This is a genomic window from Halobacillus andaensis (assembly GCF_014636475.1).
Lineage (GTDB): Bacteria > Bacillota > Bacilli > Bacillales > Halobacillaceae > Halobacillus_A > Halobacillus_A andaensis.
This window is the reverse complement of record NZ_BMEL01000003.1, coordinates 690,624-739,672: the sequence shown is the minus strand read 5'-3', so window position 1 is coordinate 739,672 and position 49,049 is coordinate 690,624. Positions and strand designations below refer to the sequence as shown.

Annotated in this window: 45 protein-coding genes, 2 tRNA genes, 1 rRNA gene and 3 pseudogenes (1 of these 51 only partly in view); 34 read left to right on the top strand and 17 right to left on the bottom strand. The window is 40.4% G+C overall.

The features are described 5' to 3' along the window. Positions 1-105 precede the first annotated feature (105 nt). The 9 genes from rrf (at position 106) to IEV27_RS14700 (ending at position 5,157) form a co-directional block, all read left to right on the top strand. Positions 106-219 (top strand): 5S ribosomal RNA (gene rrf / locus IEV27_RS14740). Positions 220-266: 47 nt separating this feature from the next. After that, positions 267-343, top strand: a tRNA-Met gene (locus IEV27_RS14735). A 120-nt stretch (positions 344-463) separates the two neighbouring features. After that, a tRNA-Asp gene (locus IEV27_RS14730) sits at positions 464-540 on the top strand. A 144-nt stretch (positions 541-684) separates the two neighbouring features. Next, positions 685-1,653 carry a thiamine-phosphate kinase gene (gene thiL / locus IEV27_RS14725; RefSeq protein WP_188378240.1) on the top strand — a complete coding sequence of 323 codons (969 nt, stop codon included), beginning with the start codon at positions 685-687 and terminating at the stop codon, positions 1,651-1,653. A 1-nt stretch (position 1,654) separates the two neighbouring features. Then, positions 1,655-2,110: a tRNA (adenosine(37)-N6)-threonylcarbamoyltransferase complex ATPase subunit type 1 TsaE gene (gene tsaE, locus IEV27_RS14720; RefSeq protein ID WP_188378239.1), complete on the top strand. Its 456-nt coding sequence runs from the start codon at positions 1,655-1,657 to the stop codon at positions 2,108-2,110. Continuing rightward, complete coding sequence (tsaB, locus tag IEV27_RS14715; protein WP_188378238.1) at positions 2,107-2,793, top strand: tRNA (adenosine(37)-N6)-threonylcarbamoyltransferase complex dimerization subunit type 1 TsaB; 687 nt, start codon at positions 2,107-2,109, stop codon at positions 2,791-2,793. Before tsaE ends, tsaB begins: the two co-directional genes overlap by 4 nt. Further along, positions 2,794-3,240, top strand: coding sequence for a ribosomal protein S18-alanine N-acetyltransferase (gene rimI / locus IEV27_RS14710; RefSeq protein ID WP_188378237.1), 447 nt, complete (start codon positions 2,794-2,796; stop codon positions 3,238-3,240). Further along, positions 3,237-4,268 (top strand): tRNA (adenosine(37)-N6)-threonylcarbamoyltransferase complex transferase subunit TsaD, encoded by a 1,032-nt coding sequence (tsaD, locus tag IEV27_RS14705; RefSeq protein ID WP_188378236.1) that lies wholly within the window; start codon positions 3,237-3,239, stop codon positions 4,266-4,268. The genes rimI and tsaD overlap by 4 nt, the downstream gene beginning before the upstream one ends. A gap of 346 nt (positions 4,269-4,614) precedes the next feature. Further along, complete coding sequence (locus IEV27_RS14700) at positions 4,615-5,157, top strand: TetR/AcrR family transcriptional regulator (RefSeq protein ID WP_188378235.1); 543 nt, start codon at positions 4,615-4,617, stop codon at positions 5,155-5,157. A gap of 189 nt (positions 5,158-5,346) precedes the next feature. Here the strand turns inward: IEV27_RS14700 and brnQ are convergent, their stop codons facing one another. Beyond that, the gene (brnQ, locus tag IEV27_RS14695; protein WP_188378234.1) at positions 5,347-6,717 is read right to left on the bottom strand and encodes a branched-chain amino acid transport system II carrier protein; all 1,371 of its coding nucleotides are present in this window, start codon (positions 6,715-6,717) and stop codon (positions 5,347-5,349) included. A gap of 268 nt (positions 6,718-6,985) precedes the next feature. On the opposite strand from brnQ, the gene dacB reads away from it, so the two are divergent. From dacB to fbp, 5 genes are all read left to right on the top strand, one after another. Further along, positions 6,986-8,488 (top strand): D-alanyl-D-alanine carboxypeptidase/D-alanyl-D-alanine endopeptidase, encoded by a 1,503-nt coding sequence (dacB, locus tag IEV27_RS14690; protein WP_188378233.1) that lies wholly within the window; start codon positions 6,986-6,988, stop codon positions 8,486-8,488. Positions 8,489-8,972: 484 nt separating this feature from the next. Then, positions 8,973-9,863, top strand: coding sequence for a beta-keto acid cleavage family enzyme (locus tag IEV27_RS14685; RefSeq protein WP_188378232.1), 891 nt, complete (start codon positions 8,973-8,975; stop codon positions 9,861-9,863). 2 nt (positions 9,864-9,865) lie between these two features. Beyond that, positions 9,866-10,810, top strand: coding sequence for a 3-hydroxyacyl-CoA dehydrogenase NAD-binding domain-containing protein (locus IEV27_RS14680; protein WP_188378231.1), 945 nt, complete (start codon positions 9,866-9,868; stop codon positions 10,808-10,810). Between the two features lie 13 nt (positions 10,811-10,823). Next, positions 10,824-11,288, top strand: coding sequence for a thioesterase family protein (locus IEV27_RS14675; RefSeq protein ID WP_229735362.1), 465 nt, complete (start codon positions 10,824-10,826; stop codon positions 11,286-11,288). Between the two features lie 562 nt (positions 11,289-11,850). Continuing rightward, positions 11,851-13,782 (top strand): fructose-1,6-bisphosphatase, encoded by a 1,932-nt coding sequence (gene fbp, locus IEV27_RS14670; protein ID WP_188378229.1) that lies wholly within the window; start codon positions 11,851-11,853, stop codon positions 13,780-13,782. A gap of 69 nt (positions 13,783-13,851) precedes the next feature. On the opposite strand, the gene IEV27_RS14665 is transcribed toward fbp, so the two are convergent. Beyond that, positions 13,852-15,792, bottom strand: a complete 1,941-nt coding sequence (locus IEV27_RS14665; protein WP_188378228.1) for an ABC-F family ATP-binding cassette domain-containing protein — start codon at positions 15,790-15,792, stop codon at positions 13,852-13,854. Between the two features lie 164 nt (positions 15,793-15,956). Between IEV27_RS14665 and moaC the strand changes: the two genes are divergently transcribed. From moaC to IEV27_RS14650, 3 genes are all read left to right on the top strand, one after another. Next, on the top strand, positions 15,957-16,442 hold the full coding sequence (gene moaC / locus IEV27_RS14660; RefSeq protein ID WP_188378227.1) for a cyclic pyranopterin monophosphate synthase MoaC: 486 nt from the start codon (positions 15,957-15,959) through the stop codon (positions 16,440-16,442). 15 nt (positions 16,443-16,457) lie between these two features. Further along, positions 16,458-17,108, top strand: coding sequence for a redox-sensing transcriptional repressor Rex (locus tag IEV27_RS14655; RefSeq protein WP_188378226.1), 651 nt, complete (start codon positions 16,458-16,460; stop codon positions 17,106-17,108). A gap of 678 nt (positions 17,109-17,786) precedes the next feature. Beyond that, the gene (locus IEV27_RS14650; RefSeq protein ID WP_188378225.1) at positions 17,787-19,190 is read left to right on the top strand and encodes an MDR family MFS transporter; all 1,404 of its coding nucleotides are present in this window, start codon (positions 17,787-17,789) and stop codon (positions 19,188-19,190) included. A 64-nt stretch (positions 19,191-19,254) separates the two neighbouring features. Here IEV27_RS14650 and IEV27_RS14645 read toward each other — a convergent pair whose 3' ends face one another. Genes IEV27_RS14645 through IEV27_RS14635 form a run of 3 tightly spaced genes read right to left on the bottom strand, consistent with a single transcriptional unit; the run spans position 19,255 to position 20,730 of the window. Beyond that, positions 19,255-19,788, bottom strand: a complete 534-nt coding sequence (locus IEV27_RS14645) for a GNAT family N-acetyltransferase (protein WP_188378224.1) — start codon at positions 19,786-19,788, stop codon at positions 19,255-19,257. A gap of 17 nt (positions 19,789-19,805) precedes the next feature. Then, the gene (locus IEV27_RS14640) at positions 19,806-20,018 is read right to left on the bottom strand and encodes a DUF4305 domain-containing protein (RefSeq protein WP_188378223.1); all 213 of its coding nucleotides are present in this window, start codon (positions 20,016-20,018) and stop codon (positions 19,806-19,808) included. 1 nt (position 20,019) lies between these two features. Next, a complete protein-coding gene (locus tag IEV27_RS14635) occupies positions 20,020-20,730 on the bottom strand; it encodes a CPBP family intramembrane glutamic endopeptidase (protein ID WP_188378222.1) in 711 nt (236 codons plus the stop codon). Positions 20,731-20,987: 257 nt separating this feature from the next. On the opposite strand from IEV27_RS14635, the gene groES reads away from it, so the two are divergent. The 5 genes and pseudogenes from groES to IEV27_RS14615 all read left to right on the top strand — a co-directional run bounded on the left by groES (position 20,988) and on the right by IEV27_RS14615 (position 25,174). After that, positions 20,988-21,272: a co-chaperone GroES gene (gene groES, locus IEV27_RS14630; protein ID WP_188378221.1), complete on the top strand. Its 285-nt coding sequence runs from the start codon at positions 20,988-20,990 to the stop codon at positions 21,270-21,272. 56 nt (positions 21,273-21,328) lie between these two features. Then, complete coding sequence (gene groL / locus IEV27_RS14625) at positions 21,329-22,963, top strand: chaperonin GroEL (protein WP_188378220.1); 1,635 nt, start codon at positions 21,329-21,331, stop codon at positions 22,961-22,963. An 819-nt stretch (positions 22,964-23,782) separates the two neighbouring features. Beyond that, a pseudogene (locus IEV27_RS20165) lies at positions 23,783-23,923 on the top strand (IS91 family transposase); the annotation flags it as partial. Positions 23,924-23,965: 42 nt separating this feature from the next. Further along, the gene (locus IEV27_RS14620) at positions 23,966-24,709 is read left to right on the top strand and encodes a threonine/serine exporter family protein (protein ID WP_188378219.1); all 744 of its coding nucleotides are present in this window, start codon (positions 23,966-23,968) and stop codon (positions 24,707-24,709) included. Positions 24,710-24,727: 18 nt separating this feature from the next. Next, a complete protein-coding gene (locus IEV27_RS14615) occupies positions 24,728-25,174 on the top strand; it encodes a threonine/serine exporter family protein (protein WP_188378218.1) in 447 nt (148 codons plus the stop codon). Between the two features lie 47 nt (positions 25,175-25,221). Here the strand turns inward: IEV27_RS14615 and IEV27_RS14610 are convergent. Further along, positions 25,222-25,434: pseudogene (locus IEV27_RS14610) on the bottom strand (ATP-binding protein); the annotation flags it as partial. A 1,790-nt stretch (positions 25,435-27,224) separates the two neighbouring features. Here IEV27_RS14610 and IEV27_RS14605 point away from each other — a divergent pair. The 5 genes from IEV27_RS14605 to IEV27_RS14585 all read left to right on the top strand — a co-directional run bounded on the left by IEV27_RS14605 (position 27,225) and on the right by IEV27_RS14585 (position 33,506). Further along, positions 27,225-28,229 (top strand): LacI family DNA-binding transcriptional regulator, encoded by a 1,005-nt coding sequence (locus IEV27_RS14605; RefSeq protein WP_188378217.1) that lies wholly within the window; start codon positions 27,225-27,227, stop codon positions 28,227-28,229. 158 nt (positions 28,230-28,387) lie between these two features. Then, on the top strand, positions 28,388-30,061 hold the full coding sequence (locus IEV27_RS14600) for a glycoside hydrolase family 13 protein (RefSeq protein WP_188378216.1): 1,674 nt from the start codon (positions 28,388-28,390) through the stop codon (positions 30,059-30,061). Between the two features lie 18 nt (positions 30,062-30,079). Continuing rightward, complete coding sequence (locus IEV27_RS14595; protein WP_188378215.1) at positions 30,080-31,318, top strand: sugar ABC transporter substrate-binding protein; 1,239 nt, start codon at positions 30,080-30,082, stop codon at positions 31,316-31,318. A gap of 70 nt (positions 31,319-31,388) precedes the next feature. Continuing rightward, a complete protein-coding gene (locus IEV27_RS14590; RefSeq protein ID WP_188378214.1) occupies positions 31,389-32,663 on the top strand; it encodes a sugar ABC transporter permease in 1,275 nt (424 codons plus the stop codon). Then, positions 32,664-33,506: a sugar ABC transporter permease gene (locus IEV27_RS14585; protein ID WP_308808333.1), complete on the top strand. Its 843-nt coding sequence runs from the start codon at positions 32,664-32,666 to the stop codon at positions 33,504-33,506. A gap of 775 nt (positions 33,507-34,281) precedes the next feature. Here IEV27_RS14585 and IEV27_RS14580 read toward each other — a convergent pair. From IEV27_RS14580 to IEV27_RS14565, 4 genes are all read right to left on the bottom strand, one after another. Continuing rightward, positions 34,282-34,725, bottom strand: coding sequence for a tripartite tricarboxylate transporter TctB family protein (locus IEV27_RS14580; protein WP_188378213.1), 444 nt, complete (start codon positions 34,723-34,725; stop codon positions 34,282-34,284). Between the two features lies 1 nt (position 34,726). Beyond that, entirely contained in the window at positions 34,727-36,208 is a 1,482-nt protein-coding gene (locus IEV27_RS14575; RefSeq protein ID WP_188378212.1) for a tripartite tricarboxylate transporter permease, read from the bottom strand. 12 nt (positions 36,209-36,220) lie between these two features. Continuing rightward, positions 36,221-37,333 (bottom strand): type 2 periplasmic-binding domain-containing protein, encoded by a 1,113-nt coding sequence (locus tag IEV27_RS14570; protein ID WP_229735371.1) that lies wholly within the window; start codon positions 37,331-37,333, stop codon positions 36,221-36,223. A 106-nt stretch (positions 37,334-37,439) separates the two neighbouring features. Next, the gene (locus tag IEV27_RS14565) at positions 37,440-38,309 is read right to left on the bottom strand and encodes a LysR family transcriptional regulator (RefSeq protein ID WP_188378210.1); all 870 of its coding nucleotides are present in this window, start codon (positions 38,307-38,309) and stop codon (positions 37,440-37,442) included. A 137-nt stretch (positions 38,310-38,446) separates the two neighbouring features. On the opposite strand from IEV27_RS14565, the gene IEV27_RS14560 reads away from it, so the two are divergent. After that, positions 38,447-39,562 (top strand): 2-methylaconitate cis-trans isomerase PrpF family protein, encoded by a 1,116-nt coding sequence (locus IEV27_RS14560; protein WP_188378209.1) that lies wholly within the window; start codon positions 38,447-38,449, stop codon positions 39,560-39,562. A 1,815-nt stretch (positions 39,563-41,377) separates the two neighbouring features. Then, entirely contained in the window at positions 41,378-42,472 is a 1,095-nt protein-coding gene (locus tag IEV27_RS14555) for an L-dopachrome tautomerase-related protein (RefSeq protein WP_188378208.1), read from the top strand. A 219-nt stretch (positions 42,473-42,691) separates the two neighbouring features. Here IEV27_RS14555 and IEV27_RS14550 read toward each other — a convergent pair whose 3' ends face one another. The 5 genes from IEV27_RS14550 to IEV27_RS14530 are packed head-to-tail and all read right to left on the bottom strand — an operon-like array spanning position 42,692 to position 45,007. Continuing rightward, on the bottom strand, positions 42,692-42,991 hold the full coding sequence (locus IEV27_RS14550) for a spore coat protein (protein WP_188378207.1): 300 nt from the start codon (positions 42,989-42,991) through the stop codon (positions 42,692-42,694). Positions 42,992-43,009: 18 nt separating this feature from the next. Continuing rightward, positions 43,010-43,204 carry a hypothetical protein gene (locus IEV27_RS14545; protein WP_188378206.1) on the bottom strand — a complete coding sequence of 65 codons (195 nt, stop codon included), beginning with the start codon at positions 43,202-43,204 and terminating at the stop codon, positions 43,010-43,012. Between the two features lie 17 nt (positions 43,205-43,221). Continuing rightward, on the bottom strand, positions 43,222-44,358 hold the full coding sequence (locus IEV27_RS14540) for a zinc-dependent alcohol dehydrogenase (protein ID WP_188378205.1): 1,137 nt from the start codon (positions 44,356-44,358) through the stop codon (positions 43,222-43,224). 18 nt (positions 44,359-44,376) lie between these two features. Next, positions 44,377-44,745: a spore coat protein gene (locus IEV27_RS14535; protein ID WP_082234572.1), complete on the bottom strand. Its 369-nt coding sequence runs from the start codon at positions 44,743-44,745 to the stop codon at positions 44,377-44,379. A gap of 16 nt (positions 44,746-44,761) precedes the next feature. Further along, positions 44,762-45,007: a spore gernimation protein GerQ gene (locus IEV27_RS14530; protein ID WP_188378204.1), complete on the bottom strand. Its 246-nt coding sequence runs from the start codon at positions 45,005-45,007 to the stop codon at positions 44,762-44,764. A 455-nt stretch (positions 45,008-45,462) separates the two neighbouring features. Between IEV27_RS14530 and IEV27_RS20140 the strand changes: the two genes are divergently transcribed. The 4 genes and pseudogenes from IEV27_RS20140 to IEV27_RS14520 form a co-directional block, all read left to right on the top strand. Next, complete coding sequence (locus tag IEV27_RS20140; protein ID WP_373868106.1) at positions 45,463-45,603, top strand: nucleotidyltransferase domain-containing protein; 141 nt, start codon at positions 45,463-45,465, stop codon at positions 45,601-45,603. A gap of 102 nt (positions 45,604-45,705) precedes the next feature. After that, positions 45,706-45,885, top strand: coding sequence for a nucleotidyltransferase substrate binding protein (locus IEV27_RS14525; RefSeq protein ID WP_188378203.1), 180 nt, complete (start codon positions 45,706-45,708; stop codon positions 45,883-45,885). 338 nt (positions 45,886-46,223) lie between these two features. Beyond that, entirely contained in the window at positions 46,224-46,352 is a 129-nt protein-coding gene (locus IEV27_RS19895; protein ID WP_229735361.1) for a YolD-like family protein, read from the top strand. A 29-nt stretch (positions 46,353-46,381) separates the two neighbouring features. Next, positions 46,382-46,726, top strand: a pseudogene (locus IEV27_RS14520) (IS21 family transposase); the annotation flags it as partial. 58 nt (positions 46,727-46,784) lie between these two features. Here the strand turns inward: IEV27_RS14520 and IEV27_RS14515 are convergent. Together IEV27_RS14515 and IEV27_RS14510 are read right to left on the bottom strand one after the other, a co-directional pair. After that, complete coding sequence (locus IEV27_RS14515) at positions 46,785-47,432, bottom strand: response regulator transcription factor (protein WP_188378201.1); 648 nt, start codon at positions 47,430-47,432, stop codon at positions 46,785-46,787. Next, on the bottom strand, positions 47,425-48,621 hold the full coding sequence (locus tag IEV27_RS14510; RefSeq protein ID WP_188378200.1) for a sensor histidine kinase: 1,197 nt from the start codon (positions 48,619-48,621) through the stop codon (positions 47,425-47,427). Before IEV27_RS14510 ends, IEV27_RS14515 begins: the two co-directional genes overlap by 8 nt. Positions 48,622-48,946: 325 nt before the next feature. Here IEV27_RS14510 and IEV27_RS14505 point away from each other — a divergent pair, with 325 nt between their 5' ends. Beyond that, on the top strand, positions 48,947-49,049 hold the start of the coding sequence (locus IEV27_RS14505; protein WP_188378199.1) for an alpha/beta hydrolase family protein. 1,325 nt of this gene lie beyond the right edge of the window; the window shows 103 of its 1,428 coding nt (coding positions 1-103); the start codon lies at positions 48,947-48,949; the stop codon falls past the right edge of the window.

Below are 49,049 nucleotides of genomic sequence, written 5' to 3'. Positions count from 1 at the left end.
ATACTAATCAATCGATGACTTAACTATTTCCCTTTGTGAAAAAGGTTTGATGAAACGATGTCCGAAAGGTCTTATCCAGTTTTGAGGGTTCACCTCAATTAACGATGTAGTGGCGACAGCGAAGAGGTCACACCTGTTCCCATGCCGAACACAGCAGTTAAGCTCTTCAGCGCCGATGGTAGTCGGGTTTACCCCCGTGAGAGTAGGACGCTGCTACGTCGTTTCAATTAAATTTTATGGGAACCTAAAGATTATTCCCACAATATCGCGGGGTAGAGCAGTTCGGTAGCTCGTCGGGCTCATAACCCGGAGGTCGCAGGTTCAAATCCTGCCCCCGCAACCAAATTATTTAATCGTAGTACTGTAAAGTGCAACCAAATTATTTAATCGTAGTACTGTAAAGTGCACCAAAATAATTCAACTTACTATGTTGAATTATTTAGTAGTAGATTCAATAAAATATGGTCCGGTAGTTCAGTTGGTTAGAATGCCTGCCTGTCACGCAGGAGGTCGCGGGTTCGAGTCCCGTCCGGACCGCCATTACATCTTATATTACAGTCTTAGGGATTCTTTCCTAAGGCTTTTCTTTTGTCTTTTTTTATTTTCACGACCTTCCTTGGTATAATGGTTTTATTGTGAAGAAACGTACGGTTTCTTTAACGCAGGACGAGAGGGGTTTTAGCTATGGACGAGTTTTCTTTTATCGATTCAATCCAGCCGGCCGCCTATTCCCAGTCTTCGCTGATCAAGGGAGTGAGTGATGATGCGGCCGTGTTTCGTCAGTCTTCTGAGGATATCGTGACGGCGGTTGATACGATGGTGGAGGACGTTCATTTTTCAAGAGACACTATGGAGCCTTACCATGTAGGTTACCGCGCGCTAGCTGCGAATTTAAGTGATTTAGCTGCGATGGGCAGTACGCCTGCCTTTTACTTAGTATCGCTTGTGGTTCCAAGCGGTTGGTCTCAGGAAGAGCTTCTGGAAGTGTATCGTGGCATGCGTACACTGGCTAACGAATACCATATCGACTTAATTGGAGGCGATACGGTTTCTGGAAAACAGCTGTGTGTATCAATCACGGTTTTTGGTTATGTATTAAAAAATAAAGCTCGTTACCGCAGCGCCGCTCGTTCGGGAGATATTATTTTTGCAACGGGTACCTTAGGTGATGCGCGTGCCGGCCTTGAATGTATACGTAAGGGTGTGAATGATCCATATTTAATAAAAAGGCATCGCACGCCTGATCCGCGTGTTGATTTTGCCAAGAGCTTAACACATCTCTCACGTGTTGCGTTAAATGATGTGAGTGATGGAATTGCGAATGAAGCGAATGAGATTGCTGAAGCTTCGAGCGCAGAACTTCATCTGAACTTTGAGCAAATTCCATATTCTCCCCAGCTCCCTGAGTTATTCCCTTCTCATTATGAGGACTGGGTACTTTCTGGAGGAGAGGATTTTGAGTTAATAGGAACGGTTAGTGAAAAAGAATGGCCGCACGTCGTTGAGGCAGCTAAGCAAACCGGCACGCCCCTCGTTGATATTGGCCGAGTGAAAGAGAGCGATAAAAATGGAGCCGTCTACCTTTATAAAGAAGGAAAACGTTCCATTTTAAATAAATCGGGGTATACCCATTTGCAAGAGGAACGTGATTAACATGACGACAATGACATGGATGACGCATTCAGAAGAGGATACGAAGCAGTTTGGGGAGAAGCTTGGAGGCTTGCTGCAAGCTGGAGATGTACTTACGCTTGAAGGTGATCTAGGTGCAGGGAAAACGACCTTTACGAAAGGGCTGGCAAAAGGACTTGGTGTTAAACGAACGGTGAACAGCCCTACGTTTACGATTATAAAAGAGTATATGGGACGGCTTCCTTTCTATCATATGGATGTGTATCGTTTAGAAGATAGTGATGAGGACTTAGGCTTTGAGGAGTTTTTTAATGGAGAAGGTGTGACGGTCGTCGAGTGGTCACAGTTCATTGAAGACTACCTGCCTGAAGAACGTTTAGAACTAACGATTGAGTACGTGGATGAAACGTCACGTAAGATCTCTGTTGCTGCTCGTTCCCCTCATTTTGAACAAGTGTGTAAGGAGATGAGTTCATGAATGTGCTGGCAATAGATACGTCGAATGATGTATTAGGCCTGTCGGTAGTAAAAGCCGGTGTTGTTGCAGGTGAAATGATGACCAATGTGAAAAAAAATCACTCGATCCGTTTGATGCCTGCGATTGACCAATTGATGCGTGATACGCAAACGAAGCCGGAAGAACTGGATCGAATTGCGGTAGCGCACGGTCCGGGGTCTTATACGGGTGTACGGATTGGCTTAACAACAGCAAAGACGATGGCATGGTCGTTAGGAATTCCGGTGGTCGGGATCTCCAGCTTAGAAGCCTTGGCCAGCCAGGGACGCCTTTTTCAAGGATACATCTGCCCATTCTTTGATGCTAGAAGAGGGCTGGTTTACACAGGCCTGTATGATACGAAGTTGAACGTAGTGAAGGAAGAGGCGAACCTTCTCATGACAGATTGGCTGGCATCGTTAAAAGAACTAGACACCCCTGTACTATTTTTAAGTCAGGACGCGTCTCTTCACAAAGATGTGATTGAAAATTACTTAGGAGAGCAGGCGGCTATACCTGATGCAAGCTATCATTACCCGAGTCCTTCTTATCTTGCGCTCGCTGCAATGGAGAAAGAGCCGGATCCTCTTCATAATCTCGTGCCTAATTACTTGCGTATTCCTGAAGCTGAAGCGAAGTGGCTGGCGCAGCAGGAGAAGCAGTAAATGGTACAGGTGAGAGAAATGAGAGAGGATGATCTTGCTCAGGTAATGGTAGTAGAACATGCTACGTTTGCCGTACCCTGGACAGAAGAAACGTTTAGGAAGGAAGTCAACGGCGAGAATCCTTACGCGCACTATTATGTGATTGAAGATCAAGGAGAAGTCTTCGGGTATTGCGGCGTGTGGCTGATCATTGATGAAGCGCACGTGACCAATATTGCGATCCATCCAGATCACCGCGGGAAGAAGTACGGCGAGCAGTTGTTTCGGTATTCTTTTGAACAAGTGATTGAGATGGGTGCCATTCAGCTAAGCCTGGAGGTACGAGTCTCCAATACGGCAGCTCAGCATTTATATCGTAAATTCGGTCTTGTGCCTGGCGGTATCCGGAAAAATTATTATACCGACAATGGAGAAGACGCATTAGTCATGTGGGTGGGATTAAAATGAGTGAAGATCAATATATTTTAGCGATTGAAACGAGCTGTGATGAAACAGCCGTTGCTATTGTAAAAAATGAACGTGAGCTAGTAACAAATGTGGTGGCTTCTCAAATTGAAAGCCATAAGCGATTTGGCGGAGTCGTGCCGGAAATTGCTTCCCGTCATCACATTGAACAGATCACACTGACGCTGGAGGAGGCGTTGACGCAGGCAGAGCTTACGATGGATGAGATTGAAGCGATTGCGGTAACCGAAGGACCAGGGCTTGTTGGCGCATTACTTGTAGGGGTGAATGCTGCGAAAGCACTGGCGTTTGCCAAGCAGAAGCCGCTCGTCGGTGTGCATCATATCGCTGGTCATATTTACGCTAATCGGTTAGAAAAAGAATTCCAATTTCCATTGCTTTCTCTAGTGGTCTCAGGCGGCCATACAGAGCTTATCTTAATGGACGAGCATGGAAGCTTTGAAGTCATTGGAGAAACGCGTGACGACGCTGCAGGCGAGGCGTACGACAAAGTAGCACGTACGTTAAAACTTCCTTACCCGGGTGGGCCGCACATTGATAAGCTTGCTCAGGAAGGTGAAGTCTCTATCGATTTTCCGAGAGCCTGGCTGGAAGATGGATCCTATGATTTCAGTTTCAGTGGATTAAAATCAGCAGTTATCAACAAGCTGCACAACGCGAAGCAAAAAAATGAAGATATTCCTCCACAAGATGTAGCCGCGAGCTTTCAAGAGAGTGTAGTGGACGTGTTATCCACAAAAACGTATCAGGCTGCGAAAGAATATGACGTAAAGCAAGTGATCGTAGCAGGCGGAGTTGCGGCTAACAAAGGCTTACGCGCGGCGTTAAAGGATAAGTTTAAAGAAGAAGATTGTGAATTACTTATTCCTCCTCTACACTTATGCACAGATAACGCAGCGATGATTGCTGCAGCTGGAGCCGTGGCTTATCAACAGGGGCACCGCGCTGGATATGACTTGAATGCGAATCCTGGATTAGACTTGGAGATGTACGGTAGAAGAGGCTTTTAAGCTCCCTTTCGTAAGGGAGTTTTCTTTTTGTTTAAAAAGTTATGCACAGTTGTATATTTATGCAGTGGATAAAATAATTATTGTCTTGGAATTGAAGGATAGAAAACGCTCCCACAATTTGTGGATAAGTTAACAACTATCTGTGGATAATGTGGATTAAATTGTTGAAAACCGATAATATCCATACACAACTGTTGAAAAGTGTGTGGATAGTAACATGGTTGTCATACAAGTCTATGCAAAAGACGAAGCTGTTTTAAATAAGGTACTACCTCCTTAAATTGAAAAACCCCCTGACTACTGATAACATTATTGAAAAACGTACTTAATAAATGAGGGAATGAGAATGCCAAGAGAATCGAAACGGCATAAAATTTTAGAAGCAGCTGCGTTGATCGTAAAAGAGCAGGGCAGCGATGCGTTAACGTTAGATGCTGTTGCTAAAAGAGCAGAGGTCAGCAAAGGTGGACTCTTGTATCACTTTTCTACAAAAGAGGCCCTGGTGGAAGGGCTCGTTCAGCACATGAATGATATCTATCGCGGCAATGTGGAAGAACTCGTGGAAAAAGACGAAGATGAAACTGGAAAATGGGCGAGGTCGTTTATTAATGTCATGCATGCAAAAAGTTTGGAAAACGAAACGATCAGTGCAGGCATGTTAGCGGCACAGGGCATGAACCCTAAACTGCTCAAGCCATTGCAGGATACCTACGCGGACTGGCAGAATCATATTGAACATGATGGAATCGATCAAGTTGATGCCACAATCATGCGCCTTGCGGTTGATGGGTTGTGGTTATCGGAGATCTTTGGCCTTGGACCATTGAATCCTAGTCTTAGGAAAAAGGTGCTGGAGAGGTTAACCGAACAAACGCACAAAACCGAGTAGCAGACAAAAGTCATTGATTCCATCGTGTGGAGCTCAAATGATAAAGTACAAAAAGGACGAGACATAGTAATTAAAAATAATGATCCAATGAGCCTAAACAGACAGAATAAAACACCTCCGAAGCTTTATCGCTTTGGAGGTGTTTTATTTTCTCATATTTTGTTTGTTCTTTTCTTGGAGACTGCCGAATCAGTTATTTTCAATGGTGATGGATCGTGAATGGGACCCCTCTCGTGCTGGCCAAAAGCAGCCGATCAAGGCACCGGCTAAAGCAGGAAATATCCAGCCAAGCCCGATGTCATAAAGAGGTAAATAATCAAGGTAAAGCTGCTTCACTGATTCAATTGATGAAAGAGTCACCCCTGGAACACTTTCAGCTAAGGTACTGTAGCCATCAACGATACTGACGAAAAACGTTAAGAACATGGATGCGGCATAAACCCTGCGTTTGTGATCAAATAGGGAAGAGCACAGCCCTAGTAAAATAAGAACAATCGCAAGGGGATATAAGAACATCAATACCGGCAATGCGAATTGAATGATGTTGTTTAAGCCGAAGTTTGCGATCGTAAAGGATACTAGACATAGGACAATCACGAACGTCTGATAGCTCACTTTTGGAAATGTATCATGAAAAAATTCACTGCATGCGCTGATCAGCCCGATGCTTGTCTTCAAACAAGCGAGTACGATAATAATGGCAAGTAAAATCGCCCCAAACGATCCGAAATAATATTGAGCGACGGCTGCAAAGATCAGCCCACCGTTATCAAATGTTCCAACAGCTGTTACACTAGAAGCCCCCATATAGGTGATCAGACCATAAATCACCATCATCAAGCCCATGGCGAAGATACCTGACTTCCAAGTGGCTTTTGCAATGGCCTTCGTGTCTGTAATTCCCTGGCTTTTAATCGCATGAATAACAACAATACCGAAAGCGAGGGAGGCTAGAGCATCCATCGTGTTATAGCCTTCTTTAAAGCCTGTCATAAACGCCAGTTGAGTGTAGTCACCCGCAGGTGTGCCAAAGCTCCCCATCGGTCGAACAATCGCCACAATGATTAATACGAATAAGAACACTAAGAATGTCGGCGTTAAGTATTTTCCGATGTAATCCATAATTTTGGCCGGATTTAGTGAGAAATAATAGACAATCCCAAAAAATAAGAAGCTGAAGATTCCAAGCCATAAGCTTGCATGATCCGGATTCATAAACGGTTCAAAACCGATAACAAACGGTACAGTCGCTGTTCGTGGAATGGCGAAAAACGGCCCGATGGTTAAGTAAAGAATCATCGCAAACGTAAGTCCAAATAGAGGATGAACGCGGCTCGCTAAATCACGCAAGCCATTACTTCCTGATAAGCCAATGGCTAAAATTCCTAAAAACGGCAGACCGATCGCTGTCACGATAAAGCCGATTAATGCCGGCCAGAAGTTTGTCCCGGCCATCTGACCTAACTGGATAGGGAAGATTAAGTTCCCCGCCCCAAAGTACAGCCCAAACAGCATCGTACCTATTAGAGCATACGTAGAAAATGGTATTTTGTTTTGCATATTCCTTGTTCCCTTCTCGTTGTAAAGTGAGTACTGCATTTTTTAAACAATAAAAATAATACTATCAGGGATTGGGGAAAGGGACAATACGAAAATATCAATCTAAAGCTCCACGAGTTAAATAAGAATGGTTGTATTGGAATAAGCTAGAAGTATAAAAAATCCTCCTATGGGGCTATTTTGTATAATTTTACAGAAAATTGTTAAAATTTTCTGTTTCCTTTGCTAAGGTTAAAGGGACCAAAATATTGAAGGAGGAAGTTACATAATGAAGTTTTCAATCAAAAGTAAGCAAATGGTTGTTCTGTTCCTTGTCGCGTTCTTAACGTTCGCTCCTTCCCAAGCTGTGGAGGACACTCAGGTAAATGCTTCATCTGAGGACACAGCGTTATCAAATCAAATTGACGAAATTTTAAATGACGAGAGGTTAGATGGAGCATTAGCAGGGGTTAGTGTGCGTTCAGCGGAGAGCGGAGAGCTGTTGTATGAAAACGACGGTGATATTCGATTAAAACCCGCTTCTAATATGAAACTTTTAACCGGTGCTGCTGCCCTTGAAACGCTAGGCCCCGACTATACATTAACAACAGAGGTATTAACCGATGGGAGCATCAAAGGAAAGAAGCTGCATGGTGACTTATATTTAAAAGGTAAAGGCGACCCGACGTTAATGGAAGATGACATTAAAGCATTTGCTCAGTCCGTGAAAGAAGCTGGTATTCAGGAGATCAAAGGCGACCTTCTGGCTGATGATACTTGGTATGATGATATTCGATTATCAGAGGATATTTCATGGAATGATGAAACCAACTATACAGCTGCTCAAATCTCAGCACTAACTGTATCCCCAAATGAAGATTATGATGCGGGTACCGTAATTGTCGAAGCGTATCCTGCAGATGCAGAAGGGGAGATGGCCGATGTACAAGTCATTCCTGAGAATGATTACGTGGAAATTGTTAATAAAACAGAGACTGTGGCTTCTGATCAGCCTAAAGATATTTCCATTGAACGTGAGCATGGCACCAATCAGATAGTTGTCGAAGGTGATATTCCTCTTGAAGGCACACGCTCACGTTCCTGGGTGGCTGTTTCAGAACCTGCAGGACTGGCGTTAGAATTATTTCATAAGGCGTTAGGTGAAGAAGGAATCAAAGTCAAGGGTGAAAAACGGGCAGACGGAAAAACGCCCGAATCAGCAAATTTACTTATCTCCAAAGAGTCCATGCCGCTGGAAGAGCTGTTTATTCCATTTATGAAGCTTAGTAATAACGGCCATGCGGAAGTGTTAATCAAAGAGATGGGGAAAGTTGTCCATGACGAAGGCAGCTGGGATAAGGGACTTGAAGTAGTGGAAGATTTTCTTCAAGATAACGACGTCAATGCTGATACGATGAGACTGCGTGACGGCTCCGGCATGTCCCATGTGAACATGATCCCTGCCAACGAACTTTCCCAGCTTCTTTACCAAGTTCAAGCCAAAGAGTGGTTCCCAGCTTATCTAAAGTCTCTTCCTGTCGCTGGAAATAGCGACCGCTTTGTCGGTGGAACGCTGCGATACCGAATGGGCAATACGGCTGCAGAAGATAATGTACAAGCGAAAACAGGTTCCTTAACAGGCGTGAATTCTCTGTCTGGATATGTGACAACAGAAGACGGGGAAGAGCTTATCTTCTCAATCGTTTTAAACAGTTATCTCGAAGGTGTCCAATCCATTGGAGATGAAATTGCTGTGACCTTGGCGGAGCATAACTCCGAAGCTGAAGAGTAATCATTATCATCAATATCTAAGTCAATCATAAAAAGTCACCAGCTCCTCCAAGGAGCTGGTGACTTTTTTGTTTAGGCATGTGATAAAAGCAAGGCCCCCAAAACGCTTTCCAATCCATGAGTTGTTTCCTCACGATAACATTTAGTTAAGGTTATTTTCTTTCACTTTTAAAACTATACAATCCAGACGGTTTCCTTTTAAAAATAGAATAGGGGAAAAAAAGAGAGGATATGGAACGGTATAGAAGCAAGTTGGTTCTAAAAGACTTTTTTGAAAGATTTTGAAGTGGATAGAGGTTTATATACTGATGATAGGGTCTGTGAAAAAGGTAAGGTGCAGAGTAAACAGGACTAGTAAATGCTGGACTGCAGTGTTTTACGGAAGAGAAAATGATGAATAATAAAAAGGGATTGAAAGTAAACAGTCCGGATGGTACACTTTATCCAGAACAAAACAAACACCAATTCAAAGGAGGATCTTTTGAATGAAAAATAAAGTATTGCTAACTTCTGCCGTTACAGGTGCAGGAGATACGTTAGAAAAAAATCCACACGTACCGGTAACACCGAAAGAGATTGCGGAATCAGCGATTGAATCGGCAAAATCAGGGGCAACGGTAGCCCACGTCCATGCCCGTGATCCTAAAACAGGCGGGATCAGTCATAATGTAGAGCATTATCGAGAAATTGTTGATCGTATTCGTGAATCAGAAACTGACGTGATCATTAATATTACGTCCGGCGGCGGAGGGGACTTTATTCCAAGTTTGAATACGCCAGCTGCTGGTGGTGATGGAACGGATATTCAAACGCCAGCGGAACGACATAAGCCGGTAGGCGAGCTGCTTCCGGAAATGTGTACGCTTGACTGCGGAAGCACGAACTTCGGCGACATGATTTATATGAGCCCGACGGACTGGTTGAGAGATCAGGCCAAACTGATTCAAGAAAGCGGCGTGAAGCCAGAGCTTGAATGTTTCGATACCGGCCACATTCGATTTGCCAATCAATTAGTGAAAGAAGGGCTGATTGATGACGATCCGATGTACCAATTCTGCCTTGGCATTCCATGGGGAGCGGCTGCAGATGCCGAGACGATGATGTATATGAAGAACCGAATTCCAGAGAATGCACACTGGTCAGCTTTTGGAATCGGCCGCATGCAGATGCCAATGGCTTCTCAAGCAGCACTTCTAGGAGGAAACATCCGCGTTGGGTTAGAGGATAATATTTATCTATCTAAAGGTGTACCAGCAACGAACGAGCAGCTCGTTGATAAAGCTGTAACGATGCTGAACGGCCTGGACCTACAACCGATGACGCCGCAGGAAGCACGTGAATATTTCAATCTACGAAATCCATTGGGAGGTAAATAAGCATGAAAATTGCAATAGTAGGAACGGGAGTCATTGGAAATGGCTGGATTGCCCGTATGCTGGCCCAGGGGTATGACGTAGTAGCGACAGATCCAGCAGAAGGAGCGGAAGAACGAATGCGCCGTGCTGTAGAACAGTCGTGGCCGTACGTGGAAGCCCTCGGCCTTACAGAAGGAGCTTCGAAAGATCGTTTAACATTTGAAAGTGAATTAGCAGATGCTGTAAAAGACGCTGATTTTATTCAAGAAAACGTGCCTGAAATCGAAGAACTTAAGCAAACCGTTCTGCAGTCTATTGACCAGTATGCGAAACCAGAGGCGCTTATCGGATCGAGCACCTCTGGCATCATGCCTTCAGAATTGCAGGCGAATCTACAGCATCCCGAGCGCTTCGTAGTTGCGCATCCCTTCCACCCGGTATATATTTTGCCGCTGGTAGAAGTCGTAGCAGGAAAACAGACAACGCTGGAGAATGTAGAAAGAGCGAAGGCTTTTTACGAAAGCATCAATATGAAAGTACTGCTCGTTCGCCATGAGATTGAAGGACACATCGCCGACCGTTTAATAGAAGCAATCTGGAGAGAATCGCTTCACATTGTGAACGAAGGCATTGCTACTACAGAAGAAGTGGATAAAGCCTTCACGCACGGAGCGGGTCTTCGGTATGCGCAATATGGACCTTTCTTAACCTTCCACTTAGCAGGCGGTGAGGGCGGCATGCGTCATATGCTCAAACAATTCGGCCCCGCCTTGAAAAAGCCGTGGACGAAGCTCGAAGCACCTGAACTGACAGATGAACTTTATAATAAAGTGGTAACTGGCTGTGAAGAACAGTCGAACGGCATGTCCATGTCAGAGCTCGATCAAAACCGCAACGAATTTTTAATTAAATTATACGACTTAGTACAGGAATATTGGCCGAAAGAGCAAGAGAAAAATCATGTATAAAGGAGGGTCAGCCGTGGATTTTCAATTTAAGCAGACCGTACCTTCAGAGTGGGTCGATTACAACGGGCACATGAATGATGCGGAATACAATACAGCATTCAGTCAGGCAACCGATGCTTTTATTGAGGGTATCGGCCTTAATGAAGAAGCCCGTGCCCGCTTTCATTATACGATCTTCACGTTAGAAACTCATACGTGCTACTTGCAGGAAATGAAAGAAGGCGAAGCATTTACGATCACAGCTCAGGTGCTGGATTATGATGCGAAACGTATTCACTTATTTTTATCCATGCACCATGATGATGGTGATCTCGCTGCCACATTAGAAGAAATGCTTATGGGCATCGATCAAAATGAAGGGCGGGGAGCGCCGTTCCCCGATCCCGTGGCAAAAAACATTTCTGAATTATATCAGAAGCAAGCTGATCAGGACCAGCCAAAACAAGCCGGACGAACGATAGGAATTCGAAGAAAATAAGAACAGCGGAAGACAAGCATTCCAGCAGACTGGGATGCTTGTCTTTTGTTTTATGATAAAATAGCTGTTAACAGCTCCAGGTAATGGAGGAGGAATGATCGTATCGGACAAATGTTCCAATGTGGCTTTTCATCCTATACTATTTATTGCTTGCAGGCACTTTCGCTACTGCCGTTTTTATGATTAGAAAACGGAGAAATGTACTCTACTCCATAGGGATTCTCGTTGTGCTTCCAACATTTGGGGTTATTAATATTGTTGGAACCATTCCAAGAACGAACCATAATGAATTGGAATACTGGTTACATAGTTTAGCTGATTTCCAACTATGGACCTGGCTTTCATTTTTAATGCTTTGTTACATGTTGTTCTGGTGGTGTAAGATAGTTTTTCTGAGCCGGAGAAATTTGTGAAAAGGGCCATTTCTAAAAACTGAAAACATGTTACGATCATATATAATTAATATTGTTCTTTTCTTATTTACCGACACTTTCAATTTTAGTAGTCAATTGCAGCATTTCAGTGGGAAATCGTGATGAAATTTGAAAGGGGATACATAATTTTGAACAAAAAATACTTAGATTTACTAGCCCAAAAATACGATTGTGAAGAAAAAGTAGTCACTGAAATTATTAATCTTGAAGCCATTCTTAATCTGCCTAAGGGGACAGAGCATTTTGTTAGTGACTTACACGGAGAGTATCAAGCCTTTCAACATGTGTTAAGAAATGGTTCGGGGAGAGTCAAAGAGAAAATAAGGGATATATTTAACGGCGTAATCTACGAAAATGAAATAAATGACATGGCGACATTAGTTTATTATCCTGAAGAAAAATTAAAAATCATTAAAAATGGTTTTGATAATGACGAGGCATTAAACCAGTGGTATAAAGAGACAATCGAACGAATGCTGAAGCTTATTTCTTACGCCTCGTCCAAATATACACGTTCGAAATTACGTAAAGCATTGCCTGATCAATTTGCCTATATTATTGAAGAGCTGCTATACAAAACAGATGAATCCGCAAATAAGGAACAGTATTACACAAAAATTGTCCAGCAAATTATTTCCCTCGATCAGGCGGATAAGCTTATCACGGGTCTAGCTTATACCACACAGAGATTGGTTGTGGATCATCTCCATGTAGTGGGGGATATTTATGATCGAGGACCCGAACCTGATAAAATTATGGAAACGCTCATCAATTATCATTCCGTTGATATTCAGTGGGGAAATCATGATGCCCTATGGATTGGAGCCTTTGCCGGTTCAAAGGTTTGTCTCGCGAATATCATTCGTATCTGCGCTCGCTACGACAATTTAGATATTATTGAAGATGTCTATGGAATCAACCTTAGACCACTTCTTAATCTGGCGGATAAATACTATGAGGACAATCCCGTCTTCAGGCCAAAAATTCATTCAGATCAAAAAACATCTGACCATGAACGATTACAAATTACGAAAATTCATCAAGCCATTGCTATGATTCAGTTTAAACTTGAAAGCCCGATCATTAAGAGACGACCGAACTTTAATATGTCAGAAAGGCTTTTGCTTGAGAAAGTTGATTATGATAAAAACGAAATAACGCTTCAAGGGAAAACGTACCCGCTGGAAAACAGCTGTTTTGCAACGGTTAATCCAGATCAGCCTGATCAATTATTAGAGGAAGAAGAGCAAGTGATCGACAAGCTACTATTTTCTGTTCAACATTCGGAAAAGCTGGCCAGACATATGAAATTTCTAATGAAAAAAGGCAGCCTTTATTTGAAATACAACGGGAACTTGTTAATTCATGGGTGCATTCCTTTAGATGAAAACGGAAATATGGAAGAAATGCTGATTGAGAATAAAACCTATGCAGGCCGTGATTTACTTGATATTTTTGAACATTATTTACGGCACGCTTTTGCACACCCTGAAGAAACAGATGATTTTGCGACAGATATGGTCTGGTATTTATGGACCGGAGAATATTCCTCCCTTTTTGGGAAAAGGGCCATGACAACCTTTGAAAGGTATTTCATTAAGGATAAGGAAACCCATAAAGAGAAAAAGAACCCATATTACTATTTACGTGAAAATGAGGAAACGTGCCGTAAGATCCTGAAAGAATTTGATCTTAACCCTGAGCAAGGGCATATCATAAATGGCCATACTCCTGTAAAAGAAATTGATGGAGAAAACCCAATAAAAGCAGATGGAAAAATGATTGTGATCGACGGCGGATTTTCCAAAGCCTATCAATTAACAACAGGTATTGCCGGCTACACCTTATTATATAATTCCTACGGCATGCAGCTTGTCGCGCATAAGCAATTTAATTCAAAAGAAGAGGTGCTGCTGAATGGAACCGACGTTCTCTCAGTCAAGCGACTTGTGGATAAAGAGCTGGAGCGAAAAAAGGTGCTCGAAACCAATGTGGGAGAGGAACTGTTACAGGAAATCTCTATATTAAATCGTTTGATGGAATATCGTTATATGAAGTGACGCTATAATCAAAAAAATCCATAATAATGGCTCAGGGTGATCATCTTCACTCTGAGCCTTTTCTTTTGCCTATGCGTCTAACGCTTCCCATTCCTCCAGCAAAGCTTCCATTCTTTCCTGATACTGTTCATTTTCTTCCGTCAGTTCAAGTGACTTCTCATGATCCTGGAAAACTTCCGGCTTGCATAAAAGCGCATCGTTTTCTTCCACTTTCGCTTCAAGCTGTTCAATTTCCTGTTCAATTTCCGCTATGCGGCGCTTACGTTTACGTTCTTCGCTTTTTAAGGCTTTATCCTGCTGGAAGCTGTTTTTTGATTCTTGTTCCTGCGGCTTTGTGGCTGCTGCCTGCTCAGCGCGTTCGGCTTCTTCGATTTCCCGAAGTTCGCGTTCTTCTTGTTTCTTATGAAGGTAATAATCATAATCGCCGAGAAACACGCGCGTTTCAGCCGGTTCCATCTCCACAATTTGCGTGGCGATTTTATTAATAAAGTAACGGTCATGGGAAACGAATAAGATGGTTCCTGGATAATCGACAAGCGCAGATTCCAACACTTCTTTACTGTCTAAGTCGAGGTGGTTGGTCGGCTCGTCCAAAATTAACAGATTGGCTTCCTGCATCATCAGCTTGGCGAGCGATAATCGCGCTTTCTCTCCACCGCTTAATGCGGACACAGGTTTTAACACATCTTCTCCTGTGAATAAAAAGTTCCCAAGAATCGTGCGGATGTCTTTTTCATTTTTAAGCGGGTACTCATCCCATAGCTCATTCAATACGGTTTTCTTTGAGTTCAGCTTCGTCTGTTCCTGATCATAGTAGCCAATTTGGACATTGGTCCCGACCATAATATTGCCTTTTGCTGCTTTTAAGTCACCGATGATCGTCTTAAGAAGCGTCGTTTTTCCAACACCATTCGGACCGACTAACGCAAAGGAATCGCCGCGCTGTAAGTCTAGTGACAGATGATCAAACACGTAGCGGTCCTGGTCATCATAGCGAAACGCTAAATCACGAATCTTTAACACGTCGTTTCCGCTTTTCTTCGCTACTTGAAAGCTGAACTTCGCAGATTGCTGCTCTGTCTTTGGCTTATCGAGCTTATCCATTTTCTCCAGCTGCTTGCGGCGGCTTTGCGCGCGCTTACTCGTAGTGGCACGGACAATGTTCTTTTGAATAAACTCTTCCATCTGTTTAATTTCACTCTGCTGTTTCTCATAATGCTTCAGCTCAAGCTCATAATCTTCTTCTTTCTTCTTTAAATAGTCGCTGTAGTTGCCGTGGTATTTCTTAGAACCCTGATGGGCGATCTCATATACGGTGTTCACAATTTCATCTAAGAAGTAACGGTCGTGCGAAACGATGACAACAGCGCCTTCGTAACCCTGCAAGTACGACTCAAGCCATGAGAGTGTATCAATGTCCAGGTGGTTGGTCGGCTCATCTAAAATGAGAATGTCAGGCTTCGTTAATAGAAGTTTTCCGAGCGCAAGCCGCGTTTTCTGTCCGCCGCTTAGTGTCGCAATTGACGTATTCCAATCAAAATCATGAAAGTTAAGCCCGTTTAAAACCGCTTTAATCTCGGCTTCATATTGATAGCCGCCCGCGACCTTAAAGTAGTCCTGTTTTTCATCATATTTCGAAAGCAGCTGATGGTATTTGTTTGCGTTGGCTAGTAAGTCAGGGTCCGCCATATCAGCTTCCATTTGGCGAAGTTCCCGTTCAAGCTTTTGCAAATGGGCAAACACCTTCGTCATTTCATTCCAGATCGTGTCGTCGGACTGCAGGCCTGTATTTTGAGCCAGGTATCCCATGGAAACATCTTTCGGTTTAAAAATGTCCCCCGAATCATGGCTCATGTCCCCGGCCATCATTTTCAGCAACGTACTTTTGCCGGCTCCGTTTCTTCCGACAATCGCAATGCGGTCATTCATTTGTACATCCAGCTTAATATTTTGTAAAATTAACTCGGCGCCAAACCGTTTCGTCAATTGATTTAGTTGCATGAGAATCATGTCGTTTCACCTCAATGAAATAAGTGTATCTTATATAGGACGACAGTAGCAAGGAGAGGTACTTAAGAGATTGTGAACGCTTTAACACTTTCGTTTGATTTTTTGATAAAATAAGAGTAATGTTTGAGTAACTAACCTGTACTATTGGTAAAGGAGTCCCACGCATGTCTGAATTTACTCATTTTAATGAACAAGGACGAGCGCGAATGGTCGACATTTCGGAAAAGAAAGATTCCGTTCGAACGGCGATCGCGCATTCGAGTATAGAAGTGAATCAAACGATTTATCATAAAGTAACAAGCGGCGATATGGAGAAAGGCGATGTCCTTTCCGTAGCCCAAATCGCAGGAATTATGGCGGCAAAAAAGACGCCCGACTGGATTCCGATGTGCCACCCGCTTCCGTTAAAAGGGATCGATGTCACCTTTGAATGGGAGACGAACGAGAACTATGTGCTCCATATTATGGTCTCGGTGAAAACAAAAGGCAGCACGGGTGTCGAAATGGAAGCGCTGACCGCAGCCTCAGCGACTGCGTTAACGGTGTATGATATGTGTAAAGCCGTGGATAAAGGAATGGTCATCGGACCGACGTATTTAGAAGAGAAAACAGGAGGTAAATCCGGCGATTACAAACGAGACAGCCGGTAAGAGGAGGTTAATCCAATGGATGCAGAAAACGCTAAAATACCACAAGCGACGGCGAAGCGGCTGCCGCTATACTATCGATTCATTAATAATCTCCATAGCCAGGGCAAGATGAGAGTCTCATCGAAGGAGCTGAGTGAAGCGGTCAAAGTTGATTCAGCCACGATTCGCCGTGATTTTTCTTACTTTGGAGCCCTCGGAAAAAAAGGATATGGATATAACGTCGAGTATCTGCTGTCATTTTTCCGCCAGACGCTTGATCAGGATGAAACGACAAATGTCGCTTTAATTGGTGTCGGAAACTTAGGTACTGCTTTTTTAAACTATAATTTCATGAAAAATAACAATACAAAAATTGAAGTCGCTTTTGATGCAAAGGATGACCGTATCGGGCAGACGGTAGGCGGTGTGCCGATCAAGCACATCGACGATTTAGAGAAGCATATGGACGGCATTTCTGTCGCGATTTTAACCGTACCATCATCCGCGGCTCAGGGCATAGCTGATCGTCTGGTCGAAGCGGGTATCTCTGGGGTGCTGAACTTTACACCTGCACGAATTACGGTGCCAAACAGCGTGCGCGTTCATCACATTGACTTAGCTGTTGAGCTGCAGGCGCTTGTGTATTTCCTGAAACATTACCCATTAGACGAAGAAGAGGACAACTGATAAGGTTGTCCTTTTGTATGTGGAAATTCCTTTGTTTGCTCTTTTACTTTGAAAGTGTAGAAAACATTTCTGGCTTAGAAAGGGGGAAGGGTTTTAGGAAACAACTCGCTTTCCATGGTCCCACACGACGTGGGGTCGTTCGATGTTGGCACACGACGTGCCGAACTTAATCGAACTTCTTATTTAAGACCTCCTCGGGCTTTATAAGCCCTTCGGGGTCACACCTTATTCGTCTCTCCCATTGGAGTGTCGCCGTTTCCTAAAACCCTTTTTCGATAAACGATCACTAGACCAAGTGGCAGCTAGGCTTTCCCATCCTTCAATGGTTCCGAAAGCTTATTTTGATTAAAAGGAACGGAAAAAGTGACGACTCCTGCGGGACGAGCAGACAGGAGAGGCCCTGGAGGTCGCAGACCGAGGAGACTTTCCGTCTTGCCCCGCGGAAAGCGGCGCTTTTTCCTGTTCCTTTTCTCCAGGACTCTAATGGAGGAACCGAGTACTACCTTGTCTACAATCTCCATCCAAGCTTTTCAACAGCCTGAGGAGAGCAGTAGGAATTGTAACGTACTGTAAATAACGATAGGCATAACGAGTGTTTGCGAACGATAGAAGTGCTAAAATGGTTGATACTTAGGGTATAAAAAGAAGGGGATATTATAAAGAAAGGGGGATCTGGTGTTGAGCAAAATACCTACGAAATGGTTAGTCGTTCTATCCGTATTATTTGGAACGTTTACCGTCATTTTAAATAACAGCATGCTGAACCCGATCCTTCCGCGATTCATTGAAGTGTTTGATTCCGACGCGGTGGCGGTCGGCTGGATCTTAACGATCTTTATGGTATCGATGGGGATGACGATGCCGTTAACCGGCTATTTAGGTGATCGATTCGGGAAAAAGAAAGTGTACATCGCCGGACTGTGTTTGTTTATCCTCGGCTCGATTTCTGGTCTGCTTTCACAAACGCTTGGAATGGTCATCATGTCACGGGCCATTCAAGGGGTGGCAGGCGGTATGATGATGCCAATTGCTATGGCCCTCATCTTTAATTCCTTTCCTAAACATGAACGCGGCTTAGCTGTAGGCGTATACGGGGTGGCCGCGATGGTGGCGCCGGCGATCGGACCAACAGTAGGCGGCTTTATGATTCAGTTTTTGGACTGGCCATGGCTGTTTGCGTTTAACATTCCGTTTGGCTTACTTGGACTCCTATTATCGATGAAATTTTTAGAGCGGACTGAAACGCATCCAGAAAAGAAGTTCGATTACATTGGCTTTGTCATGATTACGCTCGGAATTGGCGCTGTGCTGCTGGCACTTGGGCGAGGTCGTGAACTTTCGATGCTCGTGGATCCTTTGAATCTTACGCTGATCATTGCAGGACTATTGGCCATCGTCGCTTTTGTTTTCTATGAAAACCGCCAGGACGATCCACTGCTCAACTTATCCGTCTTTAAAGTACCTACGTATTCCGTTTCCATTCTCGTCACGTCAGCAGCGTCAATCGGCCTGTTTTCCGGCATCTTCTTATTGCCGCTGCTCATTCAAGTCGTGTACGGATTAAATGAAGTGATGACAGGAATGCTGTTTCTGCCGGCAGCGGCGGCAAGCGGCATCTTCATGTCGATTGGCGGGCGAATGCTCGATAAAAAAGGACCGCGCTATGTTGTGCCGCCAGGCCTTGCCATTATGGCCGCAGCGACGATTGGTCTTGGGATGTTGAACGTTTCCACGCCGTACTGGCTGATCCTGTTACTTAACACCGTGCGCGGACTAGGCATGGGAATGGGGAACATGCCGGCAACGACGTCAGGTATGAACGCGATTCCTGAACATTTAGTCGCGCAAGGTTCGGCGATGAACAACATCATCCGGCAGATTTCCTCTTCACTCGGCATCGTCTTTTTCTCCATTTATTATGAAGTGCGGCGTGCTCAAGTAGCGGCTGCTCCTGATATGGATATGCAGGCAGCGACACTGCAGACGTTAAACGAAGCGTTTCTCGTTTCAGCAGCTGTATTACTCATCGCTCTGCCGTTTTCTTTCTTATTAAAAGGCGTACAGGATGATCAAAACGCATAAAAAATGCTGAAGAGCTATACAGACTCTTCAGCATTTTTTTCTTTTTCAGCTCCGTTGTCTTCGCTTAGGTGTTCCATTCTCGCGCAAGCAAACCATACATCAACATGTCGTACGCTTTGCCGTCGCGGAGGACGAATTCGCGCTGGGCTCCTTCGTACGTAAAGCCGAGTTTTTCATACAGCCTTAAGGCCGGCTCGTTGTAATCAAAAACGGTAAGCTGCAATCGATGGAGGTTTAATTCTTGGAAGGCGTAGTTGATTAACAGCTCCATGGCTTCCGTGCCATAGCCTTTCCCTTGATGATCGGCGTCGCCAATCGCAATTGAGATCCAGCCGTTACGCTGGTTCCACAGGATCCCGTCAAGCTCTACGTAGCCGATCAGCGTATCCCCATCACAAATGGAAAAAAGAAAATGGCTGTCGTTCTTAGTGGCATCATCGCGCCATTCTTTCAGCGAATCGTACGAACGCGGCTGTGCAGCTGCGGCATCGAAGCGGCGCAGGAACAACGAATGATTAAACCATGTTGCGATCTGCTCAAGGTGCTCATCGGTGACAGGACCCAAATGTACACGGTGACTGTGCAGAATGGCTTTCACAGCTCCCACCTCCAGAACTATTTATTCTTTTTATCGTTCTTCGCTTGTTTAATCTTAAGGTGAATGTTAATTAAGCGGACGGTTACCGCGAAATTAAACGTGGCAATGACGATCGGCAGCAGCGTCGGAAAACTCCACAGCGTCTCCGATTCCATGCTGGCTGCGATATACGTAAAGGCCACCCCCATGAAAAAGTAGATAGCCGCCATCGTAAGGGGAGAAGCTCTCATACTAGAACAACCCTCCCGTTACAATCGTCTGCAGTTGCTCCTGCATGCGTCGAATGTCTTCCTCTGAATAGAAAAGCTGAGATATAACGACGAACGAGTTCATCGCCATATGAGCCACGATCGGCGTAATGATGCTTTTCGTTTTTACATATAAGAAAGCGAAGACAACCCCCATGGAAAAATACACAAGCATGTGCTTGAAATCCATGTGAAACGCCCCGAAGACGAGGGAGGAAACAAGCACAGCGAGTAAAAAGTTGAAGCGCTTATGCATCTGACCGAAAATCACTTTACGAAAAATGATTTCTTCTGTTATAGGGGCAAACACAACGGGTAATAAGATGAACAGCGGGGATTCTCTCGCAATGTTCATAAGATCCATTGTATTCTCAGATCCGGCAGGTATGCCGAAAACCTGCGTCTCAATTGTAGCGGCAATCCCTTGCGCAAACAGCGCGAGAAATACACCGAGGATCGACCAGAGCACAATCTTTCCTTTACTGGAACGCTCGCCCCGTAACTCAGGCTGTGTCATGTCAGGTTTTAATAAACGTAAGATGACTATTGTGGCAATGGTGAAGCTTAAGATCGACCAAATCGCAATCGCATCCGATTGGCCGAAACCAAGAAGAAACATAATCGGCAGTCCAATGAACGAAGAGAGCTGCGCGATAACATATGTGATAATGATCCACCAATATCGTTTTGGCATATACATAACTCCTTTTTTAAAAAAACAGAGACTTTCCATACTTTATGTATTTTATCACAATTTAAAAACATCCAATAAGAATAAGGGCTTATGACTTCGCGAATATTGTAGAAAAAAGGTGATGAAAAATTGATAGTTTCTACTTGAAAATCAAAAGTGAATTGCTTATTATAGGAATTGTGTTAGCACTCAACACAATTGAGTGCTAATAAACGACATGAATCGAAATATGAACCTGACTAAGGAGGGTGTCCTAATTGTTAAAGCCATTAGGTGATCGTATTGTTATTGAATTAGTAGAAGAAGAACAAACTACTGCAAGCGGAATTGTACTTCCAGACTCTGCAAAAGAAAAGCCTCAAGAAGGCAAAGTGGTTGCGGTTGGTACAGGCCGTGTAACCGATAACGGGGAAAAGGTAGCACTAGAAGTAAGTGCTGGCGACCACGTAATCTATTCGAAGTTTGCTGGTACTGAAGTGAAGTACGAAGGCAACGAATACTTAATCATTCGCGAGAGCGATATTCTAGCAGTTGTCCAGTAAGAAGTAAGCATCATCAATTCTATCGATACGAATTTTGATAAGGAGGGCATTTTATTATGGCTAAAGAACTTAAATTTAGTGAAGACGCACGTCGCGCAATGCTTCGTGGTGTAGATACATTGGCAGATGCCGTTAAAGTAACACTAGGACCTAAAGGACGTAACGTCGTTCTAGATAAAAAATTCGGCTCCCCGCTGATCACAAATGACGGGGTAACGATCGCGAAAGAAATCGAACTCGAAGACAACTTCGAAAATATGGGTGCACAGCTTGTGTCTGAAGTAGCTTCTAAAACAAACGATGTTGCTGGTGACGGTACAACAACAGCAACGGTACTTGCGCAAGCAATGATCCGTGAAGGACTTAAGAACGTAACGTCCGGCGCGAACCCAGTAGGCATTCGCCGCGGAATTGAAAAAGCAACAGCAGTTGCTACAGAAGAACTGCGTAAAATCTCTAAGCCAATCGAAGGCAGAGAGTCCATCTCTCAAGTAGCTTCCATCTCAGCTTCTGATGATGAAGTGGGACAGCTTATCGCTGAAGCTATGGAGCGCGTTGGTAACGACGGTGTTATCACGATTGAAGAATCTAAAGGATTCAACACAGAACTAGAAGTGGTTGAAGGAATGCAGTTCGACCGCGGATATGCTTCTCCATACATGGTGACTGACCAGGATAAGATGGAAGCGGTTCTTGAAGATCCTTACATCTTAATTACAGATAAGAAAATCAACAACATTCAAGAAGTTCTTCCTGTCCTTGAGCAGGTTGTACAACAGTCCAAGCCGCTTCTATTAATCTCTGAAGACGTAGAAGGCGAAGCATTGGCTACATTAGTTGTAAACAAACTTCGCGGAACATTCAACGCCGTATCCGTTAAAGCACCAGGCTTTGGCGATCGCCGTAAAGCGATGCTAGAAGACATTGCAGCCCTAACAGGTGGTCAAGTCATTACCGAAGATCTAGGACTAGATCTGAAGAATACAACACTCGATCAGCTAGGCCGCGCTTCTAAAGCCGTCATTACAAAAGAAAACACAACAATCGTTGAAGGTGCAGGAAACCCTGAGCAAATCGCTTCCCGCGTCGCTCAAATCCGCACCCAGGCAGAAGAAACATCTTCTGAATTCGACAAAGAAAAACTACAAGAGCGCCTAGCGAAGCTTTCAGGCGGAGTAGCCGTTATCAAAGTCGGTGCCGCAACTGAAACAGAGCTGAAAGAGCGTAAACTACGCATTGAAGATGCCCTAAACTCTACTCGAGCAGCTGTAGAAGAAGGTATCGTGGCTGGTGGTGGTACTGCACTCGTGAACATCATCAAGTCTGTAGAAGGTCTAGGCCTGGCAGACGATGAAGCAACAGGTGCAAGCATCGTACTACGCGCCCTAGAGGAGCCAGTACGTCAAATCGTACACAACGCCGGCCTTGAAGGATCCATCATCGTTGAGCGCCTTAAAGGCGAAAAAGTCGGAATCGGCTTCAATGCAGCAACAGGCGAATGGGTCAACATGGTTGAACAAGGTATCGTAGACCCAACAAAAGTTACTCGTTCCGCACTGCAAAACGCAGCATCCGTAGCGGCTATGTTCCTAACTACTGAAGCAGTAGTTGCAGACCTTCCTGAAGAAGAAGGTTCTGGCGGCGGCATGCCTGACATGGGCGGTATGGGTGGAATGGGCGGCATGATGTAATAACGCTCAAACCACTTATGTAATAGGGTTTTTTCCGCATTACAAATAAGTTTTGACTGGATTTTTCTATAAAAAGTTTGAAACACACAAAAAAGTCTCTGGAAACTCTTCAAGTAATGTATAAATAGTTAGTAATTAAAGGACTACTTCCTAAATAAAGGAGGTAGTCCTTTTTTGCTTTTAAAGTTTGCATTTCAGGTTTTTTAGAAGACCGTAAATTCTAGCCTTGTAAAAACATTTCTAAGAGAGTGGCAAAACTATGGTAATAATGCTGGAGCGATAAATACAAAATTACAACGAATCAGGGCATTTTTAAATTATTTGGTTAAAGAAGGTGTCATTAAGGAAAATGTAGTTTCTCAATTGCTTGGTATAGATTTCAGAGGCATAAAGGCCCCATATGAGAGCTAATATTTCGTGGGGATTTATAATACTATCTAAGTAACAAATCCTTTTCGTAGGAGCTGTATTTAACTTCGTTACAATCCAAATAACTTTTTCCAAATGGATTTGTTTTTTAATTCCCTCTACTTTATTTCGGGCATCTGGCCATCGTAAACCGAGTGAACGATGGCCCCTGCCACTGTTCCGAACGCCAACAGAAAAAATAGCAGATATTATTGATATCTAATGTCCCCATAGACGAATGGTTTATACATCCAAGAAACCTAGGTTTGGAAAGGGACTAATTCACACCTCTTTTCCTGATAGTTCTTTTATTAGTTTTTGTTCAAAGTAAAGAATGTATAACTTTTGACAATACTACAGCCCTTGATGATGTGGTATTGTACTTGTATGGAGACGAATATTTTACGATGAATTTTCTTTGATGAACATCAACATTGGGAAGCCTTTAAGAACAAATATGGAGCTAAGATCCGGCCAGTCGTGCAAAAGAAAGTGGAGAAGTTTCGAGATTGTGGAAATTTTAAAAAGGGTTTTAAGCTTTTAGTATATGAATAGACACACTAAACATACTGTAATACGAATTGAGGTGACCGAGTGGAGCGTACAGAGGACTTAATTGAGTTATGTTTATTAATTGGGAAGATAATGCAACAAAATGGAGCGGAAACCTATCGTGTGGAAGATACGATGACGCGGATTGCCCAATCTTTTGGACGGGATGAAGCACAAAGTTATGTAACACCTACTGGGATTGTGTTTACGATTAGCCCTGGTGCCCCTGCAAAATTAGTAAGAGTTTCAGCACGAGAGACAAATCTCGAAAAAGTAAATCTCGCGAATAATGTCTCTAGAAACATTACAAGTGGAGACATGTCTACTCACGTAGCGTATAAAGAGCTTAGAAAAATTGAAACCAGTCCTACAGATTATTCCATGCGCATGCAAATCATCGCTGCCACGTTAGCGAGTGGTTTCTTTAGTCTCATGTTTCAGGGGAGTTGGTACGATTTCCTACCAGCCTGCATAGCAGGAGGGCTAGGATTTATTGCATTAATTAACTTTATTCGATTATTTGAAATTAAATTTGTTGCTGAATTCATTGCTTCGTTGTTGATTGGTTTTACAGCCTTTTCCCTTTTTTCATTAGGTATCGGGAAGGAAGTTGATAAGGTAGTTGTTGGTTCTATCATGCCGTTGGTCCCTGGCCTGCTCATCACCAACGCTGTAAGGGATTTGATGGCAGGTCATCTTATCTCAGGACTCGCCAAGGGGGCGGAGGCCTTTTTAACGGCTTTTGCAATTGGTGCGGGTATTGCTGTTATGTTTGCACTATTTTAGAGATCGTGAGGAATGACTATGTTGATTGAATATGCCGTAGCAAGCTTTTTTGCATCAGCTGCCTTTGGAATGATCTATCAGGCGCCAAGAAATACGATTATCAATTGTGGTCTCGTCGGCATGATTGGTTGGGTCATTTACATATCCTTAGTATGGGAAGAAGTCGACAGTGTCCCAGCTACACTCATCGCCTCCTTTGTTATTGCCATGGTCAGCCAGATGCTGGCAAGGATATACAAAACGCCTATGATTATATTTAGCGTACCAGGAATTATTCCTCTCGTACCAGGAAGTCTCGCGTATGACGCCATGCGAAACTTTGTGCAAAATGACTACAGCGTCGCTATCTCCATTGCAGCGAAAGCTTTTATGATATCTGGTGCTATTGCATTTGGGCTCGTGTTCTCGGAAGTGCTTAACCAGATTATAAAAAAGATGAGAAAAACAAAAGCGCAATTGAGGTAATGGGTGAGCCTCACTTGCGCTTTTGTTTGTCTTTATAATCCACTAGATTAATCCTTGTTTTGGCATTCAGCTATAAAGTCATTCGCCGTGATATAAAGGGCTGTATGGCCTTGTGTAAGGACTTCTACTGTCATGGAAGTGGCTAAATGCGTTTTCCCTACACCAGTTGGGCCTAGGAGGATAATATTCTCGCCATGATGTATGTATCGCCCGGTTAGAACTTCTTTAATTCGCTTCTTATCTATACTTGGTTGAAAAGCAAAATCAAAATCGCCCTACAACTCAAACAGTACTCACCTCAAAGCAGTGTTAGATTGATTCCAGGTTTGGCTAACTCCTTATGAATATACTCACAATCTGACTTTCTTCTAAAATTTGATGACGATTACTTCTCCGGAAACAGTAATTCCTGCAAGTCTTGATCCGATAACTCTTCTTCCAAAGGCCAACTAACATTTTTGTCACTAGCTCTTCTCAAGTATTCAATTATCGTTGTTCGGGAATTCGAACTGCTCAAGGCAATTCCCCTTTGACCAATGTCTTGGGCATGCAGTCGAAGGGTTTATCGGTATTTGACCATAAAAAAACTCCTAAATAAATGATTTACACCGTAAGATGCAATTGATTTATATAGAAGGAATGGTCCTTGGAATATACAAAAATTTGTCACAGGTGAACCAAAAAGATAGCAAAGGTGGAACAATCTAATGGCTGTATTCAATTAGTTTTTAACTTATGTCCCATCTTTATCTCACTTTTTTAATGATAAAAGTTCAAGAAAGTTGATAAAAGAAATAAATACCAATTTTCTCTTTTCCACTAACTTTTTGTTCAATTAATAGGTAAAGTAAAAAGACTAGTATAATTGGTCCTAAGATATTAAACATAAAAAACTCCTTGTACTTTAATATCTTTCTCATAAAAAGGTAAAAGAGCTATAGGGGGAGTTTAATAAAATATTAATACAATAGATGGAAATACAAGAATAGGAGGAAGCCAGAATGTCCAATGATAAGATTGCCGTAATAGAAGCTGTCCAATCAATAATCAACAATCCAGAGAAGACAGAAAACGACATCCAACGTTTCTTAGAACAGAATACATGAGCTTATCCCTTTGCCTTTTATGTTAAATTACCTTCTTCATTTTAATTCTGTATTTGCTGCCACTTTATCAACCAAGTTTTGATGTTATTTACGACGTGAATACTTTGTAGATCTTATAGTGATAGGTCTTTCATTTAGAATAAAGTCTGTTCCAAAGACATGAAAAAATCATCTAGGTGATGTTAGGGTGACTGGATTATGACTGGATACTGTTGATAAAGTATTAAAACTTATTGTGCTTAAAAAATTTAATTGTTGACGAAAACCTAATAATAATAGGGTTCCGTGGATCTTATTATTGTCCTATTAATTAGCCGAGTGAATGGGCGGCATGATGTGATAACGCCCAAAATACCGCTATGAAGGGGGTTGTGGCCTAGTGTAATCCCTGATTGACATACTTTTTGTCATTCGAAAAATAGAAATATATATTATAGTTAGCCTCTCCTTAGTTCACAGAACTTTTGAGAGGTTTTTGTTGTGGTTATAAGACTTTTATCCTCAAAATATCAATACCTTACTAATGGAACCGTCAAGTGATTCTGGCCAGTTTTTGCTCGATAGGTTTACGGCTCTAATGGTTCTCGTCATGTTGAATACGGTACTGATTCATTTTACCTTTTCCAGCCTCTCTAGGTTCAGGCGCTTCTTGGGCGACATAAGGACGGGGCTTTATCTAAGCGGATGGAGCGATAATACACAAGGATTCTTTAGTGGCCTCAAACGGTTTGTGCAAGATATGCAAGCGATCGGCTGCCTGTAAGATATTAAGGAATATATTAAAAAATAGTTTGGGGTTTATCAAGGGGGCATTAGTTTGATGGGGTTTATGTTTCGGCTAGCTATAAAAGTGAAGGGTTAAACAATTAAAAAAATATTGAAAGGGTTATCATTTTATGATAAGTTATTACGTAACCGGTTACGTAAAAGGGAGAATATGACTTATGGCTTATACAATTAGGGATGTTGCAAAAAAAGCAAATGTATCAACAGCTACGGTATCTAGAATATTGAATGACCTAGGCGGATATTCTGATAAGACAAAAATGAAAGTATTAGATGTTATTCAAGAATTAGAGTACTTTCCTAGTGGCATTGCCAGGGGACTAACTAATAACAGAACACATACCATAGGTGTATTAGTGCCAAATTTAACGAGTTCTCTCATAGCTGAGTTTTTAACCGGTATTGAGTCAGTTGCACACAAGGTAGGTTCCAGTATAATAGTTTGTCATACTGAATCACAAGGGATAAAAACAATGAAGTATCTTCAGTTATTGCATGAAAAAAGAATTGATGGACTAATCATTGCAAGTACAGTATTAAAAGAAGAATATTATGATTATATTGTTAAAATGAATGTCCCTTTAGTTCTTTTATCTGCTTATTCTGAGTTCCCGGTCCCTTATGTTATTGCAAATGATCATCAGGCAGCATACTCGGCTACCAAACATTTAATACAAAATGGACATAGTAAATTAGGGATGATAAGTGGAAATAAAGAAGAATGGATTGCTGGTAATACTATTCCGCGTGTAGAGGGCTTTAAAAGAGCTCTATCTGATTTCAACATACCAATTGATGATCGTTGTATAGAATACGGGAGATTTTCTATTGAGGATGGGGTTAATTCTCTTAGGAAGTTATTAGATCGAAATCCTGATGTTACAGCTATCTTTGCTGAAAATGATGAAATTGGTATAGGTGTTTTGTCCGCTGCTTTTGAACTAGGAATTAGTGTTCCTAAGGATATTTCTGTTATAGGTATGGACGATATAAATTTGTGTAAATTTATGAATCCACCCTTGTCTTCTATTTCACTTTCACATCATGAGATGGCCGAAAAGGCTGCAGGGATGATCTTTAAAATGATTGAATCGGGTTCAAAGGTGGAAAATAGTATACTTGGCCATCAACTTGTAGAGAGACAGAGTGTACGTTCTCACTAGTCTCTCTTTTAATAGGGGTTCAACGTAACCGGTTACGTAATAAAAAAATAGTAAGGATGATAAATATCTAGATTACTGGATAATTTTTTTATGAATATTACGTAACCGGTTACGTAAGTCAGAAAATATAGTAGAGGATACTTGAGGAGTGAATAATCTTGCAGCAAAAGTGGTGGAAAGAAAGCGTAGTTTATCAAGTTTATCCAAGAAGTTTTATGGATAGTAATGGTGACGGGATCGGGGATATACAAGGGATTATTCAGAAATTAGACTATCTTAATAATTTGGGAATAGACGTTATTTGGATATGCCCTATGTACAAATCACCCAATGATGACAATGGTTATGATATTTCTGATTACCAAGACATTATGGAAGAATTCGGGTGTATGGAAGACTTTAATGAATTGTTAGAAGAAGTCCATATACGCGATATGAAACTAATTATAGATTTAGTTATTAACCATACAAGTGATGAACATCCTTGGTTTATTGAATCAAGTTCTTCAAAAGAAAATCCTAAACGGGATTGGTACATTTGGCAAAAAGGAAGAAACGGTCATCCCCCCAATAATTGGGAGTCAATCTTTGGAGGATCAATATGGGAATATGATGAACAAACAGAAGAGTACTATATGCATTTATTTTCAAGGCGACAGCCTGACCTGAACTGGGAAAATCCAAATGTACGTAATGCTTTGTACAATATGGTAAATTGGTGGCTTGATAAAGGAATAGACGGTTTTCGTATAGATGCTATCTCTCATATAAAACGGCAACCGGGCTTCCCTAATATGCCTAACCCGGAAAAATTAGATGTAGTACCTGCTGCAAAATATACAACTAATGTAAAAGGGATAGAAAACTTTTTAAGTGAATTCTCAAATAAGACTATAAAAAATTATGATGTCATGACAGTGGGAGAAGCTGGAGGAGTATCGGTTGAGGATTCAGAATTTTGGGTCAGTGAGGATGATGGCTGCTTTGATATGATATTTCAATTTGATCATGTAGGTCTATGGGATAAAGGTACCCAGAATAATAAAGAAATCTTAGGTTTCAAACGAGCGCTGACAAAATGGCAAGAAGGATTGCAGGGTAAAGGCTGGAATGCTTTATTTTTAGAAAACCACGACCTTCCAAGGAGCGTGTCATGTTGGGGGGACGAGGAACTTTATTGGAATGAAAGTTCTAAAATGCTTGCAACTGTTTATTTTTTGATGCAAGGTACTCCTTTTATCTATCAAGGTCAGGAAATTGGAATGACTAATGTTAGGTTTGACAATATTGAGGACTATAATGACGTTGGAATGTTGAATTACTATAAGTTGAAGAAACAACAAGGAATGTCTCATGAAGACTTAATGGAAGTAGTTTGGTCTAAATGCCGTGATAATTCTAGAACGCCGATGCAGTGGAACTCCGAGGATAACGCTGGATTTTCAACATCAAAAAGTACGTGGTTAAAATTAAATCAAAACTATGTTTCTATTAATGTCGATGCTCAAATGAAAGAGGAGAATTCCATTCTTAATTATTATAAAGATTTAATTCAACTCAGAAAGAAACATAAATTATTTGTCTATGGTTCTTACCAGTTATTACTGCCTGATCATCCTGAGATTTTTGCTTACTTAAGAGATTTTCAAGGACAGAAAGGTTTGATTATAGGTAATATGACTGACAGAACAACTGACTTTCAATTACCAAACGATCTTAATTTCAATCATGCTTCCCTTGAACTTACAAATTATAAAATAAAACAGCCCACCTTAAAGAGAAAAATGACTTTTGAACCTTTTGAATCATGTGTTTATTTGTTTAATAAATAACTCTAGGGAGGAAACAAAATGTTAAGTAAAAGTTATGTATCTGCAGGGTTTTTGATATTAGTGTTTTCGATACTTTTAAGTGCTTGTGGGCCGCAACGAGAAGTATCACAAAATGAAGAAGAGCAGAGTGAACCGGAAAAACCTGAAGAGTTAACATTATGGGCATGGGAAGATACTAAAACAGCATTTCAAGAAGTTGGGGATAAATATACAGAAGAAACCGGTATTAAGGTAAACGTAGTGGCTGCAGAAAATGCTGATATCTCTCTAGATGCTCCTGCAGGAAGAGGGCCTGATCTTTTTTATGAAACACATGACCGAATTGGGGATGCCTACTTACAAGGACTAGCGGCAGAAATTGAAATAACAGATGAACAATTGAAAGGATACCAACAATCAGCAATTGAAGCATTCACCGTTGAAGGAAAACTTTTAGGGATTCCATCCTCAGTTGAAACTATTGGCTTATTTTATAATAAAGAACTCGTTCCTGAAGCACCTCAAACAATAGAAGAAATTAATGAAATTGCTGAAGAGTTAACAAACACAGACGAAGATGAATTTGGGTTTTTAAATATTACTTCTGATTTCTACCCCACATTTCCTTTCCTGACTGCGGCGGGAGGATATGTTTTCGAAAAAAGTGAACAAGGGGGATATGATACTAGCGATATCGGTTTATCAAGTGATGAAGTAGTTGAGGGGGCGGAAATGATCCAGTCATGGCACGAGAATGGATATATCCCAGAAAGCCTTACTTACGATGTAATGAATGGATTGTTCCGAGAGGGAAAAGTTGGGGCCATTATTTCAGGACCGTGGGGCATTCCGGATTTTGAGGAAGGTTTAGGAGATAAGTTAGCTATTGCTCCTCTCCCAACCTACAAGGGAAAGCAGTTAGAATCTTTCTTAGGTGTAAAAGGATTAGCAGTATCCGAATATAGTGAAAATAAATATTGGTCAACAGATTTCGCGTTATTTATGACAAATACTGCAAACTCTGAGTTGCTCTTTGAAAACACTAAACGTCTTCCAGCACGGGAGGATGTGAGTATTGAAAGTGAACTCTATCAAGGAATTCAAGACCAACTTCAATACGCTGACCCTACGCCAAATATTCCGGAAATGGCTCAAGTTTGGGAGCCAATGGGAGACGCTTTAGTATTCATTGGTGAAGGGGAAGATCCTCAGGAAGTATTGAAAGAAGCTGAAGCAACGATAAAAGAGCAAAATTCGCTACTTGGTGGGGATAACTAAATTAGTCAGCAAGTATGGTGAAAGAATGATAAACATTCATTCACCAAAGATGTATAAGGTGGTGTAAAAATTGGCTAAGCAAACACATAACCCAAAGGTAGCAGTTACATTATCTCTCGTTCCTGGATTAGGTCAATTGTATAATCGTCATTATTTAAAGGGAGCAACTTTTTTACTTTTAACAATATCCTTTATTTTATTTTTCTATCAATTTTTAAATATAGGATATTGGGGACTCTTAACTCTAGGTGAAATTCCTCGATTAGACGATTCTCGTGTCCTGCTAGCTCAAGGTATAATCTCACTTATAATAACAGGGTTTGCAATAACTTTTCATGTATTGAATTTACTCGATGCTTATAAAGAAGCGGTGAAATTCCAACAAGGAGTTAGACCTGATAGTCTGCGAAAAAGATTCCGAGCAGGATGGAATAAAAGTTTTCCATATATACTTATTGGTCCGGGCCTATTCTTGTTAATTTTTGTTGTTATTTTCCCACTATTATACATGGTTTCTATTGCATTTACAGATTACAATTTATATAATTCTCCACCAAAAAATTTATTGAATTGGGTAGGATTCGAAAACTTTATATCTTTAGTTACGGTACCCATTTGGCGTAGTACATTTTTTAGTGTTTTTTTATGGACAGTGATTTGGACATTAGTCGCTACTACTTTACAGATAGCTTTAGCGCTAATTCTAGCAATATTTGTGAATGACCCTAGAATCAAATTTAAAAAGTTTATTAGAACAGTGTTAATATTACCCTGGGCTGTACCAGCATTTGTCACTATACTGATTTTTGCTGCCCTGTTTAATAATGATTTTGGTGCAATTAATAACGATATCTTAGGGCCGCTTTTTAATCAAGCGATCCCTTGGATGACAGATCCATTTTGGTCAAAAATTGCTCTGATTGGTATCCAAGTCTGGGTAGGCTTCCCCTTTGTATTCGCTATATTTACTGGGATACTCCAAAGCATATCTAAAGATTGGTATGAAGCAGCAGATATGGATGGAGCGTCGAGTTGGCAAAAATTTAAAAGTATTACATTCCCACAAGTAATGTTTGCAACTGCACCAATTCTTATTATGCAATATGCGGGAAACTTTAATAATTTTAATATAATCTACCTCTTTAACCAAGGTGGACCTGCTGTACGGGGGCAGAATGCTGGTGGTACGGATATTTTGATTTCATGGGTTTATAATTTAACTTTTGAAACTCAAAATTATAACATGGCAGCAGCCATTTCGATAATTATAGGTTTAATAATTGCCGGATTTGCTTTCTATCAATTCAGGCGCACGCGTTCCTTTAAAGAAGAGGGGGAGATGTAAGTGACTAGAAAGACTAAGAGCAACCTTCAAGTTTTAGGAATGTATTTGTTTATTGGAGTCGTTTTCGTCTTTATTTCCTACCCGTTGTTATGGACGTTAGGTTTGTCTCTAAACCCGGGGACAAGCTTATATGGGTCTACAATGTTTCCAGAAAACTGGTCGTTTGTTCATTATAAGTGGCTCTTTTTTGATCCTAGTAGTGATTATTTACTCTGGTACAAAAATACATTAATTGTAGCAACTATCACATCAATTTGCTCTGTAATAGTTGTTTCTCTTATCGCATATGCCTTTTCTAGATATAAATTTATAGGGAGAAAAAATGGGATATATACCTTTTTATTGTTACAAATGTTTCCCGTTCTTATGGCGATGGTTGCCCTCTATCTTCTTTTAAATTTGGTAAACTTGTTAGATACCTTGACTGGTTTAATATTGATATATATCGGGGGAGCCATCCCACTAAATGTCTTTCTTGTAAAGGGTTATTTTGACACACTTCCACGAGAATTAGATGAGTCAGCAAAAATCGACGGAGCAGGTCATTTTCGAATATTTTTCACCATTATGTTACCGTTAGCAAAACCCATCTTGGCGGTTGTGGCACTCTTTAATTTTATGACACCGTTTATGGACTTTATCTTGCCGAGTATTATATTGAGAAGTCCAGAAAATTTTACTTTAGCTTTAGGGCTTTTTAATTTTATTAATGAACAATTTGGTAACAACTTCACTCGATTTGCTGCGGGTGCAATATTAATAGCAATACCTATTGCCACTGTATTCTTGTATCTCCAACGTTATCTAATATCAGGATTAACTTCTGGTGCTACTAAAGGTTAACTTAAAGCATAGATTACAGTAATTTAAGTGAATTGCTCAAAATTTAAGTCTTAAATTAAAAAGCCTCTCATGAGTCCTTGGAACTCTTAAGAGGCTTTTTATTTAGAGGTTATATATACGACCTAACGGAAAAAAGACTGGAGGTGGACTGAATAACGTTCAAAAATATGGAGGTGTATCTATATCCCTGAAATGTAACTTATCTCAAGACCTGTTTTTAGATAAAAAAATGTCATACTTAATGACAAACTAATGTTGATTATTCTTTAGATACTAATACATAACGGGGAGAACTTTAGTCCTTATATAATACAGGTTAGCTCTTTATAATTAGCTATTTTATTGTATTTATCCCGGCGAAACGATGGGCGGCATGATGTAAGCCGTCCTCAAACCCTTTGCTACACAAGGATTTGAAACCTTATAAATGAATATTGACTGTATTTCTAAAAATCTAGTTATAAAGCGACTCCTTAGGTCATGGACGAAGGAGTGGCTTATTCTTATTGAAAAGCTTACTTTCTAAGAGGTTTCCTTTAAAGGGAAAATAATTTTGTGCAGAAATTAAATAATATAAATTGTTTTTCTTCTACATATAATTTCTATCTATATGAAGATATTACAGGAGACATAGTGCGCAAAGACAGCGGGAGAAAATATGCCCAAACCCTTTTATGTAAGGGTCCATGACTTTTAGTCATTATTGAATGGCATATTCTATGTCATCAAAATCAATGTTAGAAACCTCTAAATTGTTTTTTAGAAACTTTACTATTCAGAGGCCTAACAATACACTCTGCGGCCATGCAATATTTAGTAAATTGCTTAAAACTGTAATGATAACTAAAGCAATGCCAGTGGAGTAGAGAGCCTTAAAGAAAGTGAACTTAGATTCTATAAGTAAAAAGGCAATAAGGTAAATAGTGGAAGCAATTAACAACCCCAATAAAGAAATAGTGATGACGTATCCCACAATCCATCCTGTATATATAATTGGTTTAATAATTAAAACTTTCGGATGCGAACCTTGGTCTTTTTGTTTCCTTATTTTTATAACTTCCTTTACTAGATAAATACCGGATACAATACTACCGGCGATAGAAACATATAAAGGGAAGAATTGGGCTAAGCGGGAAAAAGTAAGCGCGGTAACAGCGGCCCAGACAAAAACAATAAATATACAAAAAGTAAAAATTACATTTAGTGTTTGTTTATTCATTTTACACACCTTCTCTTTGTAAGTTGTTACTGATTTTTTTCATTATGGATCCTCCTGTAAGAAGCATGACAATTAATACTCCGATAGTAATGACAATAGGATTGCTGAGCCATTCCCAGCCGTACCTTTCAATGGAGATCCAATAGTACCTTTCTGCTGATATGGCTAATACAAAACCGATAAGTAAGGGGGGTCTTGGCCAATCAAGGATTGTCATGATATATCCTAATAAACCGATGGCAATAAAGGCTATAATGTCTCCCCAGGCAAAATTACTTTGATAAGCCCCAATTAATAAGAGGATGGTTAGGAAGGGAACAAGCTTCTCTCCGGGAATTAAGCTTAGTTTGGAAATCGGCTTGACTAATGTCATACATAGAATAGCTCCAATTATGTTGGCAATAACAAGTGTCCAAACGATAGATAAGGTGAGAGGCAATTCGGTTGTCAGCATTCTTGGTCCTGCTTCTAGTCCCATTAAAATTAGTCCGCCTAGCAAGATTGCGGTTGTCCCACTGCCAGGAATGCCAAATAGCAGGGTTGGGATGAGAGATCCGCCTTCTTTCGCGTTGTTTGCACTTTCAGGAGCGATGACTCCGCGAATGTCTCCCTCGCCAAACTTATTATTTCTTACCGTCTTTTTACCTGCTCCATAAGCAAGCCAGTCGACGACACTTCCTCCCAAACCTGGAATGAAGCCGATCAGGCTCCCTAAGACAGCGCTTCTCATGATTAAGAACTTGTTCTTAAGGGCGTCACCCACTCCTTTTAGGACCCCGCCTTTTAAGCGATTCGCTTCCGCTACGCTCCCCTTATGGGTCAGCATAGTAATTAGAATTGGAAAGGCAAAGATAGCCAAAGCGACAACGGGCAGGGAAAGACCATTGGAAAGGTAAAGAAAATCAAAGGTATACCGGTACTCCGTAATAGCAGGAGCACTTCCAACGGAACCGATCATTAACCCCATTAAACCTGATAGGGCTCCTTTAGCCGGTGAATCTCCTGCTAAAAGGCCGGCCATGCTCAGTCCAAGCATCGTTAACATAAATAAAACCGGTGAATTGAAACTAGTGATAAGCGGAGCAGCGATTGGAATAGCCAGGTAGAGAGCAACCCCTCCTATAACACCACCTATCATTGAACAAAATAATGCAGCCCCCATAGCCCTGGATGCTTCCCCTTTCTTAGCTAAAGGAAATCCGTCCATAATAGTTGCCTGTGATCCGGAAGAGCCGGGGATACCAAGCAATACAGAAGGAAAGGTATCTCCCGTATGAACCACGGCTACCATGCCAATTAACAGGGCCATCCCGACAAAAGGATCCATTCCAAATACAAACGGCAGTAAAAGTGACATGCCTACTGTCCCGCCTAAACCTGGAAGCAGGCCAACTACAATGCCCAGTCCAATACCAAGGCACATGAATAAAATCCTCGATGGATCTAAAACAATACGTAAGGCTTCCATTGCACTTTCAATCATAATATCCCCCCTCTATAATTTTCTGCCATCAACTCCGTGTTCATTTAAAAGAAATTCATATACCCAATTGATTGTATCCTCATTCATATTTTTCTCTAAGTTATCGATCCTATTTTCTAACTCTGCTTGGGAGTAAATTTCATAATCCTCTAGAATAACAGAAGCCTCTTGATTGAATTTTTCATCTTTAACTAATGTGTTGGCTGCTTTCTTCAATTCTTCTTTTGCACTTTCAGGCGCACTCTCATGAACCCATATCACCTTTTGTAGAGTATAGGTAGCGTTTAGAAAATGTTTATAAGTTTCCCATGCTTGTCCTTTAGGTTCTACACCGTGAAGTTCTTTATAAACTTCTTTTACAGTTGGAAGGTCAGGGAATTGCGGATCCCTCACAACTTCACCGTTTTCATCGATTTGTCCTAAACTGTAGAGTGGAACAGCTTTTCCATCTTTTACCTTAGGTTCTATGTTCTGCTTATAAGCTGTGGTCGTTTGAAAATCAATATTGCTTTCACCTTGTTCAAAAGCTACTCTTGCTGGACCTCTTCCTTCGTAACCCAGTACTGCTTTAGTATCTATCTCTAGTACTTCAAAAGAAATTAATGTCGTTAAATCTAAACCAGTGGGAGACATGCCTGCATAAAAAAGCTTTTCTTTTACTTGGTCAAGATCAAAGCCATCTTTAATGTTTAAATCTGCAGAACCATAAACAACACCTCCCGTAGGAGCTCCAACCAGGGGAGTCAGTTCGTCAAAACTATACTGTACAGATGATTGATCCAGTAAATAAGGGATATGAGTGGAAGCACTTGTTGTTACTAGATTTGTCCCATCCTTATCATAGGAATTTACATATGCATTTGTTCCTGTAATACTTCCACCGCCAGGAACGTTCTCAACTTGAATACTTGGCTGGTTCTCAATATGGTTGGACAGCGGCTTCGTCATAAATCTGGCAAATACATCGGTTCCTCCTCCTGAATCATAGGGAACAACCATTGTTAGAAGATCTTCGTTATAACCTTGTTCTTCTTCCCCGCTCGTTACATTAGAACTAACAAACGATAAGGGCTGGCAACCTGCTATAAAAAGGTTAAGAATCAGTAATAAAGTAAGCGCATACATTTTTCTCACTGCCTTATCCTCCTTCTTTTTTTGTGTTGTCATAAGGTTATAAAAATCAATGTCATAAGTAAAATAGGTAAATATTATCGTTATCTATAAAAAAATTTTATATTTTTACAGTCTGCTGCTTGATTAGGAAATCAATAAAAGCTTTTACAATATTAAGCTGGATAAAGTCTGTCCGGTACATTAACCACGTATCACGCAAGACAGGCTCTCCATTTTTATAGGTTAATCCTTCTGTATACAGATCATCGGAAGGTGTTAAGCAGATTTCGGGCACAACAGAAAAACCTAAATCATTCTTTACCATCTCCTTACTCGTTTCCTGTCTGTCCACTTCCATTGCAGTTAAAGGAGATTGAGAAAAATGATCATTCCACCATCTGCTGATCAGCCGTTTAAGTGAATTATCGGTTTTGTAATAAATAAAGGGAAGCTGGGGGAGTTCTTCTAGGGAAATTTCATTTTTAGATATAATATATAATTGCTCTTTCGTTAAAAGTAATTTTTCTCCTTCCCAATCATAATCCCCCCTTAGGATCCCTAAATGGATTTGAGATTGATTCAATAAGTTCATGATTTCGGTACTCCATCCAGTCTGTACCTTAAATTGAATATTGGGATAAGAAGTTGAGAATTTCTTCAACAATGCGGGGAGCTTATATTGTGCAAAATTACTTGAAACTCCGATCCGAAGAGTGCCTCTCACTTCATTACCAATGTTAAAAATTTCATCTTTTAATGTGAGATATTCCTTAATTCGATCCTTAGCATAATCTACGAGAAATTCGCCTTCAGAAGTAAACTCAATTCCTTTTTTTGTACGAAAGAAAAGCTTGGTCTGAAAAGACTCTTCCAGCTGCTTTAATCGGTAACTGAGCGCAGGCTGAGTAATAAATAATTTTTCAGCTGCTTTTGTTAAACTTTTTTCTTCTGCAATTGCATTTAAAATCTGCCAATCTTTTTGGTCCATAAGATAAAACTCCCTTACTTATAAAATATATTTATACACTTCCATATAGAATTTTGATTTTTCTTATAATTAGATCCATTGTACGCTATGGATACCGTCTGGACAACATTCATTTTTCTATAAGGAGGGCATTTAAAGTGAATAAAGTACCTATTACTTTAATGCGTGGAGGAACCAGTAAAGGGGTATTTTTGCAAAAGAAAGATTTACCTGCAACTGAACAGGAAAGAGAAGAATTTCTGCTGGATATCATGGGCAGTCCAGATCCTAACCAAATAGATGGATTAGGTGGAGCTAATTCTCTTACTAGCAAGGTGGCTATTATTGATAAGAGCAGGAACTCTTCATATGACATTGAATATACTTTTGCTCAAGTAAGCTTATATGATCAAATGGTAGATTTTAAAGGGAATTGCGGAAATATCTCTTCAGCAGTCGGCCCTTATGCAATAGCTAAGGGACTCGTTTCAATAGAAGAACCTATTACAAAAGTAAGAATATACAATACAAATACTAAAAAAATTATTACAGCTGAAGTAGAAGTGGAAAATGGAAGGGTAAAAACAGAGGGAGACTATTCGATCCCGGGTGTACCAGGCAGTGCTTCGCCTATATTCTTATCGTTTGAAAATCCTGAAGGAGCTGTTACAGGAAAAGTTCTTCCTACAGGTAGACCGATAGATATACTATCTTGTTCTTTAGGTGAGGTTCGAGCATCTATAGTAGATATAGCTAATCCCCTGGTATTTGTTCGCGCGCAAGATATAGGCCTTCGAGGAGATGAATTACCAGAGGAATACTCAAAAGCGCAGATTGACCTTTTAGAAGAATTACGTGGAGCAGCAGCCGAGGAGTGTGGGTTTGCATCCAAATCTGAAGCGACGAGGCTTTCCCCGGCAACACCTAAATTAACAGTTGTTTCAAAGCCTTTTGATTATCAAGATACTGCTGGTAAATTTCACAGTGAACAAAATTTTAACGTATTAGTGAGAATGATGTCCATGCAACGCCCCCATAAGGCACTGGCTATAACAGGAGCGGTATGTATCACAGCTGCCAGTAAGATTGAAGGTACTATCCTATCTGAAATTATCGATAAGAATAGTAACACCATTTCTATAGGTCATCCGGCGGGGGTCATGGAAACTATATATAATGAGTTTCCGTTGTCCATTAAAGTCGGTAGAACTGCTCGTCTTTTAATGGAAGGGAATGTATACACTAAGAGTGATTATGGTCAGTCTGTAATTTAAACATTCACATTTATAGCTCAGTGTTTTGAATGCTTCTCTTAAGGTAGACAGGATAAAAAATAACTTGTATACGGGTAAAACCCCATGTTCTCCTTTGGGCAATTGGTATGACTCAGGATTTCTACTAGATAAGGATATATGGAAAAGATGCTTTGCTCATTATCACGAGGCTTAATCGCAGGTGTAATGGAAGTATTACCCCCTTGTAGGAGAAGATGAATATAAAGTTTTCATGAATTAATGGTATCGGTTTGTAATGTCCTAAACGATTCACTATTTATCAATTAAAATTTTTGAATATTACGATCTTTTATGACTGGGTTTTGACTGGATAATGTTCATAAATACTGAGGTGTTATTTAATAAGAAGGAAGTTGTCCAGAGTAGGAAAAGGGGTTATATAAGTATTTTCAACATTCATTATTATCTAATTCTACTACTCAGGTAATGGGCGGCATGATGTGATAGCGCCCAAAACCCTCTAAACATAGAGTATGAGAATGATTTGACTGATATTGACTGGTTTTTAAAATCGTCAACTAAATTTTCAAGCCTCTCAAGAGTTTATAAACTCTTGAGAGGCTTTTCTTTTATTCTTAAATATGAGTTGTTGGAATCCATCATGAATATGAAGCAGAGTGTCGAGCTGGTTCCATATCATATCACTACTCCTTTAGTTAGATTCGCCGGCAGCCCCTAACATATTTTGTAGTGTCATAGCTTCGCTGTTATAAAGGATCTGGCCTCAACACCCCCAATCATGTTTGTATAGAGTGGACAGTATTTCTGATAGGATCCGAGTCCCACAGGGGCGAATCTTTGCCAATAAGGTTCGACTCCCCCAAGATTAACGCATTATTCATTGCGGAGGACTTGTATGACTACAAACAACCCATGTTAAAATCTATTGCCAGAGCAAACTGTTTACATTAATAGTACATCGAAAACTATTTGCTCTGGGTTGAGGGTTGCCTACATGATATTTGGGGAAAGTCTGTCTGAAAAAATAGTTGAAGGAATTTATAATATAAATACAAAACCCTCTTCTCTTGATATAGAGGTGGTTTCACAACTGATTCTTACAGGGAAAGCTCATTCTATATTCAAACAAAAAAAGTCGTTACTTAAGGAAGCGAATAAAATATATAACTCCTACTTTCATATAAGTAACGAATACGAGAACCCGTTAAGTTATTTTCGTTGGCTGCCTATTAACAGTAAAGCACCCGGGCCTTCAAGTTGAGGAAGAAATAAAAAAGAAGCAGGTTTATGTTCTTCATTCAGATCGATTTATCAGTGGTGGACAATCTTCCACTACTAAGTATCTGAGAATCTCTATGGCTGCCACAAATTCCTTTGAAGAATTGAATGAGGGTTTAGAGAGACTTAAAATCCATCTTGATCATCTGGATTAGTTTATGTGAATTATTTTATTTACTTTATACTTGCTATCGAAACTAGAGGGGGCAAGATATTTTGTTTTTTTAATTCATCTCAAAAATGATGTAAATCCATAATATTTAAAAAAAAGAAGCTGATCCTTTATAAGGATAAGTCCCCAATTCTTGAAGACTCAAGGTTAGGGTAAAATAGGTATTCATCTGCGTTTTAGTAGAAACAGTCAAATAAGAAAATAAAATGGAAGAGGTTCCTGAGAAAATGTGATTGACTACGTTCGTTCCTTCGATTCACTTTCATCAGGTTGTTTTATTCCCGTTTTCTCGTTTAATAGAAATACAGCGTAAGAACCAGGCACTAGAAAAGATTTTAATCATATATAGTGATATCCAGTATGAAGTTGGTGAGGTGGATATCTTGGAACCAATGTTGCCTATGGAAAAATTTTTCGGTAAGTTAGAACTAGTTTATGCATTTAATGGGGCAATGCCTACAGGTGTTAGTGTGTCAGAAACCGGTCGGATTTTCATTTGCTTTCCTAAATGGGGAGACGTTGTTAAATTTACGGTGGCCGAAATTGTTGGGGATCAATTGCAACCTTATCCCAGTTACGAAACCAATTTGGTTCACCCAGGGAATATCACAATGTCTTTCATCAGTGTCCAAAGTGTAGTTGCGGATGGAAAGGGAACACTTTGGGTATTAGATACAGCGGCACCGAATTTTTCTGAACCCATTAAAGGTGGGGCAAAATTAGTCGCTGTTGATTTAAAAACCAATACAATAAGAAAAGTATATACCTTTTCAGAAGATGTTGTCCTGCCCACAACTTATCTGAATGATGTCCGATTTGATTTTCGTGTTGGAAATGAGGGTTATGCATATATAACCGATTCATCTTCCAAAGGACCAGGAGCTATTATCGTTGTAGATTTAGAAAATGGAAACGCGTTTAGACGATTAAATGGAGCAAATTCAACTTCGCCCGATCCTTATATTTTACCGAAAGTAGAAGGTGAAATTTTGATGAACCGAAACAAAGATGGCTCAACATCTCCTTTTAGATTGGCATCTGATGGTATAACGATTTCTCCCGATGGGGAAATTTTATTTTTCTGTCCACTTACCAGTCGTCATCTGTTCTCGATCTCAACAGAAGCCCTAAGAGACAGAACGATATCGGACATGGATTTACTATATCAGGTGGAGCATTGGGGAGAGAAAGGGGCTTCTGATGGAATGATCACAGGTGCAAAAGGAACCGTATATGCCGGAGACTATGAAAACAACAGTATCCGTAAGATATTGCCGAATGGCATAATGGAAACAATCGCCCATGACCCGAGAATTTTGTGGCCGGATACTTTTTCAATTGGTCCGGACCAATATTTGTATGTCATTGTGAACCAATTACATCGGCAGGCAAGATTTCATTATGGAAAAGACCTGCGACAAAAACCATATAGTTTACTTCGTATGAAAATTGATGAACTTCCTGCTCCTACCTGTTAATAATAAAAAATGGTTTTTTAAATTTTGAACGAAAAGCATTAAGCCAATAGGTCGTAATTGGCTTAATTTAGCTCTAATCCTAAAAGAAAAGAATCAAATTTAAAATTTAAAAGAAAATGGCGGTTTTAAAATGAGGGAAATTGTATATTTCCCTCATTTAAATATAAATAGTTTATTAGGAACAGTTTTGGTTGGTAATGTTAAAATCCTATTTTATTTTTATAGAGTGGGTAAGTTCAATGCTGTATTGATATTATTTAAATCTAAATTAATTTGTTCGTTTGTATCCCAAGCATGGTACCATCCTTTTTCTTCCATATAAGCGGAAATTTGTTCATGCATATCGAGAGCTTCCATTAAATGGCGAGTGAGCAATTCTTTAATTTCCGGCGTTCCTGCTTCCGTAACGGCCATGGCATAATTTCTAGCTCCACTTTTAGCTGCAATCAATAAATCCATTGCAACCACTTGATCCGATAGGGCATTCATGCCTGTTAATTTTTCAATGATTGGGTTCATGTTCATTCATCTCCTAATTTATTGCTGAGCGTTGGAAAGGATCGAAGCGTATTCTTGTAATTGTCTTGAAGATACATCAATGTCTTGCTGCAGAATATCTTTTAATTGCTGATCTGTAACTAACGCTTTCATGGTTTTGGACTTAGTCAAACAATTGGTCTTGAATGCAGCCATCTCATGGACCTCAAGAACTTCATGTAAGGCGTAGTTCATTTTTTATACCTCCTTCCTCAAGGTTTCAACACGACTTTTATACAATCATCCATTTTTGTGTCAAAAATCTCATAGCCACGCTTTGCTTCACTAAGTGGAAGTACATGACTCACGACATCCCCTGGATCAATTTTTCCAGTCGAAACTAATTCAAACATATATGGCATATAGTGAATGACAGGTGCTTGTCCAGAGCGGATATTGACGTTTCGGTTCATAATATCTCCCATTGGGAATCCATTATATCTGCCACCGTATACGCCAGTAACTTGGATTGTCCCGCCTTTACGCACTGCTTGTGAAGCCATGATAAACGCACTAAATGCTCCGCCTTGAAGTTTCATTCCGCTCGCGAGGAACTCTAAATCAGTCATTTTACCGTCCATACCAACTGCATCAATGACAACATCAGCGCCGCCATTCGTCATTTCTTTCAAATGCATTCCCACATTTTCAAAGTGTTCGAAATTTACAATTTCAACTTTGTTGGTACGTTTGGCGTGTTTCAAACGATAATCTACATAATCTACGGCAATTACACGCTTTGCTCCTTTTAGCCAACAGAATTTTTGAGCAAAAAGACCAACCGGACCACAGCCAAAAACAATAACTGTATCTCCAGCCTTTACGCCTGCATTGTCAACACTCCAAAAACCAGTAGTCATCGCATCGGCAATAACGGTTAATTTTTCATCTGGCTCTTCACAAGTCTCAGGAATTTTGAAATGAGTAAAGTTGGCAAACGGTACTCTTAAATATTCAGCTTGCCCACCTGGATAGCCACCCGTTGTACCCGAATATCCGAAATAGGCACCCATATCACCATTATCATTAGAATTATCACATTGACTTTCCAAATGGTTTTTACAGTAAGAGCATTCACCGCAGGCTATATTAAAAGGAATAATGACTCGATCTCCTTTTTTTAGCGTAGTCACATCTGGACCAACTTCTTCGACGATCCCCATTGGTTCATGGCCAATTACATAGTTTTCTTGCAGGTTAGGAATCATGCCATGAATTAAATGTAAATCAGACCCACATATAGCTGTACTCGTTACTTTAATAATCATGTCATCTGGTTTTTCAATCTTTGGATCTGGAACTTCTTTGACTACAACATTTTTAATACCTTGATACGTTACTGCCTTCATGTTCTACAGCCTCCAGTGTTAGTGTTCATCAGGTGTCCGATCAAACATACCTTTTCTATTGTTATTAACAGGAAATAGATTCATTTTACCCATCATCAATGTGTTGTTGGCAGAAAGTTGATCTAGTTTATACTGTTCACTTAGTTCATTTGGATGGAACCATTTTTTGTCAATCATAAGTTCTGTAATTTCTTGGTGCATGGCAATACCTTGCATTAACTGGTTTCGTAAGAGTTCTCTAACTTCAGGTGATGCAGATTCGGTTAATGCAACAGCGGTATTTCGCACACCTTCTTTGGCACGAAGGAGGAAATCCATGGCAAATGTGGTATCAGCTAGCTCAGGTACATGTAATGAGTTTATAGGGTCTAAATAGTCATTATTCAATGAATTTTACTTCCTTTCAATTTATTATTGGTGTTGGTCGGCTTTGAGGAATAGGAGCTTCAAAAGGTGCTCGGTTATAGATTGCCTGTAATTCTCCAAGCGCTTGCATAGATTGTTCAACATCCTTTTGCATTAATGCTCTCAAATCCTGATCAAAAACGAGTCCTTGCATAAGTTTTGATTTTGCTAAACACAGGGTCTTAAAATTAATAACTTCATGTAGATCCAAGGACTCATGATCGGCTAATTTTTGAGTGTCCATTTTTGGTCCCTCCTTATTTACTTAATCAAAGGTATTGTTCCAAATTGACGATAAATCATTCAGTTTTATAAGATAGGAAAAACGCTCATATTAAATAATGTGGAGAAAATTTCATCATAAGGGATCACTAATAAATATTCGATACACTTTTCTTGGAAGGGTATAAGGTTAACCCATACAACTTTGGAATTAGGAAATGAAAACTTCTAGTTGTAATTTATAAATGACGAGGTTGTCATTAAACTGTTCTTATAGTAAAACTAATGGAAATTAGGTTTTGGTTTAGTTCATAATGGACCTGGTACAGATTGAATTTCTGATTAGGGAATTGGAGAAAGAAAATCCATCAAAGAGAAGATGTACATATGCTAAAATGGAAAAAAGAGGAAGGAATATTATCGGATGTCCTGCAGATTTATGGGAGCGAATTTTAGAAAAACTAAAATTAATTAATTTTGAATGAACAACTCGTCAAGGAAAAAGGGAGTGTTTACTTATTTGGTTTTTTGGCCCGACAGGAAGAAAAACATAGTTCAGATATCGACATCGCTATCGAATCCCCTCCCCGATCTCTCCTTCTAGATGGAATAAACTGATCGAGCAAATCGAAAAGTCTCCCATTCCTTACAAGGTAGATGTGGTGGATTTACATGATTCCAAAGAAACTTAGTACAACAAGTGAAAGAGGAGTGGATTTTATGGATAGATTACGCCAACGATTAGAAGCAGCAAAAAAAGCGTTGGCTGCCTTTGAAAAGCTAGCTACCCTTAAATATCCGAATGATGTGGAACGCGATGCGGCGATTCAACGATTTAAATTCTCTTTCGAGGCTAGTTGGAAAGCGGCTAAGTATCATATGAGTATTTACGGTCTTTAAAAATTCAGGGTATCCAAAATTTCGAACTTCCTTAGCAAAAAACAAAATCTAACTTTGTATATTCATTCTTCATTATTTTAATGTGATCATCTTGGTGTTCTTTATGTTTTTTGAGGACCTTCATAACCCCATCATCCATTTTTAGTGTTCGAATCGATCCTTTAGTCTTAGGGATAAGTAACTGATATTCTTTTGTTTTATTTCTGGGATTGTAATAAGTTTTGGTGACTCTTAGGGTTTTTTTATCGAAATCTATATCAGACCATTTTAAAGCCATTTAGGAAAGATAGTATTCTTTCCATTTATCCATATAAATCTAGTGAAAGGAAAGAAGCATAATGGGGAATCCAAATGATCGAGGGACGATTAAATGGACATCATTGATGCTTCCGGAACATGTAGAAATGGTTCAAGAAATATTTAAAGAACAAGAGAGAGAAGAAAAACTGCAACTAGATGAGCAGTAAATGCAAGGTAACGCTTTTGCTTCACAGTTATTTCTGAAGAAACAGTGTTTGATCCTAAAACCATCCGTAAGTACATAAATTCTAATGAATTACCAAAGAAAAAAAGCTCTCAAAAGAGGCATAGTAAACTGGATTCTTATAAGGAGTACTTAGAAAAAAGGATTAAAGAAGGGACTACAAACTGTGAGGTTCTTTTAGATGAGATTATGGCTTTAGGTTATGAAGGAAAAATTCGGGATTTTGTACGTCTATATAGGGCTCGTCCTAAAAAGCAAGCAACCATACGATGCGAGACTACACCAGGAAAACAAGCTCAAATGGATTGGGAACATATTGGAAAGTTTGAAGTCGATGGGGAATTAAAAGAGGTTTATTAGAGAAAGGCCAATAGCACTACTTTATGTAGTGCTATTTTTTATCTTTAGAAAGGGGCTAAATCAAATTCTTCTCGGATGCGGCTTTTACGGCGTTTATCCGATCTTTCACTTCTAATTTAGAATAGATAGTGGAGATATAATTCTTTACCGTACCTTCTGTGAGGAATAGTTTCTCTGCAATATCTTTATTCGTTAACCCTAGTGAGACTTCATAAAGAACTTCTACTTCTCTCGGTGTAAGTATTTTATCGTTTTTAACCTGATGATTCTGCGGGGAACGGTTTTGCTCCGGTAATTTTGATAGTAAAGTTTGAGCTATTCCCTGAGGGATAAGGGTTCCGCCTTTGTTCACCAACCTAATTCCTAAGATAAGGTCTTCCGGCAGGATGGCTTTTAGAAGGTATCCTTCTGCTCCTGATTTTAGGGCCTGTATAACATAATTCGTTTCTTCAAAAGTAGTCAGCATAATGATTTTAATCTCAGGCCAGCGTTCTTTAATAGCTTTTGTGGCAGTTACGCCATCCATATTTGGCATGTGAATGTCCATAAGAATGAGGTCAGGTTTATTATTAACGCAAAATTCTATCGCTTCTTCTCCGTCTTCTGACTGCCCGATGACTTCGATATGTTCATCCATATCTAGGATGATTTTCAGACTTTCTCTCGTCAGCGCCTGATCTTCAACAATAAGCAGCTTAATCATAAGCCGAATCACTTCCCTTCATGGGTATGGTGCATGTGACTGTGGTTCCTTCATCGGAAAAAGATACATCTAAAGAGCCGTTTAAAGTTAGTAGTCTTTCCTCCATACCACGCAGTCCGAATCCGTGCTTTGCCTCTGCCCCAGGAGAGCCGTTATCAATAATCGTTAAATTTAACCCTTCAGCCTCATAGCTTAAGTTAACACTTATAATGGTGGCTTCCCCATGTCTAACGGCGTTAGTCAGGGATTCCTGTAAACTGCGAGTGAGTGTCCTTTTGTGAGTCTCGCTTATAGGGAACACCACACCCATTATAGTGAAAGTTACTTGTGTATCCGTATGTGAGGCAAAATCTTCGCACATCTCTCTTAGTTGCTCAGCCAGGTTCATCTCTTTCTGATTACTCGGGTCCAGGTCATGAATATTTTTTCTCGTTTCATCCAGTCCTCTATTTAACGCATTCCGCAATCGGCCAACTTTTTGTATGGCTTTACTTTTATCTGAAGATATTAAGAGTTTCACAGCGTCTAACCCCATAATAGAAGACGTCAGTATATGGCCGATAGTATCGTGCAGTTCTCGTGCCATTCGACTGCGTTCCTCTAACAAAGTTAAACGTTCCACTTGGTCCGCGTACTGGATAAGCGCCTCGTTCTTTTCTTTGATCATCTCCTGCTGCCGTTCATTTTTTCGCAGCTGCTCCTTGAGTTCTCTTTGTGACTGAAGAACCATATTTAAGCTGATTCCAATTCCAAACATGACCGTGTAATTAATCATTGACGAGATAAAAGCGAGAGTGCTTTCAATTAAAATACTTTCCAAAGCAGGAAAGAAAATAAGGGAAGCCACTATAGCCCATAATGTTCCTCTTCCTTTATAAAGGTAGCCGGTCATAAAGGAGGTTAAAATCATTCCTCCAACGAGTTCATTGACTTCAAAGGTTAAATAGAGAGAAAGCCCTCCAGTTGTAATAAAATCAGTGACAAAGAAGAAATGAGCCTGAAGATAAGCCGGTCTCCAGAAAAACAAAGGAAAGGAGAAGGACGATAACAGCCATAAAACAAGGAAAGGAACGGACAGCTCTAATCTCTCATGATTTGCATAAAGAAATAAAAATCCAAGTATTAAAAAAATAGCACGCAGCCCCAGCACCGTCTTGTCAAAAGCTCCCCACGATACTCCTTTCTTCAATCAAATCACCTCATCAATTCTCATCTAGTTTTATTCTATCAGTTGTTTAATAAAATTATTATAGCTCTCTCAATTTTATTGTGACTTTTCTCATGACTGTAGACACTAGGGACTATGACTTTTAATTTTTATAATTCAAGGTGTAGAAAATGAAGAAATGAACTGAAAATTCGCCTGCCAAACAAGAAAATTGCAGGAAGTTTTCCGAGTCGCACAGGGTAATTCTTTAGTTATTGAGTACATTAAGTAGCAACTTTTGGTTTATGAGCGTGAACAAGTCATAAGGAAAACACTATAGATCACTAAGGAGAAAGGAAGAAAAAATATGAGAGCATTAGAAATCATTTTATTGATCGTACAGCTTGTCTGGTTTCTTTCACTGCTATATAAACCTCTTAGAAAATGGAAAACTCTCGTGTTTATTATTA

Bases quoted from the DNA above. Each gene is read 5' to 3' on its own strand.
- IEV27_RS14545 (WP_188378206.1), bottom strand. From the start codon at position 43,204: ATGAACTACGCCTTACATGAAGTTCTTGAGGTCCATGAGATGGCTGCA.
- rimI (WP_188378237.1), top strand. From the start codon at position 2,794: ATGGTACAGGTGAGAGAAATGAGAGAGGATGATCTTGCTCAGGTAATG.
- IEV27_RS14680 (WP_188378231.1), top strand. From the start codon at position 9,866: ATGAAAATTGCAATAGTAGGAACGGGAGTCATTGGAAATGGCTGGATT.
- IEV27_RS14550 (WP_188378207.1), bottom strand. From the start codon at position 42,991: ATGAACCCAATCATTGAAAAATTAACAGGCATGAATGCCCTATCGGAT.
- IEV27_RS14595 (WP_188378215.1), top strand. From the start codon at position 30,080: ATGTTAAGTAAAAGTTATGTATCTGCAGGGTTTTTGATATTAGTGTTT.
- IEV27_RS14635 (WP_188378222.1), bottom strand. From the start codon at position 20,730: ATGCCAAAACGATATTGGTGGATCATTATCACATATGTTATCGCGCAG.
- IEV27_RS14665 (WP_188378228.1), bottom strand. From the start codon at position 15,792: ATGATTCTCATGCAACTAAATCAATTGACGAAACGGTTTGGCGCCGAG.
- brnQ (WP_188378234.1), bottom strand. From the start codon at position 6,717: ATGCAAAACAAAATACCATTTTCTACGTATGCTCTAATAGGTACGATG.
- IEV27_RS19895 (WP_229735361.1), top strand. From the start codon at position 46,224: ATGGGGAATCCAAATGATCGAGGGACGATTAAATGGACATCATTGATG.
- IEV27_RS14685 (WP_188378232.1), top strand. From the start codon at position 8,973: ATGAAAAATAAAGTATTGCTAACTTCTGCCGTTACAGGTGCAGGAGAT.
- IEV27_RS14515 (WP_188378201.1), bottom strand. From the start codon at position 47,432: ATGATTAAGCTGCTTATTGTTGAAGATCAGGCGCTGACGAGAGAAAGT.
- tsaB (WP_188378238.1), top strand. From the start codon at position 2,107: ATGAATGTGCTGGCAATAGATACGTCGAATGATGTATTAGGCCTGTCG.
- IEV27_RS14700 (WP_188378235.1), top strand. From the start codon at position 4,615: ATGCCAAGAGAATCGAAACGGCATAAAATTTTAGAAGCAGCTGCGTTG.
- moaC (WP_188378227.1), top strand. From the start codon at position 15,957: ATGTCTGAATTTACTCATTTTAATGAACAAGGACGAGCGCGAATGGTC.
- tsaE (WP_188378239.1), top strand. From the start codon at position 1,655: ATGACGACAATGACATGGATGACGCATTCAGAAGAGGATACGAAGCAG.
- IEV27_RS14530 (WP_188378204.1), bottom strand. From the start codon at position 45,007: ATGGACACTCAAAAATTAGCCGATCATGAGTCCTTGGATCTACATGAA.
- IEV27_RS14570 (WP_229735371.1), bottom strand. From the start codon at position 37,333: ATGTATGCGCTTACTTTATTACTGATTCTTAACCTTTTTATAGCAGGT.
- IEV27_RS14615 (WP_188378218.1), top strand. From the start codon at position 24,728: ATGTTGATTGAATATGCCGTAGCAAGCTTTTTTGCATCAGCTGCCTTT.
- thiL (WP_188378240.1), top strand. From the start codon at position 685: ATGGACGAGTTTTCTTTTATCGATTCAATCCAGCCGGCCGCCTATTCC.
- IEV27_RS14565 (WP_188378210.1), bottom strand. From the start codon at position 38,309: ATGGACCAAAAAGATTGGCAGATTTTAAATGCAATTGCAGAAGAAAAA.
- IEV27_RS14580 (WP_188378213.1), bottom strand. From the start codon at position 34,725: ATGAATAAACAAACACTAAATGTAATTTTTACTTTTTGTATATTTATT.
- IEV27_RS14640 (WP_188378223.1), bottom strand. From the start codon at position 20,018: ATGAGAGCTTCTCCCCTTACGATGGCGGCTATCTACTTTTTCATGGGG.
- groL (WP_188378220.1), top strand. From the start codon at position 21,329: ATGGCTAAAGAACTTAAATTTAGTGAAGACGCACGTCGCGCAATGCTT.
- IEV27_RS14655 (WP_188378226.1), top strand. From the start codon at position 16,458: ATGGATGCAGAAAACGCTAAAATACCACAAGCGACGGCGAAGCGGCTG.
- tsaD (WP_188378236.1), top strand. From the start codon at position 3,237: ATGAGTGAAGATCAATATATTTTAGCGATTGAAACGAGCTGTGATGAA.
- IEV27_RS14525 (WP_188378203.1), top strand. From the start codon at position 45,706: ATGGATAGATTACGCCAACGATTAGAAGCAGCAAAAAAAGCGTTGGCT.
- IEV27_RS14575 (WP_188378212.1), bottom strand. From the start codon at position 36,208: ATGATTGAAAGTGCAATGGAAGCCTTACGTATTGTTTTAGATCCATCG.
- dacB (WP_188378233.1), top strand. From the start codon at position 6,986: ATGAAGTTTTCAATCAAAAGTAAGCAAATGGTTGTTCTGTTCCTTGTC.
- IEV27_RS14605 (WP_188378217.1), top strand. From the start codon at position 27,225: ATGGCTTATACAATTAGGGATGTTGCAAAAAAAGCAAATGTATCAACA.
- IEV27_RS14540 (WP_188378205.1), bottom strand. From the start codon at position 44,358: ATGAAGGCAGTAACGTATCAAGGTATTAAAAATGTTGTAGTCAAAGAA.